This is a genomic window from Streptococcus merionis DSM 19192, assembly GCF_000380085.1.
Lineage (GTDB): Bacteria > Bacillota > Bacilli > Lactobacillales > Streptococcaceae > Streptococcus > Streptococcus merionis.
This window is the reverse complement of sequence record NZ_KB904539.1, coordinates 56820-114490: the sequence shown is the minus strand read 5'-3', so window position 1 is coordinate 114490 and position 57671 is coordinate 56820. Positions and strand designations below refer to the sequence as shown.

At 41.4% G+C, this 57671-nt stretch carries 47 protein-coding genes (2 of these 47 cut by a window edge); 8 read left to right on the top strand and 39 right to left on the bottom strand.

The window, feature by feature from the left end; all coding sequences use genetic code 11:
* From A3I5_RS0102380 to ccpA, 3 genes are all read right to left on the bottom strand, one after another.
* Window positions 1-1218: the 5' portion of a glycosyltransferase family 4 protein gene (locus A3I5_RS0102380; protein WP_018373023.1), read on the bottom strand. 114 nt of this gene lie to the left of the window's left edge; the window shows 1218 of its 1332 coding nt (coding positions 1-1218); it begins with the start codon at window positions 1216-1218; the stop codon falls past the left edge of the window.
* A gap of 3 nt (window positions 1219-1221) precedes the next feature.
* Entirely contained in the window at window positions 1222-2217 is a 996-nt protein-coding gene (locus tag A3I5_RS0102375; protein ID WP_018373022.1) for an LTA glycolipid anchor biosynthesis glycosyltransferase, IagA/BgsA family, read from the bottom strand.
* Window positions 2218-2319: 102 nt separating this feature from the next.
* A complete protein-coding gene (gene ccpA, locus A3I5_RS0102370; RefSeq protein ID WP_018373021.1) occupies window positions 2320-3324 on the bottom strand; it encodes a catabolite control protein A in 1005 nt (334 codons plus the stop codon).
* A gap of 172 nt (window positions 3325-3496) precedes the next feature.
* Here ccpA and A3I5_RS0102365 point away from each other — a divergent pair, with 172 nt between their 5' ends.
* From A3I5_RS0102365 to A3I5_RS0102345, 5 genes are all read left to right on the top strand, one after another.
* On the top strand, window positions 3497-4576 hold the full coding sequence (locus A3I5_RS0102365) for a M24 family metallopeptidase (protein WP_026216884.1): 1080 nt from the start codon (window positions 3497-3499) through the stop codon (window positions 4574-4576).
* A gap of 614 nt (window positions 4577-5190) precedes the next feature.
* Window positions 5191-5649, top strand: a complete 459-nt coding sequence (locus A3I5_RS11495; protein WP_145955166.1) for a S26 family signal peptidase — start codon at window positions 5191-5193, stop codon at window positions 5647-5649.
* Window positions 5646-7349 (top strand): ABC transporter ATP-binding protein, encoded by a 1704-nt coding sequence (locus A3I5_RS0102355; RefSeq protein ID WP_018373018.1) that lies wholly within the window; start codon window positions 5646-5648, stop codon window positions 7347-7349. The genes A3I5_RS11495 and A3I5_RS0102355 overlap by 4 nt, the downstream gene beginning before the upstream one ends.
* A gap of 11 nt (window positions 7350-7360) precedes the next feature.
* Entirely contained in the window at window positions 7361-8470 is a 1110-nt protein-coding gene (locus tag A3I5_RS0102350; protein ID WP_018373017.1) for a nucleotidyltransferase domain-containing protein, read from the top strand.
* A gap of 23 nt (window positions 8471-8493) precedes the next feature.
* Window positions 8494-9420: a glycosyltransferase family 52 gene (locus tag A3I5_RS0102345; protein WP_018373016.1), complete on the top strand. Its 927-nt coding sequence runs from the start codon at window positions 8494-8496 to the stop codon at window positions 9418-9420.
* Window positions 9421-9588: 168 nt separating this feature from the next.
* Here A3I5_RS0102345 and A3I5_RS0102340 read toward each other — a convergent pair whose 3' ends face one another.
* From A3I5_RS0102340 to A3I5_RS0102265, 15 genes are all read right to left on the bottom strand, one after another.
* The gene (locus A3I5_RS0102340) at window positions 9589-9858 is read right to left on the bottom strand and encodes a PqqD family protein (protein ID WP_018373015.1); all 270 of its coding nucleotides are present in this window, start codon (window positions 9856-9858) and stop codon (window positions 9589-9591) included.
* A gap of 1 nt (window position 9859) precedes the next feature.
* On the bottom strand, window positions 9860-10612 hold the full coding sequence (locus A3I5_RS11490) for a hypothetical protein (protein ID WP_018373014.1): 753 nt from the start codon (window positions 10610-10612) through the stop codon (window positions 9860-9862).
* A gap of 204 nt (window positions 10613-10816) precedes the next feature.
* On the bottom strand, window positions 10817-11488 hold the full coding sequence (locus tag A3I5_RS11485) for an acylneuraminate cytidylyltransferase family protein (RefSeq protein WP_051071081.1): 672 nt from the start codon (window positions 11486-11488) through the stop codon (window positions 10817-10819).
* Window positions 11489-11741: 253 nt separating this feature from the next.
* Entirely contained in the window at window positions 11742-12947 is a 1206-nt protein-coding gene (locus A3I5_RS0102325) for a PqqD family protein (RefSeq protein ID WP_018373012.1), read from the bottom strand.
* Window positions 12948-13516: 569 nt separating this feature from the next.
* Window positions 13517-15031, bottom strand: coding sequence for a glycerol kinase GlpK (glpK, locus tag A3I5_RS0102315; protein WP_018373010.1), 1515 nt, complete (start codon window positions 15029-15031; stop codon window positions 13517-13519).
* A gap of 269 nt (window positions 15032-15300) precedes the next feature.
* On the bottom strand, window positions 15301-16707 hold the full coding sequence (lacG, locus tag A3I5_RS0102310; RefSeq protein ID WP_018373009.1) for a 6-phospho-beta-galactosidase: 1407 nt from the start codon (window positions 16705-16707) through the stop codon (window positions 15301-15303).
* 58 nt (window positions 16708-16765) lie between these two features.
* Entirely contained in the window at window positions 16766-18460 is a 1695-nt protein-coding gene (locus A3I5_RS0102305) for a lactose-specific PTS transporter subunit EIIC (protein ID WP_018373008.1), read from the bottom strand.
* Window positions 18460-18777, bottom strand: a complete 318-nt coding sequence (locus tag A3I5_RS0102300) for a PTS lactose/cellobiose transporter subunit IIA (RefSeq protein WP_018373007.1) — start codon at window positions 18775-18777, stop codon at window positions 18460-18462. The genes A3I5_RS0102305 and A3I5_RS0102300 overlap by 1 nt, the downstream gene beginning before the upstream one ends.
* 26 nt (window positions 18778-18803) lie before the next feature.
* Complete coding sequence (locus A3I5_RS0102295; protein ID WP_018373006.1) at window positions 18804-19637, bottom strand: PRD domain-containing protein; 834 nt, start codon at window positions 19635-19637, stop codon at window positions 18804-18806.
* Between the two features lie 483 nt (window positions 19638-20120).
* Window positions 20121-21101, bottom strand: a complete 981-nt coding sequence (lacD, locus tag A3I5_RS0102290) for a tagatose-bisphosphate aldolase (RefSeq protein WP_018373005.1) — start codon at window positions 21099-21101, stop codon at window positions 20121-20123.
* A gap of 2 nt (window positions 21102-21103) precedes the next feature.
* Window positions 21104-22036, bottom strand: a complete 933-nt coding sequence (locus A3I5_RS0102285) for a tagatose-6-phosphate kinase (protein WP_018373004.1) — start codon at window positions 22034-22036, stop codon at window positions 21104-21106.
* A 12-nt stretch (window positions 22037-22048) separates the two neighbouring features.
* Window positions 22049-22564 carry a galactose-6-phosphate isomerase subunit LacB gene (gene lacB, locus A3I5_RS0102280; RefSeq protein ID WP_018373003.1) on the bottom strand — a complete coding sequence of 172 codons (516 nt, stop codon included), beginning with the start codon at window positions 22562-22564 and terminating at the stop codon, window positions 22049-22051.
* 31 nt (window positions 22565-22595) lie between these two features.
* On the bottom strand, window positions 22596-23021 hold the full coding sequence (gene lacA, locus A3I5_RS0102275; protein ID WP_018373002.1) for a galactose-6-phosphate isomerase subunit LacA: 426 nt from the start codon (window positions 23019-23021) through the stop codon (window positions 22596-22598).
* A 286-nt stretch (window positions 23022-23307) separates the two neighbouring features.
* A complete protein-coding gene (locus tag A3I5_RS0102270; RefSeq protein WP_018373001.1) occupies window positions 23308-24063 on the bottom strand; it encodes a DeoR/GlpR family DNA-binding transcription regulator in 756 nt (251 codons plus the stop codon).
* Between the two features lie 523 nt (window positions 24064-24586).
* Complete coding sequence (locus A3I5_RS0102265; RefSeq protein WP_018373000.1) at window positions 24587-25474, bottom strand: C39 family peptidase; 888 nt, start codon at window positions 25472-25474, stop codon at window positions 24587-24589.
* 213 nt (window positions 25475-25687) lie between these two features.
* Here A3I5_RS0102265 and A3I5_RS0102260 point away from each other — a divergent pair, with 213 nt between their 5' ends.
* A complete protein-coding gene (locus A3I5_RS0102260) occupies window positions 25688-26425 on the top strand; it encodes a thioredoxin family protein (RefSeq protein WP_145955165.1) in 738 nt (245 codons plus the stop codon).
* A 299-nt stretch (window positions 26426-26724) separates the two neighbouring features.
* On the opposite strand, the gene A3I5_RS0102255 is transcribed toward A3I5_RS0102260, so the two are convergent.
* Window positions 26725-29355: an FtsX-like permease family protein gene (locus A3I5_RS0102255; RefSeq protein ID WP_026216882.1), complete on the bottom strand. Its 2631-nt coding sequence runs from the start codon at window positions 29353-29355 to the stop codon at window positions 26725-26727.
* A gap of 12 nt (window positions 29356-29367) precedes the next feature.
* Complete coding sequence (locus tag A3I5_RS0102250) at window positions 29368-30069, bottom strand: ABC transporter ATP-binding protein (protein WP_018372997.1); 702 nt, start codon at window positions 30067-30069, stop codon at window positions 29368-29370.
* A gap of 109 nt (window positions 30070-30178) precedes the next feature.
* Between A3I5_RS0102250 and A3I5_RS0102245 the strand changes: the two genes are divergently transcribed.
* Complete coding sequence (locus A3I5_RS0102245) at window positions 30179-30751, top strand: TetR/AcrR family transcriptional regulator (RefSeq protein WP_018372996.1); 573 nt, start codon at window positions 30179-30181, stop codon at window positions 30749-30751.
* Between the two features lie 150 nt (window positions 30752-30901).
* Here A3I5_RS0102245 and A3I5_RS11480 read toward each other — a convergent pair whose 3' ends face one another.
* From A3I5_RS11480 to A3I5_RS0102185, 12 genes are all read right to left on the bottom strand, one after another.
* Window positions 30902-32338 (bottom strand): glycoside hydrolase family 32 protein, encoded by a 1437-nt coding sequence (locus tag A3I5_RS11480; RefSeq protein WP_018372995.1) that lies wholly within the window; start codon window positions 32336-32338, stop codon window positions 30902-30904.
* Window positions 32339-32346: 8 nt separating this feature from the next.
* Window positions 32347-33960: an ABC transporter substrate-binding protein gene (locus tag A3I5_RS0102235; protein WP_018372994.1), complete on the bottom strand. Its 1614-nt coding sequence runs from the start codon at window positions 33958-33960 to the stop codon at window positions 32347-32349.
* A gap of 269 nt (window positions 33961-34229) precedes the next feature.
* Entirely contained in the window at window positions 34230-35117 is an 888-nt protein-coding gene (locus A3I5_RS0102230; protein ID WP_018372993.1) for a carbohydrate ABC transporter permease, read from the bottom strand.
* A gap of 9 nt (window positions 35118-35126) precedes the next feature.
* Window positions 35127-36044 (bottom strand): ABC transporter permease, encoded by a 918-nt coding sequence (locus tag A3I5_RS0102225; RefSeq protein ID WP_018372992.1) that lies wholly within the window; start codon window positions 36042-36044, stop codon window positions 35127-35129.
* A gap of 314 nt (window positions 36045-36358) precedes the next feature.
* Window positions 36359-37333: a LacI family DNA-binding transcriptional regulator gene (locus A3I5_RS0102220; protein ID WP_018372991.1), complete on the bottom strand. Its 975-nt coding sequence runs from the start codon at window positions 37331-37333 to the stop codon at window positions 36359-36361.
* A gap of 497 nt (window positions 37334-37830) precedes the next feature.
* Window positions 37831-39594, bottom strand: coding sequence for an ABC transporter ATP-binding protein (locus A3I5_RS0102215; protein WP_018372990.1), 1764 nt, complete (start codon window positions 39592-39594; stop codon window positions 37831-37833).
* On the bottom strand, window positions 39584-41350 hold the full coding sequence (locus tag A3I5_RS0102210; protein ID WP_018372989.1) for an ABC transporter ATP-binding protein: 1767 nt from the start codon (window positions 41348-41350) through the stop codon (window positions 39584-39586). The genes A3I5_RS0102215 and A3I5_RS0102210 overlap by 11 nt, the downstream gene beginning before the upstream one ends.
* Entirely contained in the window at window positions 41343-41837 is a 495-nt protein-coding gene (locus tag A3I5_RS0102205) for a MarR family winged helix-turn-helix transcriptional regulator (RefSeq protein WP_018372988.1), read from the bottom strand. The genes A3I5_RS0102210 and A3I5_RS0102205 overlap by 8 nt, the downstream gene beginning before the upstream one ends.
* Window positions 41838-42501: 664 nt before the next feature.
* Window positions 42502-45165 (bottom strand): mannosylglycerate hydrolase, encoded by a 2664-nt coding sequence (gene mngB, locus A3I5_RS0102200; RefSeq protein WP_018372987.1) that lies wholly within the window; start codon window positions 45163-45165, stop codon window positions 42502-42504.
* Between the two features lie 57 nt (window positions 45166-45222).
* Window positions 45223-46317, bottom strand: a complete 1095-nt coding sequence (locus A3I5_RS0102195; protein ID WP_018372986.1) for a PTS fructose transporter subunit IIC — start codon at window positions 46315-46317, stop codon at window positions 45223-45225.
* A gap of 22 nt (window positions 46318-46339) precedes the next feature.
* Window positions 46340-46657, bottom strand: coding sequence for a PTS fructose transporter subunit IIB (locus tag A3I5_RS0102190; protein ID WP_018372985.1), 318 nt, complete (start codon window positions 46655-46657; stop codon window positions 46340-46342).
* A 1-nt stretch (window position 46658) separates the two neighbouring features.
* Window positions 46659-47114: a PTS sugar transporter subunit IIA gene (locus A3I5_RS0102185; protein WP_018372984.1), complete on the bottom strand. Its 456-nt coding sequence runs from the start codon at window positions 47112-47114 to the stop codon at window positions 46659-46661.
* 201 nt (window positions 47115-47315) lie between these two features.
* Here A3I5_RS0102185 and A3I5_RS0102180 point away from each other — a divergent pair, with 201 nt between their 5' ends.
* A complete protein-coding gene (locus A3I5_RS0102180) occupies window positions 47316-49241 on the top strand; it encodes a BglG family transcription antiterminator (RefSeq protein WP_018372983.1) in 1926 nt (641 codons plus the stop codon).
* Between the two features lie 389 nt (window positions 49242-49630).
* On the opposite strand, the gene gshAB is transcribed toward A3I5_RS0102180, so the two are convergent.
* From gshAB to coaE, 7 genes are all read right to left on the bottom strand, one after another.
* Entirely contained in the window at window positions 49631-51889 is a 2259-nt protein-coding gene (gene gshAB, locus A3I5_RS0102175) for a bifunctional glutamate--cysteine ligase GshA/glutathione synthetase GshB (RefSeq protein ID WP_018372982.1), read from the bottom strand.
* A gap of 324 nt (window positions 51890-52213) precedes the next feature.
* Window positions 52214-52681: an SsrA-binding protein SmpB gene (gene smpB, locus A3I5_RS0102170; protein WP_018372981.1), complete on the bottom strand. Its 468-nt coding sequence runs from the start codon at window positions 52679-52681 to the stop codon at window positions 52214-52216.
* Window positions 52644-54992, bottom strand: coding sequence for a ribonuclease R (gene rnr, locus A3I5_RS0102165; RefSeq protein ID WP_018372980.1), 2349 nt, complete (start codon window positions 54990-54992; stop codon window positions 52644-52646). The genes smpB and rnr overlap by 38 nt, the downstream gene beginning before the upstream one ends.
* Window positions 54993-55320: 328 nt before the next feature.
* Window positions 55321-55554: a preprotein translocase subunit SecG gene (secG, locus tag A3I5_RS0102160; RefSeq protein WP_018372979.1), complete on the bottom strand. Its 234-nt coding sequence runs from the start codon at window positions 55552-55554 to the stop codon at window positions 55321-55323.
* A 45-nt stretch (window positions 55555-55599) separates the two neighbouring features.
* Window positions 55600-55749, bottom strand: coding sequence for a 50S ribosomal protein L33 (gene rpmG / locus A3I5_RS12195; protein ID WP_083903279.1), 150 nt, complete (start codon window positions 55747-55749; stop codon window positions 55600-55602).
* Window positions 55750-55790: 41 nt separating this feature from the next.
* Window positions 55791-57275: a helicase HerA-like domain-containing protein gene (locus tag A3I5_RS0102155; RefSeq protein WP_018372978.1), complete on the bottom strand. Its 1485-nt coding sequence runs from the start codon at window positions 57273-57275 to the stop codon at window positions 55791-55793.
* A gap of 56 nt (window positions 57276-57331) precedes the next feature.
* Window positions 57332-57671 carry the 3' portion of a dephospho-CoA kinase gene (gene coaE, locus A3I5_RS0102150; RefSeq protein ID WP_040834483.1) on the bottom strand. 257 nt of this gene lie beyond the right edge of the window, so only the last 340 of its 597 coding nucleotides appear in the window; its start codon lies off the right edge, out of view; it ends in the stop codon at window positions 57332-57334.

Sequence of the window (57671 nt, the reverse complement as noted above, 5' to 3'; positions counted from 1 at the left end):
TGTCTTGGTTGCTTTTCTGGCAATGACAACAGGAATAGGAGCAAACTCGCCATTAGCCCTACGGGCTTCGTGGTTCATAATGGTATCCAGATAAAATTCCGCAACAGTACGCCCAAAATTTTCTGCTGAAATTTCGTAGAGCTTTTCCTCCAAAGCTTCTTGAGTCATATCTGGAGTTGTGATGATAGCATCCACGATAGCATCGGCCAAATCTTGATTGTAAGGGTAAAGCGTGCCGAACATCCGATTCGTAATGAGCTGATTGAGGTAAGGGTTGGCATGAGCAATCACTGGCGTCCCTGTAGCAAGCGCTTCAAGATAGGTTAATCCCTGAGTTTCAGACGTAGAAGCTGATACGAAAAAGTCTGCTGCCTTGTAGTAGAGTGCAGTCTCTCCTGGCGCAATCATGCCTGTGAACTGAACGACCTCCTCAAGCCCTAATTCACTTACCAAGTGCTTTAAGTCAGTCAGGTAGGGTCCATCGCCTGCAATGACCAATTTAGCTTGCAAACCTTGACTCAATACAGACGGCATGGCCTTGATAATAGCCTGAATATTCTTCTCATAAGAGACACGCGATAGACTGAGTAAAAAGGTCTCATCATCAAGAATGCCCAGTTGATCGCGAATAGCTCGAATGTCCCCGTCCGTCAATTCTGGCCTGCGAAACTTCTCTAGGTCAATACCTGTTGGGATGACACGCTTTGGTGCATTAATCTTGTAATCTGTCAGCATGTCTTCGACAATCTCACTCGGACAGATTACCCCATCTAGCTGAGTACAGTAAGAACGCACGATGTACTTGACCATGCTCGGTCGAATAATTTTTCCCTTAGCCAAATAGTGGACATAATCCTCATAGTTGGTATGGTAGGTATGAACCACTGGAATTTTCAATTCCCGGGCAATCATTTTCCCTAAAATCCCCAGACTGAACTCCGTCTGAGTATGAATAATGTCTAGATGATAACGCTTTGCAATCTTGACCGCATCCGTAAATCCAGCATAGGCGATTTGACGGTCTTTAAAGGCAAAAAACCGCACACTAGGAATACGAATCACCTGCCAATCCTCGTAACGATTGACATGCTTATCTGTAGTTGTGAAAATAAAGACCGTATGACCTAACTTTTCCAGCTCTGTTTTCAGGGTCTTGATTGATGTCGCAACACCTGAAACCTGAGGAAAATAAGTATCTGTAAAAAGTCCAATACGCATATCTTACTCCATAACGCGATGGTAAACCTGAGCTAATTGTTTGGAAACTGCTTCAATGGAGCGACTCTCAGCCACACCGTATCCCGCCTCTCGGCGGTCCAACTGGCCAGCTAGAATAGCATCAAGTGCGGCAACAAAATCGTCATTGCAGCTTCCCATCACAACAGCCGACTCATCCAGCCAGCCCCGATAAACAGGAATGTCTCGAACCAGCACATGCTGGTAACTAGCCAAAGCTTCTAGCACCACAATCCCTTCAGTCTCCTCATAAGACGGGAAAAAGAAAGCATTCGCACCACTCATAGCACCCTCAAAAACAGGGCCTTTGATATAGCCAGGAAAACTAACATTTTCAGGATGATTTTTCTCCACAATATCGACAACATCCCGCGGAATCAAGTGTTTATTAATCTGACCAAACCAAATAAAGCGCACATGAGGCATTCGCTCGGCCACCTTGACAAAATCCACTATCCCCTTGCGCTTAAAATAAAGCCCTGCACTAACGACAACCTTATCCTCAGCACTCAAATTAAAATACTGGCGAAAGGCTTGCTCTTTGGCCTCGTTTGGCTGATATTTACTGAGTTCAATGCCATTTGAAATAGCCGAAATCGGGCGAGTAATCCCATAGCTGCGCAAAAGACTCTCTGAATAAGGGGTCGGCGTGATAATATGATCCGCCTGCTGATAAAAGAAAGTCAGATAATTTTTAACAAAAGGAGCCAACCAGTTCGAGCCTTTAAAGGAGTTTTCAAAATCTTCTTTAGTCGAATGGGCGTGTACAATCACACGCTTCCCCTGCTTTTTAGCACGGCGCAAAAGGTGTAAACTCTTAAATCCATAGGTATTGATGTGGACAATGTCATAGTCTTCCTTAGGGTTAGTCGTATAAGCAATCCCAGCCAAAGCCAGAGCCCGCTCCTGATGTTTGATAGCGCGGCCAATCCCTGACTTAGAGATTAACTTTTCTCCCTCTAAATACAACAAAATCTTCATGGTTTTATTATAGCTTTTTCAAGACAAAAAGACAATGGACAGGTGATTACAATGGCTATGGACCTTAAAAATCCAACTCACAACTGAGCTGGATTTTATTGTTTATTTAGTTGACTTGCGCTCTGCAATCGTGTGGTTAAGGATCACTTCGCGGTCTTCTAGGTCTTCTTTGAGCATGATCTTAGTCAACATCCGCATAGCAATGGCACCAATATCGTAGATTGGTTGGCTAATAGAGGTCAAGTTTGGACGCGCAAACTTAGTGAGCGTTGAATCGTTGCTGGTGATGATTTCAAAGTCTTCAGGAACCTTAATCCCCGCATCCTCAACACCATTCAAAAGACCGACAGCAATTTCATCCTCTGCCACCACTGCTGCTGTGGCACCTGACTTAAGCACACGCTCCGCCAGTGCATAACCTTCTTGATACTTATACTTAGCTTCAAAGACAAGCCCCTCGTTAAAGGAAATCTTGCTAGATTTTAGCCCTTCTTTATAACCCTTTAAGCGCACCTTACCATTAATCTCATCCAGAAGAGGGCCAGATACAAAGGCAATTTTCTTATTGTTTTTCGCCAAGAGCTTAACAGCGTCAGCTGTGGCTTGCTTGTAGTCAATATTAACACTTGGCAATTGATGTTCCAAATCAACCGTTCCTGCAAGAACGATCGGCTTGCGGGAGCGCGAAAATTCAGCACGTACCTTATCTGTCAAATGGTAGCCCATGAAGATAATCCCATCAACCTGTTTTGCAAAAAGAGAATTGACTACGTTCACTTCCTTATCATCGTTTTCATCACTGTTCGCAATGATGATGTTGTACTTATACATTTCGGCGATATCGTCGATCCCTTGCGCTAAAGTTGAGAAATAGGCATTAGCGATATTTGGAATCACGACCCCAACTGTCGTTGTTTTCTTACTTGCCAGTCCACGCGCAACGGCATTGGGACGGTAGTCCAAGCGCTCGATAACTTCGAGGACTTTCTTACGGGTATTTTCCTTAACGTTTTTGTTGCCGTTAACGACACGGCTAACCGTTGCCATAGAAACTCCTGCTTCACGAGCAACGTCATAAATGGTGACTGTTTCGTCAGTATTTAACATAAATGAATGTCCTTTCTATCGTTTTTGAAAATTTCGCTTACATTCTATCCTTTAGTTTAACATTTTATAGAATGTCTTTCAAGTGAAAACGCTCTTTTTCCTTGCTTTTTCAGAGATTTTTTGGAAAAATGGGAATAACTTAATTTCTAAGATTAGAAAGTTGGTCTATTTTATGGAAAAAATACATCAAATCGTCGCCCACTTGGACAGTGAAAATGCTGGTCTAGCTATTTTTTCAGATCCTGTCTCCATCAATTACCTGACTGGATTTTACAGCGATCCGCACGAACGTCATCTCTTCCTCTTCGTCTTTAGAGACCGCGAACCGCTACTTTTCCTACCAGCTCTGGAAACCGCTGGCGCAAAAAACAAGGTCCCTTTTGAGGTCATCGGCTATCAAGACTCAGAAAATCCGTGGACTAAGATTGCAGACGCTATTGGTCAGCTCTCCTCAAATAAAGTCTTGGCAGAGTTTGACAGTCTCAATCTGACTAGATACCACGGTCTCCGTCAGGCTATCTCGGCCGACTTTGCAGACCTAACCCCGTTAATCAACCGTATGAAATTGATCAAATCAGCTGATGAGGTGGCCAAACTTATGTATGCAGGAAGCTTTGCTGACAAGGCTATGCAAATCGGATTTCAGGCGATTTCATTGGAAAAAACGGAGACAGACATCATCACCGAGATTGAATTTGGCATGAAAAAAGCTGGTGTGTCCAAGATGAGCTTTGAGACCATGGTTCTATCAGCCGACAATGCTGCAAATCCGCACGGTCATCCCGGCAATAACCTGATCCAAAATGATGCCCTTTTGCTCTTTGATCTTGGAACGGAAAACAATGGCTACATGTCTGATATGACACGAACCGTAGCTGTTGGTCAGCCAGACCAGTTCAAAAAAGACATCTACCATCTCTGCTTGGAAGCGCAGCTGACAGCTATTGATACCATCAAACCTGGTGTGACTGCAGCAGAAGTTGACGCCGCTGCCCGAAACGTCATTGCTAAAGCTGGCTACGGTGAGTATTTCAATCATCGTCTGGGACATGGAATTGGGAGCAGCGTCCACGAATTCCCATCCATTATGGAGGGTAATGATTTGGTTCTTGAGCCAGGGATGGCCTTCTCCGTTGAACCAGGGATCTATATCCCAGGCAAGGTCGGTGTCCGTATTGAAGACTGCGGTGTTGTAACCGAGACAGGTTTTGACCTCTTCACCCAGACACCTAAAGAATTATTATATTTTTAAGAGCACCTCACCAAATCTAATTTGGGAATATTTGACTGGGGAGTGAGACAAAAGCCGTGATTTCACTAACGTCAGTGAAATGCTTTCTCCACCGATTCAAGAGACTTATCGTCTCCAAACAAGTCTAAGAACCTGTAGACATCAGTAAGATTCTTTAATTCAGGAAATCATTTTTCGATCATCAAGGCAAGTTTTTCAAAATACAAACTATATTTTGAAAAAACGAACGACGAGTGTGGAAATTTATCCTTGAATCAAAGTGTTGAACTGTGACTACAGGTTCTAATATTTTACTATTGTCTCTTGACAAAGGTATAGAGAAGCGGTATCGTTATAAGTGCATCAAAATACAACGTACCAGATGATGGAATCAGGAATGAGTATTCTTTTTAAGTTGCAAGTAAGTTAGCGATTGATAGAGTTGCTTGCCTTATCTTTCTATAATAGCCCCTCTATATCATTCTTTCAAGTCAAATATCACCACAAGGGGCTCAGTTAGTCGGGTATCAAGATATTCTTGAACAGTTTGTAAAAATTTAACCTAGAAGCAGGCATTGCAGGCCCCCCAAAAAACTATTTTTAATATCAACAATCACATCAGCGAGGACAGAATTGTGCATAACTCACTTATTCGAAAAGAATTAGAAGCGGGACGATCGATCATTTATTTTACCCAAGGAGTTAGTATGCGTCCGCTCTTGTACGACAAGAACCATCCGAAAGCCACCCAAATTTATTTAGAACCGCTGACGCATCATCAGCTAGCCATCGGTGATATTCCTATTTTCCAAAAACAATCCAATGGTCAGCTAGTTCTGCATCGTCTCATTGCTTCAGATGATGATTATTACTACACGCGCGGGGACAACTGTGTGTCTGGTGAAAAAGTACCACGAGAATACGTGTTTGGCTATGTAACAAAAATTTATCGAAATGGGAAATGGTTGTCAACAGATAGCAAGATTTACCAAGCTTATGTTCTGGTCTGGTTACACAGCTTCTGGGTTCGTAAACCATTAATGCTTCTTCGCCAGCAACTCTCTAAACTTAAAAGAAAGATGATAGGGAAATGAAAGATTTACAACGCTTGTCTCTTAAAAAAATCTTGACATGGTTATTTTTCACTTTACCTACGTCTTACAAATTACAGGTTGCTTTACTCTGTACTTTAGAATTGGTTCTATCCGTTTTATCAGTCGTATTTGTGGTTTACTTTCGCAATATCATTGATGCGGCTGTTTCAAAAAATAGTCAGTTTTTTTGGTTTTCAGCCATGATGCTCCTGATGATTGTACTTACTCAACTCATCCTTCAATCGCTACAACGTTATCAGGAAGAAGCAACTAAAGCTAATATTGAAAACTATCTTAAGGCTTACTTATTGACGACTCTGCTTCAAAGGGAGTTCCAAGCCATTTCTCAAATCCACACTGGCGAATGGCTTAGCCGCCTTACATCAGATACTGGTATCATTTCACGAGGCGTGGCTACAATCGTCCCAGGTTTAGTTGGTATCTTTAGCAAACTCTTTGCGGTTCTACTGATGGTGGGCTATATTGATAGCAAATTTTTATGGCTCATTTTTCTGATGGGACTGCTTTATATTATGATTGGTCTGGGATTAAAATTAAAGCTGCGTTATCTATACCATAATATCCAAAAAAAAGTTAGTCAACTGCAAGTCTTCTATCAGGATTATTTGAGCAGTCTCTTAGTGATTAATGCCTTCTCTCTTCAGAGAAAAGTGACTAAACAGGCTCAACAGTATTTGGATGAACACAAAAAAGCCAGATTAGAACAGGCTACATTCTCCAACATCAACATTACAGGTCTCAATGCTGTTCTAGAGTTAGCCTACCTATTCGTAGCGGTTTACTGTGCCTACGGCATTTATATCGGAACGATGTCTTATGGGACTTTTATAGCGATTACTCGCTTGGTTACCCAAGTTAGTTACCCATTTGCAAATGCAACTGTCTATATTCCGAGTTTTTATTCCATGTTAGTTAGTTGCGAACGCTTAATGGAAGTAGAAGAGCTTAAAGTTCTGAAAACAGAGTTGAAGACACATTCCGAAATTACAAAATTTTATAGAAAGCTTGATGCTATTGTTTTTGAACAAGCAAGTTTTTCTTATACAGATCGAAAACTCTTGGAAAATATTCAATTTGAGATTCAAAAAGGAGATTATATTGCTTTCTTAGGTCCATCCGGCTGTGGGAAAAGTACTCTGACTAAATTGCTTCTCTCCATCTATGAGCTTCAAAAGGGAGAACTTTTCTTACGCCTGACAAATGGGGAAAAAGTAGCCTTAGATTCGAGCTTTCATCGTTTATTTGCCTATGTCCCCCAAGTGAAGCTCCTCATGGTTGGAACAATTCGTCAAGTGATTACCTTTTCTGACAGTTTGACTGCAGAAGAAGAAAGCCGTCTTTGGCAGGCACTTAATTTGGTTTGTGCACGTGAACTGGTTGAGCAACTTCCTCAAGGATTGGATTTTGTCTTAGGGGAGGATGGTTCAGGTTTATCAGAAGGTCAATTGCAGCGTTTGTCAATAGCACGTGCTATCTATTCTCAATCGCCAATTTTGGTACTAGATGAATCAACCAGTGCTTTAGACGAAGAGACTGAAAAAGCTATTTTAGAAAATATGAAAGCTCTGACAGATAAAACGATCATTATTGTAACCCATAGACCAGCTGCCCTAGAAATATGTAACAAACAACTGCATTTTTCAGACTCTGAAATAGCACTGCATACCAAACACAGTTAGGAAGAAAGAATATGTTTTCAAAAACACACGAAGATATCATCTATTTATTAAGGTATTACCTTCAAAGAAAGCCGATTAATCATGACATCATAGCAAAGATGAACTTAGAAAATCTTGCTCAGTTTGCTCAATTTCATAGTCTATCTGCTATGGTAGCAATGATTCTAGAAGACTATATTGAACTACCAAAGGAGCTTCAAGAAGCTAAAAATCAAGGTATTCGAAGAGAATTACTGTTTGATCATGAACGTCAAAAAATAACCCAATGGCTAAGCCGTTCAGGAATTTGGTATATGGAATTAAAGGGCATTCTTTTAAAAACCTATTATCCCAAACTAGGGATGCGTGAGATGTCCGATAATGATATTCTCTTTGATGAATCCTTTCAAAAAGAAGTTAAGCATTTTTTCACAGAAGAGGGATATAGCTTTACCTATGAAATTAATGTTGATGCTTATATGAAAAAGCCTATTTTTCATTTCGAAATGCATCGAAAGTTAATAGATCCGCTGAGTAGAATAGATAGTGATTATTATGATGATGTCAAATCTCGTCTCCTGCCAGATCAAGATAGGCCCTTTGCTTACCATTTCAGCTTGGAAGATTTTTATCTCTATCAAATGCTTCATGATTACAAACATTATTCGCAATCAGGGACTGGTATCCGTAGCTTGGTTGATCTTTTCTTATTTTTAGAAACTGAGTACGACAACTTAGATTGGAGTTATATCAAGAAAGAGTTGTTTAAACTCAACCTGACTGACTTTGAACAGCAACAACGAAAATTGGCTTTTAAATTATTTGGGGCACACGCCGTCTCTTTGACTGACTTGACAGATGATGACAGAAACGTCCTTTCCTACATGTTGTCATCCGGTACCTATGGTTTGATGGAAAACCAGATTATCAATGAGGTAAACTATTCTAATGGCAATCAATGGCTCTACTGGAAAGAGCGCTTCTTTCCTCCGGTAAAGACGATGCAGTTGCGTTTTCCTACCTTGCAAAAGCATCGTTATCTTTTGCCTCTCTTTTATCTTTATCGCTTGATTCCAACATCCAAAAGATGGCGAAATTTTTCATTAGCAGTATGTTTACTAAGCCGGAAAAAAGAAAAATAGCGCTTAAATAAAGAGGAGCCACGATGAAAAAATATATTTGTTTTACCAATATGCAAGTTATGATTTCCTTGATGAAAAAACAAAAAGGAGAATCCATAGCGCTCTTTCTCCATTTTAATGTTCGTGGACATCAAGAATTAGCGGAGCGTATAAAAGCATTTTTCCCTGATATTTGGGTTGAAATTCTAACAGGCAAAATCATTCAGACCAAGCAGTATTTTGATTGGCTTGAAGAAGAGGATCATGTTTATCTTTTTAATGATGCTGATCAGGTTGGTCAGGAATTTCGGGATAGAAAATACCCTTACCATCTAATAGAAGACGGTTTAAATTTTCACTATCATTATGCCCAACTCGCTGGCTTATCAGATGTTGATTCTTCTCTAGAACATTACGGATTCAACCCGGCTTGTTTGGATATTGAAGTTAATGACATTAGTAAGATTAAAGATAACAGCTTCTACGCCCGTTTTTTGGACAAATTTATTGAAGTCCCTCGTAGAGAATTGTTTGAGCGTCAGGAAGAAACCCATCTGAAAAAGTTATTTGCGCTTTATCAAGTAGAAGATATTAATCTTATTTCACCGTCTTATCTGATTTTAACTCAGCCTTTAGCTGACGATTTTTGGTCTACTTTCAAAAAAGAAGATAAAAGTCCGGATTATGCAAAGCAGTACTACTTCTACTTTAAGATGGCCCAAGAAGCAAAAGAGGCAGGTTATCATGTCTACCTCAAGCCGCATCCAAGAGACGATCTTGACTATCATGGAATTCCGGAGGTAACGATTTTACCGAGATATACACCGATGGAAATGATTGATTTACGGCTTTCAACTTCGTTTGATGTGGCTGCAACCTTAATGTCTTCTTCTATTGAAGGAATCACAAAGGTTAAAGAAAAACGTGTGATTTATACAGAGCAGCTTACCAACAGCCAAAACCGCCCGTAAACAATTAAAAGCTCACTAAAAAGTCAGGAAGTTGAAAAACAATTAGTTACCCTTCCCACTTTTGAGAAAATATTGCCTAACCAATAAAACGGCTTAAAGTCACGTAATCTAAAAACACTGAAAACAAGGGCCGCTTCCCTATTTTCAGTGTTTTACTCTATATTTAGTTTATTTCTCTAATAAACCCAGCGTCGTCAATTCTTGAAGTAATGGCGTCAAGTCAGCACTGGCTTCTGTAGGAGTGACATCATATTCTTGACAAAGGCTAGTAATTAATTCTTCTTTTGTAGTATCAGCCTGAAGTTTTTCTAAAATGAAATGGGTTGTCGTATTGTAGCGAATCATGCCATTGAACGTTTCTGCCAAATCTCCTGTTGTAACGCCAATATACTCATCGTTACGATCGTGATGGCGCAAGATCCCTTCTTTTAACTTCATTTTATTTCTCCTCGTTGTTGTTTATTTTGTTGGAATGATTTTTATGTGTCATTTTCTCGTAAATAACATCTACCGCTTCTGTAGAGATCGTACAGGTTAATTGGTAAGTCGGTAGATGGCTTACTTTTTGCAGCAAAGCTAATGTTTTTTTCAGTTGGTCAATTGATTGCAGGGGTCTGTAAGTTTGCGTTACCAAAGCATCAAAAGCAACTGTTTCAGATAACCGGATAGCCGCGTTTTCTAAGCCTTGGTTTAAAAAACAGATGGCTTCTAATGGCGCAGAACCATTGTAAGACCTACTATGTTTCCCATCCCAAGGCGTTCCATAGATCAAAATTTGCTCACCTGTGATATGTAACAAGGGCTTATCATCGTTTAAGATACGGGCTCTATCACCAAAGACTTTCAGCCATAGCTGGCTGTGAGTTGATTTCCCTGTTCCACTTGGTGCTGTAAATAAATAGGCTTGATCATCTAATACGATTGCCGACCCATGAATGAGTAGTCGATCATAAGCTGGCAATACTTCGCAGATCAATCGATATAAGGCAATTTGTTCTAAATAGTTTCCTGAAAAATGCCGAGCTTTTTCACCGCCTCTTGCTCGCTCAAAGTCAATGTCTTTCTGCTCAACATTGATTTCAAAATCAGGTTCAGCATCCGTTAGGTAATCTTTGCAAAATATCCGTGTTGAATCAAAACGGCAAGTTATCTGGATCACCAGACCTGCCAAACCAATACGAAATCGCTCCACTGTTTCCTCCTGATCCTTTTAGGGTATCTATGTCTAAAAATTTTGGCTTCTTAACGTATGAAATCAAATCTAATGCGGCTGAAACAGACCACCATGACGGCTTCCCCTCATCACAAAAGCGTATAATCGTTAAAGATTACGTATAAAATACTCCGTCTCGTTTCTTTTCTAGTTTGACCTATTCGACGCAATAGTTGTCTGGGTTTACTGGTTGTTTAAAACATTTGCTAGCAGCAGATCTATCTCATCGTCAATATCGAGAGAGTCACGCTTATTCATCAGATAGACACCGCAATGTTCATCCAAATAGGAGCCTTTTTTCAGATAGTTTCCCTTTGATGAGATATAGATAGCACCGTTTGTGGTGTACTCTTTTTCTTGACCTTGGCGCGTGTAAGCCTTGTCATTACCATAAATATCAACAGGCTTATCATCAACTAAGCGTGTGATTAGGCGTGTTGGCTTATCAACCTGAGTAAAACTGACCACACTGTCAAATTGTCCCGTCTGATATAGTTTATATGCTTCAATCATATGTTCTGCCCGTCTGAATGGAGAAGTCGGTTGTAAAAGCATATAATCCTGATGATCTGGATAACGCCGTAAGACATAGCGTAGTGTATCCAAATGTGGCGTGGTATCCTCAGCAAGATACTGGGGACGTAAGTCAATTGTAACACCGTAAGGACGTAGGATTTCTGCATACTCCTCGGAATCCGTTGAAAAGACAATCTCAGAAAAAATACCAGAAGCAAGAGCTTCTTCCGCAGTGATTTCAATCAGCGTCCGATTTCCTACTTTTTGAATATTTTTATTAGGTAGCGCCTTTGAACCACTTCTTGCAGTGATAATCGCAATAAACGACTGTGCTGTCAAATACAACATCCTTTCATTAGTGAGGAAAACGCTAAATAATGATTTTGAGCCCTTTAACGTCTCCCGTTAAAACTTATTAACTTTAGGCATTTTTGAAAAGGACACCTCTAAAAACCTATTTGTGAAAATCCGAAATGCTGATACCAACGTTTTTTTGACCAGCAAAAATAGAAATGTTAGGTTCTGTAGAAGTGGGCAAAACAGTCATTCAATCACTGCCTACGCCATTCTAAAACAAGGGAAATTTTCTAACTTAATCAGTGCTAACTCCACACTCAAACTGAATAATCTTCATCGTATCCAAATATGCGATAAAATCAAATAAATCTTGCTTGGCTTGGTCTTTCTCAATCTCAAAGGTTTGACTATAAGCTTCAATAATTTCTTGTATAGAACCCTTTTCTTGAATCAATGTCCAAAGCAAATAGCTACTGTCGTTGAGTTCAATGTAGCCAGAAACTTTTTGCTTTGCCTCATCCAAAGGAATCGCAATATAGGTGTCTTTCACCTGATTAGTAATAAAAGTTCCTAGGATTTTAACCTTATCGTAGTCTTGTGGTCTGATAGTCACAGCTTGTACCGCCTTTACGTAATAAATGGAACCAAGTTTAGAAGAGACGTTATCATGATTAAAAAAGAAAGGAGGAATATGTGTCCATTTGGCCTTGTAAAAAGCATCTGCATTTTCACTAGTGACTCCTGCATTATGGAGTATCTTATAGCGCTCCCAATGCTCAGCGGAATAAGTTGGCCATGAAAAATCCAATTCAGATGATATATGAACAGTAATGCCGTATTTAGGTGCCAACCATGCCATGCACCACATGTCTGTCAACCATTTTCCATACTCTTCTAATCGCTCCTCTTTTTGTAAATGTGGAATCCGTTCCATGGTGACTAGAAAGTCATAGACGCGTTCGCAATGCACATACATTTCATTAAAAAAAGCTGCTGTTGGCTGAGCAATAAGCCACTGTGCACCGGCTGGGCTATCTTCTGTCCACTTCAATTCCTCATCTGTCACAGATAAAATAGTTTGCAGCCCCTGTAAATAAAGGGGATGCTTAGCTCGCAAATAACTTGCTTTCACGCAATAACTATCAGCTCCATACCAATTTTGAGCATCAACAGGGATCTTGTCAAAAGCAATCATTTCTCGAAAAATGATATCTGTGTCTATGTAAAAGAAAACTTCCTTTTCCATCTGGGGATGTTGGCTTAAAAATTGATACCAGAGATAGGGGCGAATAGAGGTTGGATACTGTTTTTGAGAGCGATTATCTTCAAAATGGTAATAACTGATTCCGTACTTTTCTTGTAAGTAAGGGCCCATGGAACGATCCTCTCCATACAGCAGGAAGATAATGTCATATGACCCGTGCTTTTGAAGATTCGTTAGAAGCACCTCGCTTTCCCAACGATAGCGCAGGCTAGCTTTTGTACAGGTGATTATGTACATTTTTCTCCTCACTTTCAATGAACCTGTTCTCCTATTATACACAAAAACAGAGGTAAATTCAAGGAGCATCAAGATGCTCTCATAGGTTGAACCTGCTAAAAAATGCAGACCCCTTCTGTATTTAATCTGTTTTTTTGCAGTAGTTCTTGACAACCCATTTATTATATGATAGACTCTAGGTAAATTAAATTAGTAAAAGGAGTTTTTTATGACAAAAGACTATCAAAAACCCGAGTTTAAGACTGTCACTTTTGAAAAAGAAGATGTGATTACAACTTCTGGAGGTGTTGAAACACCTCCAAAACCTGGTATTAACCAGCAATAATACTAAAACCAGCTAAATTGGCTGGTTTTTAAATTATAGGCACAGCAAGAAGAGGCTGTCTGTTCTGAATTCACTGCAATCTAATAAAAATAATGTTTAAAAAACTAGAAATTAACTGCAAAAAGACGATTGATAGACAATCTTTATGTCTCAAAGAATTGTTATCAGTCGTTTTTGCTTTTTCACAGGTAGTATTTTCCCTGTGCTTTCCTGATTATAGCCTGCGTTTAGAAAGCAGCAGCTTCTAATCTTCTTCATCAATGTCTGCAAAGACTTGAGTTGCTTTGACTGCTTTCTTCCAGCCCTTGTAAAGCTGTTCCTTACGGGATTCATCCATGCTTGGCTCGAAAAGCTGACCAGTTTCATTGAGTTCTTTTATCGCATCTAAATCTTTCCAATAACCAACTGAAAGACCTGCTAAGAAGGCTGCACCAAGTGCTGTTGTTTCCAGATTTTTAGCACGAGCAATGTCAATCCCCAAGATATCCGCCTGAAATTGCATGAGGAAATCGTTCATGGCTGCACCGCCGTCCACACGAAGCTGTGGGATAGCAATACCTGAGTCAATCTTCATGGTGTCAATAACATCACGGACTTGATAGGCAATCGATTGAAGCGTTGCTTTTACAAAGTCTTCCTTGCTGGTTCCTCTGGTCAAGCCAAAGACCGAACCGCGAGCATTGGAATTCCAATAAGGCGCACCGAGCCCTGTAAAGGCTGGTACCACGTAAACTTCATCATCATTGCCAGAAGCAGCTGCCAAACCTTCTGACTCTGGTGACGTTTCAATCATACGAAGACCATCACGCAACCACTGAATAGCGCTCCCTGCGATAAAGATTGACCCTTCAAGAGCATAGAAAACCTTACCATTCACTCCGTAGCCAATTGTTGTCAGGAGATTGTTTTCAGACAGCTGCATATCTTCTCCCGTATTCATGATGATAAAGGAACCTGTTCCGTAAGTATTTTTGACCATGCCTGGCTCTAAGGCCAGCTGCCCAAAGAGAGCCGCCTGCTGATCGCCTGCCATACCAGAGATTGGTACCTGACCACCGTAGAAGTGATAAGGCCTCGTATACCCATACACTTCTGAGTTCGATTTCACTTCTGGTAACATGGCTTTTGGAATATTGAGCAAGTCTAGGATGTCATCGTCCCACTTCAGTTCCTTGATGTTGTAGAGCATGGTTCGTGCTGCATTGGTATAATCTGTCACATGCGCACGACCGTCTGTCAATTTCCAAACCAACCACGTATCAATCGTGCCAAAGAGTAATTCCCCTTTTTCAGCACGCTCCTGCGCGCCAGATACATGGTCCAAAATCCAGCGGACCTTGGTCGCTGAGAAATAAGCATCAATGACCAAACCCGTCTTTTTGTGGAAAAAATCCACATATCCCTCTTTTTTCAACTTCTCAGCCAAAGGAGCTGTCTGCCGCGATTGCCAAACGATAGCATTGTAGATTGGAATACCCGTTTTCTTGTCCCAGACAACAGTCGTCTCACGCTGATTGGTAATCCCAATCGCTTCAATCTGGCTGGGTTTGATACCACTTTCGATAAAAGCCCCTGCAATGACGGATTGAACCGAGTTCCAAATCTGATTAGCATCATGCTCCACCCAACCAGCTTGCGGAAAGAGTTGAGGAAATTCCTTTTGACTAGAAGCGACGTTTTCACCGTTCTTATTGAAAATAATCGCTCGCGAACTAGTTGTCCCCTGGTCAATGGCCATAATATACTTTTCTTTAGACATCGGTCTTCCTCCTGTTTTACCGCTTAATCAGTAAACGCTTTCTTCACTAGTTCTATTATATACAAAAACAGTCAGGCTGTCCTATCAAAAATTTCACAGAAACACCAGTACTCTTTGAAAATCAAAAGCATACTTCGTCAGCTACTATTGATGTCTCGGTATGTTCAGCCAATCAAAAATAGCAAGGCTCATCTTCTCCAGTAATGGAACAATCAGCACTTGCTATTCTTTTATTATTTTATTGGGACTCTAAACTCTGAGCTTCAAGCTCATTCAATTACCTGTGTTTCAGCGACTTTCTTATACCAATGAGCAGATTTCTTAGGATAACGCTCTTGTGTCTCAAAATCGACATAGAAAAGACCGTAGCGTTTTTCATAGCCGTTTGACCAAGAGAAGACATCCATAAGTGACCAGATAAAGTAACCTTTGACATTAGCGCCATCTGTAATCGCATCTGAAATCACGTCAAGGTGCTTCTTGACATAGTCAATCCGCGCATTGTCATGAACAGTATTGTCAACAAACTCGTCCTTGTAACCAAGTCCATTTTCAGTGATGTAAATCTTCTTGTAGTTTGGATAGTCATTTTTGACGCGCATGATTTGGTCATAAAGACCTTGAGGATAAATAATCCAATCCCAGTCTGTTTTTGGAATATTGGTTGGAGCTTGTCTGCGTCCGACACCTTTAATCTGATATTTAGAACTTCCTTTTTCCCCTTTACCGTTATGAATGATTTCAGTTTCACCATCAAAGGATTGCATCCAGTCGCTCATATAATAATTTATCCCCAAAAAGTCATTTAAATCTTTGGCCGCTTTCAAAACTTCAAAATCTTCATCTCGGAGATCCAGTTCTCCACCGTTAGCTTCTAAGATAAGCTTGACACCTTCCATTGTCCTATCTGAGTAATGTCCAAGATAAGTCGCATCTAAAATGAATTTGTTATGGATAATATCTTCTAGCTCAGCTGCACGAACATCATCAGAATTTTCAGGATCATACGGGTATTTAGTTGGAAGCGCGTGAACCACACCAATTTCGCCAGTATATCCTTTGTCTTTATAAAGTCTAACGGCTCGTGCATGGGCCACCATCATGTTATGATGTGACTGGAAGACTTTGGCCAAGTCATACTGTATCCCTGGAGGAAATTTACCAACCAAGTATTGGCCATCTCCAATAGGACCAATTTCATTAAACGTTGTCCAATACTTAACTTCTGGGAACTCTTCAAAACAGTAAGCCGCGTAGTCCACAAAATGATCGATGTTCTCACGGTTTAGAAAATCTCCGTTAGAATGCAGGGCTTCTGGTGTATCAAAGTGATGGAGGGTAACAAAAGGCTCAACACCACGCCTGTGACATTCGGTAAAGAGTTTGTGATAGTATGCTACTCCTTTGGGATTGACTTGGCCTTTGCCAACTGGAAAGATACGAGACCAAGCAATAGAGATCCGAATACCGTTAACACCATACTCTTCGGCTAATTTCAAGTCTACGGGATAGCGATTATAAAAATCACTAGCTGGCTCTGCTGTATACCAATAGTTATCTTCAAGATATTTGTCCCAAGCAACTGGGCCTTTTCCATCTGTTTTGGTAGCACCTTCTGCTTGATAAGCGGCCGTTGCGCCACCAAAAATAAAATCTTTTGGCAATGTTTTTGTCATGTTGACACCTCTTCTAAGTTAGGATGATTGATCGCTTCAACCGTCCTCAACAAAATGTTTAGTTTGCTAGTTGTTGTTTAACAAAGTCTAAAGCACCTTGTCCATCACGCGTTAAGCCAATGTACTGAGCCCCCTCTGTTTTGGCTAATTGAATACCAAGTTTATCTGTTTCCAGTTTCATATCTTCATAGTTAGAGGCTACTTGAGGGGCCAGAATGACCAACTGGTATTGAGGAAGAATTTCACGGTGAGCGCCATAGCTTCCAGCTGCAGCTGTCACTGGCGCACCATATTCTTTCGCCGCTTTATTAAGAGCATTAGCCAATAAGCCGCTAGTCCCACCGCCAGCACAGAGCACCAAAACGTTCGTTTGTTCCGTGATTTCTTTCGCTTCGACTACACCTGCTTTTTCAAGGATAGCATCAGCTTTTTTCGTATTAAAGTTAGCAGCAACTTTTTCTTTGAGCGCATCATTCGAAGCAAGACCTGTCTGTTCTTCTGCAAGAATTTGCTGGTCATAAACCTTTAAGAATGGATAGTAAATCAAGGTATCTACTACAATCAAAGTAACAGCAAGGACAAATGCTAATACTTGGAAGTTTGTCCCCATGACCAAACCAAGTGGTGCTGGCGTTGTCCATGGCAAGTTAGCTGTAAATGAGTTCATTCCCAAAGTGTCAACGAAGAATTTAAATAACCATACGTTAACAATTGGTGCCATGATAAATGGGATAAAGAAGATTGGGTTTAAAACAAGTGGCGCACCAAACAAGATTGGTTCGTTGACGCCAAAGAAAGTTGGAACCACTGAGGCACGTCCAATAGCTCTATTTCGTTTTGATTGACACAGCCACATGAACATGAATGGAACAACTAAGGTAGCGCCAGTACCACCCATGGTTACAATAAACATTTGAGTACCTGAAGTCAAAATCTTATCAGCATGCTGACCTGCCTGTAAGAGGCCCAAGTTCAGTTCAGCATTAGCATAAGTCACCGCTACAATAGCTGGCTCTACGATTGACGGGCCGTGGATTCCTATGAACCAGAAAAAGGCGAAAGCACCAAAGATAATGGTAATCCCAACATAGCTGTCTGCTGCACTAAACAATGGTTCAAAGAATTTACCAATTGCTTCTGCAACACCTGTTCCAACAGTATTGCGGGCTAATAAATCTAGAGCATAAAGTGAAAGGATTGTTCCTGCAAATGGAAAGACATCTTTAAAAGCTTGGGCAATATTTGGTGGCACTTCTTCAGGCATGCGAATGGTTACATTATTTTTCACACAGAATTTATAAACCGCAACCGTGATAAATGCTGCAAGAAAGGCTGACAAAAGACCTTTTGTCCCAAGGAAACCATTTGCAAAGCCACCTTCAAGACTATCAGCAGCCAAGATTAGTAGACCGCAGACTGATGCTAGCATCGTTGACATAAAGTTGATTTGGTTCGTTTGCTCCAAATCACGGTTGACTGAGTCCGTTAACGATTTCGCAGTTGTTCCTGCTACTAGCAAAGCTAGAATCCCCATTGTATAGCCATAAGGTTTCATTAAAAATGCAACAACGTCATCTGACCAGTAGAACCCCCATGAATTGGGAACAAAGGCAATAAGTAAGAATATACTTGAGAACAGGATTACTGGCATACCAGCGATAAATCCATCACGGATAGCGCGTAAGTAGATATTACGGGAAAGTTTTTCAAAGAATGGCTTTCCTTTTTCAATTTGAGCAATTAACTTATCCATTAGTTAGTACCTCTCTTGTAAAGTTCAATCATGTGTTTCATCATGTCTTTCAACAGCAAAGTTGTCATCAAGTGGTCTTGACCGTGCATCAATGTCACGCTAAAGGCTAAATCCTCACCAGCAGCTTCTTTTTGAAGTAGGCTCGTTTGTGCATGATGTGCCTCAACAATACTTGAATTTGCTGATTCTACTAGCTCTTCAGCTTTTTCAAATTCTCCATTTTGAGCAGCCTTTAAAGCATCCAACAACTTCGAGCGTGCTTCACCAGCGTATGATACAATCTCAAAGCCCAAGAGGGTAATTTCTTCTCTATTCATTTTGTTTTCTCCTTTATTTTTAGTGATTAGAGTAGGCGTTGTATATGAAGGACAATATAAAATTTTTCACTTTCGTAAATTTCAACTCCTGCTTCCGAAGCGATCATCTCATAGATTTTACTACCAATGTCATAGGCTTCTGGGTAAGCGATTTGAATGTGTTTCCCCATATCCATCAAGGGAGCATTCTCATTTGGACTACGATCTAAGTATTGCAGAAAATAAGTCAAGTGAATCATGAGACGATCATAGAAATTACTATTTTCCCTAGTCCGTCTGATACCTAAGCGTTCTAACTCCTCCTGTACTTTTTTTAATACCGATCGTGTCAACTTAACTTTTGGTGTTTTCTCAACTGCTGTCACACCTTTTGCATTAATAAAATGAAGGGCAATTCGCCCAATTTCATCATCAGGAAAATCATCTAAAATCTTTTGCCGAAACATTGCTAAAGCTTCTTTTGCCATAACATATTCAATACTGTATTCCTGAGAAATATTAGGCAACTTGCTTTCCTGATAATTGTCATCCAAAACAGCCCTATAGGCACAGTGAATGTGGTCTGTCAAGGTCACATAGAGGTATTCCTGAAAAGGATAATCATACTTGTCAGAAAGCGTCTCAATAACATCATAAGTAACAGTAATGAAATCAAGTGGCACATCTTTCAAGAGCGTCATGAAGTTCTCTCTTGATTCTGTACTTTTGAGCGAAAAGACTTTTTCAATTTTTTCCTCAATGATGAGATCTCCTTTTCGTTTTTGAAACGTAATGCCCAACCCCATGACAACAAATTGTTGGTTATGCTCATCCTTTACAAGGGCAACATTATTATTGAGCGCCTGTAAAACACGATACATGCAGATCCTCCTTTTATTAAGATATGAGGCCGTGAAAAAATCCGATGAAAAATGAGAAAACAGACGACAAGTCTCTGGACTTGAGGAAGTTTTTGAATTTTATCGAGGATTTTAGGCCGAATTCAGTTTATTAAGATACAAAGCCCGTTAAGAAATGCGACGAAAAATGGCGTCGACGCACCCCGACCAAGACGACGAGGATTTTCACAGATGAAATCGAAGAAAATCCAGACGGCTACGGTTCTACCAAATTTAGCATTTTAGCCCATGGTGTTTCATCCTATTGGGTACAAAAAGAGACCACAAATAAACCCAGAGTATTAGCCCTTTTGTTCATTTGTAGTCTCGCCTATTTATCTAGTTACGATCTACCCATATTTGATTGATGAGTTCATTATAGCACAAAGGATTATAAATGTAAACCCTTTCTGTTTAAAAAATAATAATTTTTTCAAAAATTGTTTACTTTATGTTGTTTATTGTCTAAACACGAGCTGTCCAAGGGGTTGCAGTTTCTTTTAGAACCTTATTTAACTCGTCAATATTTTGGAATCCAGTTGTACGCAACCATTCACGAGCAGCTGCCTCGCCTTTTTCAATATAGGCTTTGACACTGCCAGCCCATGTTGCGCGACCACACAATACCCCGTTAAAGTTTGCACCAGATGCTTTCGCAAAAACAAGTGTATCCTGAAAGAGTTTGGCAGAAACACCAGCACTCAAGTAGATATAAGGAAGAGGTGTGGCGTCGTTTTGCTGTTTGAAGTAAGAGGCAGCTTCTTCTTTCGTGTAAACTGTTTCGCCATTTGCAAAGCCCTCTACAAAGTTCATATTGACCGGCACTTCAACCTTGAGAACATCAATACCAAAACGTTCATCAGAGAAAACTTTCATCGCTTCGATGACTTTGCGCGGCTTCACCTTAGCATAGTCTGCACTTGAAGCATCCGCAATCTTTTCATCATAAGCCAAAATTTCAAGATAAAAAGGAATATCTTCTGCTGTACATTCTGACCCGATGCGCTCAATATAGGCCTGTTTTTGACGATTCGTTGCTTCATCACTATCAACGTCATAGTAAAGCAAAAACTTAATCGCATCTGCCCCCTCTTCTTTCAGGCGCTTGACAGACCAATCTACCAAACAATCCGGTAGGCGCTTTGTGCTGGTCGTATCATATCCTGTTTTCTCGTAAGCCAAGAGCAGACCTGCTCCTTTATGAAGGGCTTTAGTCGCGGGAAGCCCATACTCTGGATCTAAGAGCATTGAGGAGGCAAACGGTGTCAGCTCTTCTGCCACCAAAACCTTCAATTCCTCCATTTGTGCTACTGACGGCTCATCATCCTGGTGTTGTGCCATCAAGCGCTTCAAAGCACCACGCTGGTCAAAAGCAAGGGCTGAAATGATGCCATTTTCATCGCTTAGTTTTTCCATATACCGACGTTTTTGTTCTGTTAAAACCATGATTATACCTCTTCTACTTTGATTTTTTCAAATAATGCTGCGTAATTCTCCATGTTGACGTAGCCTGTTTGTTTTTCTTGAGCATTGAGCATACCAAGAACGTTTGATTTTTTCAACAAATCTTCGTCTGATGCTGCATGAGCCAGAGCAGACGTAATGCCAGCGACTGTGGAATCTCCTGAACCAACAGGATTAACCACTTCAATTTTAGGAATAGAAACCTTATAAAACCTATCAATGTGCCTAGCAAAGGCACCGTTGGCCCCTAACGATACGATCACCCACTCAATCCCATTAAAAAGTTCCTCTTGAAGAGCCTTTTTCAGACTAGCAATGTCGCCTGTGATGTTTCGTCCTAACAGCTGTGAAAGCTCTTCTCTATTTGGCTTGATGACTGTTGGCTTCTGTTCACTTGTCAGGACAGATTTCAAACTGTCACCAGAACTATCTAGGACAATTGGCTTGTCATACTTTTGACAAATGGTTATTATTTTTTCATAAAAGTTTACTGGCAAGCCATTTGGTAGACTACCTGAGATAGAAATAATAGATACTGTTTGAACCCGTTCTTCAAATTTCTCTAAGAAGCCTTGAGCTTCGCTTTTGAGAATTGTTGGCCCTTTTTCTAAAATTTCAGTTTGCTGCTCACCATGAAGCATTGCAATACAACTCCTAGTATCTCCTGAAATTGGGTAAAAATCATGAGCAATAGTAACTTTATCTAATTCTTCTTGGATAAACTCGCCAATTTTACCGCCCAAGAGGCCACTTGCTATAACGGACTCGCCTAGTTGCGAAAGGACACGGGTCACATTCAACCCTTTGCCACCGGCTGTCTTGTAGGTCTCAAGCGGTCTATTCACAGTGTCTAGGCAGAAACCGTCCAACTGATAAGCAATATCCATAGACGGATTCATTGTAATGGTCAGAATCATGTCTATATCCCCTTAGTCGTGATAGTCTCCGCGATCCCATTTTTCTAAAAACTCATCAAAGAAGTGTGGATCAGCCTGTTCTTGGTTCAGGCTTTCAACTTTGGCAATTTTGTCAATCAAAGCCTTGTTTTCTTCAGTTGGTTTGTATTCTGTATGGATGAAGGCTTCGATAATATCAGTCATCAAGAGACCACCTGTGATTTTACCTCCGAAGCCGATGACATTAGCATTCAACTCTTCTCTAGCATAGACGGCTGACGTCATGTCTCGAACCAAAGCAGAACGAATGCCAGGTACTTTGTTAACAGCATTGTTGATGCCAACACCAGTCCCGCAGATACATACGCCTAAATCTGCTTGGCCACTTGCAACAGCTTCACCAACTTTTTTACCAAAGATTGGGTAGTGGGTACGAACATTGTCGTAAGTTCCACAATCAATGACGTCATACCCCTGTGTTTTAAGATAATCAACAACTGCAATTTTTTCATTTGTTACGATATGGTCACAACCAACAGCAATTTTCATGAGTTTGTCCTCAATTCCTTTTTTTAATTGTTTAGCACATTTTATTGAGCATATCCACACGGATTTGGTGGCGACCGCCATCGTACTCACCCTCTACAAAACCCTTAGCAATATTTCTTGCCACACCAGGTCCTACAATCTCCGCTCCCATTGTGATCATGCGCGAATTGTTGTGACTACGTGTCATATAGGCTGAGCGTTCATCTGACACTTCTGCTGCAACCATCCCTTTGATCTTAGTCGCAGTCATAAAGGGACCTACACCATAAGCATCAATGACAATACCAAGATTGACATCGTTGGCAGTCACTTCCTTAACAACAGCCAAAGTCGTATCAACGAAATCAGCTCCTTCTTTAGAAACATCCTGCACATCATGACCTGACTCAAGTAAATAAGCCTTTACCGTTTCTTTCAGTGCTAGCCCCGCCTTATCGGCGCCAATAATAACAGTCATTTGAAACCCTCCTGTTCAAAAATGTTTTTTTGTTTATTTTATAACCAGATTATAAACATAAACAAACACTTTGTCAACCGTTTTTGTGCTTTTTGTTTAATAAAAAGGAACAACCGACGATTGCCCCCTTATACACTCTATGAAAATCAACATCTGTAGCCGTTACGAACTTGCTCGTTTGACAGATCTAGATACCCTCTGGGTATACTTGCTTACCTTACGGCTTTTGTATCTTATGCTTTCAGCGAAGTCAGCTAACAAGATTAGAACATCATTTTGACAAAGATTAATTGATGACCTCAGTCCATTTGGAGAGCTGAGTGATTTTTTCGTCATCCTGCTTGTCTGTAATGACAGCAGTTAATTGTGATAGCTGGCAAAACACTGAAAAATCCTCTTTGCCCACCTTTGAACTATCTAGTAGTAAATATTGTTCAACCGATCGTGATAGAGCAAGTCGCTGAGTATACCCCTCTTCAACGGTGGAAGTCATCACATCATTTTCCTTGGTCCCGTTCGCGCTGAAAAATAGTTTGCCAAAATGCATTTTTTCAAGGCTGGTATTCGTGATTTCCCCAACGAAAGACTCCGTTACCTTCCGCATTTCCCCACCCAATAGAAAGACCTTAAAGGTCTCAGACTTTTTCTTAAGGAGGATATTAAAAACTGGCAGACAGTTAGTGACCACGCTCAGGCGTTGGTGATTAATCTCCTCTGCCAAGCTTTCAACGGTGGTTCCCGGTCCTAAAAAAACTGTATCGCCTTCTTCGATAAGATTAGCCGCCAATTTGGCAATATGCCTTTTTTCTTCTATATTGAGGGTGTGCTTCTCCTTGTGGGAAATTTCACGGTATTGAAAGGCCGAATGGCTTCGTGCGCCACCATGAATCTTTTTGAGCACTCCTTGTTCTTCAAGTTCTAGTAAATCACGACGCACCGTCATATCCGTCACTCCAAAGGCTTCCATAATCTCAGAAATTCGGACAGTGCCTTTACGATTGACCAGTTTTGTGATTTCTTCAAGACGTTGAAATTTATTCATACTGTTCTCCTTTATATAATGTTTCAGCTTATAAAATCGTGTCCTTATTTGCGCCGAGTACGTTGACAGTTTTGAAATGATAGGTAATCGTGTATTATTACGCAACACCATAACGCTATCCAAACTGACTAAGTGATAAAAGCGCAAGCTCAACTGAAGTTTATCAAGCTGAGTTAACGATATTTAAATTCGAATTTTGACAAGTACTATTTTCCCTTTTATATTATTCTAACATATTTTAAAAAAATAAACATTTTTAAACATTACTTTTCTGAGAAATTGAACAAAAACTCCTCTCCAAAATAGGAAAAGAGTTTCTAACTCACCTCAATAAAAATCAAAAAGCAAACTAGCCGAAGGCGGTACTGACGTACGGCAAGGCGACGCTAACGATGTTTGAATTTGATTTTTGAAAAGTATAGTCAATTGAATCAAGAACAGTACAGCTGTGGTTCAGGAACGTATACTAGGTGATGCTCTGATTTTGAGATAACTTTTCCTAACCTTGTTTCAATCAACTATATTACCAGCCATAATTAGGCTCGACACAAGTCAGCATAGCGTGGAAAAGTTCTTGTGGGGTTATTTTTTTCAAACCGCCATAGGTCGGATCCTGCTGAGTGTAGGAGGGGTCAATGTAATAAAGATAAGCAATGTCACTGCCGTCTTCAGTCAATTGGTAGCCTGTCCCAATAACATTATGCTCTCCTGAGCTTCCTGGGTAAATTCTGGCATTGTCAAACGTATAATACATGGGATAGCCATCAGCAATATTTTGCTTGAGGCGCTCTTTAAAGACCCGCATTTCTTCCGAATTCAAATCAGCTGTCGTCACAGTGGCAAGGCGGTAACCAGATTGATTACCAGTTGGTTGTTCGTAACCAAAAAGGTAGCGATTGAGTACCCGAATAGCATCGGTATTATGCGTTCCAAAGGAATCATCCGTTCCCATAGCCTGAGCTAGTTCTTCTTGACTGGCTGTTACACCACGGGCAGATAACATCATGCTGACAGTTGTCGGGGCACAGGTATTCCAATCACGTTGCACCTGTTGAGTAACCTGAAGTTGATGTTTAGTTCCACCTTGACCAGAATTTTGCCCTTGGCCATTGATCTTGTCAATGGTATCTTGAGACAGAGGTGGAGTATTGTCCGTAGAAACAGCTGCTCCTGATCGTTCTGTAGTAGCTATCGTCTTTTCTTTAGACCTTTTTGCTTCATCTGTGAGACTATCGGTCTCAGAGCTAGATGACTCTTGACTGGCTTCTTTTCCAGATGTTTTCTGTTGACTGCTGGTTTTTGTTGTGTTTGCAGCTTTTCCTACATCCCTAGACTTTGATTGGCAACCTACTAATAGGGTGACGCACAGGAGCGCAGCTGTTAAAAACTTAATAGCCTTGAAATCTACCATATCCTCCGACCTCCCATTGTTTTTTGTATCCGCTTACCTCTCTTTTAGTATAACACTTCAAACTGTCTATTGCAACTTATTATAAAAAGCCACAGTATTCAGTAGGAGGACACCTAAAAATAGCCCTATGACGACACTTCTTTCAGGTACAAAAATATGTCTTTCGTGTTATAACTAGGAAGTTTGAAATTCATTTCCTACGGCATCTATTTGATGGACAAAATTATCTTTTTTAGGTATGATGTAAACGAATACAGAAACAAAGGGGGAAATATGAATTTTTCGTTTAACAAGGACTTTTACAAAAATCCTCTCTTCTATCTGTTCTTTTTCAATTTGATTCTCTTTTTGAAACAAGGTCTGTTTCAGCGCTCGAAATGGTTGACGTTGTTAGCGATCTTTTTGTTGTTATTTCAATTATTGATTGCTTTGACGGAGCAGACTGCTGAACGAAAAAGAGCCAAGTGGCTGATTCTCATACTTTTATTACTGTCGTTATGTCTTTTATTTCAGGGGCGTGCTTCTAAAAAAGAGCGTTCTTCTGATTCTCCACCGCCTATAGAAAGCAGCTTAACTAATACTGAAGAAGATAGTATTAAGCAGTACCAGAGTATTGTCTCAAATTATACTCCTTTGACAATTGATGAGCTGGTAAATGATGCTTTTTCTAAAAATAGTTTATTGTTTTTAGGAAAAGCATCCTGTCCATACTGTAGAGATTTTGTGCCTCTTTTTCATGAAAATATGCAAAAATTAGCTATAGTATCAAAGGTCTACTACTGCAATGTAGAAGAGATTACTGAAGATGAGAAAAAGCAGCTTTTGGCCAAGTACCCAATCGTAGGCGTTCCAACTCTCATTTATCTCAAAGATGACGGTACATATGACATTTTAGATGAATCAGAGATATCACTCCCTGAGTGGCTTACAGCCTTGCCAAAGAAAAAGTAATTGACCGACTAAATGAAGTGAGGCTGGGACAATCCTTTCTCAAAAGTGGTCTCTCATTTAATCCACCTTAATGAAATGATACGTTTCTTGATTCAAGCAACCGCCTATGACAAAACGAGCAAATCCGTAATCTGGAAATGCTCGTTTTTTATGTCATGCTTTAAAATCTGTATCTGCCAGAGCTAAATCCATTTAAATAAGACTCAACCAAGATTCAATATGCAACATGTGTGTCTTCTGTATTTAGTATTTTCTGTTTTTTTCAAACAATACTGTTCCTAAAAATGGTGATTTATTTTCTATTCATTGGCCTTAAGGGCTTCAAGCATATCCAGACTTTTCAGCCGGTGATTGACCAGCCAACCAAGAACGGCCAGAATGATGCTTACAGCAACCAACGGAATGAGCCAAACTTCAGCTGTCACCTTTGGATTAAACATCATATTGCTTGGCGCAATCATGTTAATAAGGAATTGGTGAAGGTAATGGCCTGTCACCAAGCCTAGCCCGATCCCTATCAGGGTCAACATAATGGTCTCTCGATAGATGTAAAGTGTGACCTCTTTGTTATGGAAACCTAAAACCTTGATGGTCGAGAGTTCTCTGATGCGCTCTGCCACATTGATGTTGGTCAGGTTGTAGAGGATCACCACAGCCAGCAAAATTGATACCAGTATCAAAAGCAACATGGTCGAAGTCAGCGAGTTGACAATTTGATTGACCTGTTCAACGACTGCCCTATTCTGTGATAAAGCGCTGACGGCTGGTAATTTTAGAAAATCTGTAGCTTTAGCCTTGATGGCCCTATCGCTATTATCTTTGAGACTGACCAGATAGCTATTGCTGGTGAGAGCTTTATCAAAGGCATTTTCATAAGCTGTCTGACTCATAAAGATAAAATGACCCGTAAAGAGCTGGGCAATGCCCGCGACCTTGACGGAATACTCCTTATCATCTACAGTCACAGAAATGCTATCGCCTACACCAACCTTGTACAGTTGCGCTAATTTTTCAGAAAGGATGGCTCCCTGACTTGGTAGTGGGAGTTCTTTTTTGGACTTAGCCTCCAAGATATGGAGATTGTTACCAAAACTTTCTCCTTCTGCAACCATGAGAGTCACTGATTGACGATCTTCTAAGCCTGCAAAATCCTTTTCAAAAGTGTTGGTATAGATGGGTTTAGTCAGGGCGATGTCGCTGTCTTTCAACTGTGCTTGTAAATCAGCTTTTTCTGCGTCCGTCGCGTCAACATTTTCCACCACCAGCATATCATAGGTCAATATCTGCCCAAACTGAGTCTCAGCAATCCCACTCAAGGAAGATCTTATACCTAGCCCAGCATAGAGCAGAGCGACAGATCCTGCCACCCCAAAGATGGTCATAAGCATGCGCTGCTTGTAACGAAAGATATTGCGCGCAGTCACCTTGTGCGTAAAGCTGAGACGATTCCAGATAAAATTGACCCGCTCTAAAAGGATGGTTGAGCCTTTTACAGGTGGTTTTGGCTGCAGGAGATAAGCGGTCTTTTCGCGCAAGCCTTTATTAGCAATCAGATAGGCAGGCAGCACGGCTGAGATGAGCGAGAGGGCTAAGGCCCAGAGCATGACATCTGGGTAAGTGAAGAGCTGGGCAGCTCCAATGGTACTACTGCTGGTAATGATATTAGCAATGACAGGAGCTAGGATAAAGTGGCCACCTAGAATGCCCAGCATAGTTCCAATCAGTCCAGCAACCAAGCCATAAATGACAAATTTTCGCCTGATAGCCGCTCTGCTATATCCCAAAGCCTTAAAAATCCCAGCATTGGTTCGCTCTTCGTCCACAAAGCGGGTCATGGTTGTAAAAGTCACTAGAGCTGCCACAAAGTAGAGCACCACTGGAAAGATGTTAGCAACCTGAGAAATCGATTCCGCCGACGAGCCATACGTCTGAAAACCTCCACCACCAGGGAGAGTCCGACGAGTATAGGTTTGATACTCTGGCTCCTCTAGATCATTCAGCTCTTTCTGGGCTTTATCAAGTTTTCCTTGTTCTTCACTGATAGCTTCTTGGAGTTTGACTAAATCTGGCACGTCTGACATATTTCTGCCGAAGGCTTTTAGTTGCTCCGTTTGCTGGTTCAATTGCGTTTTTGCCTCATTGACTGCTGCTTGTCCCTTATCAATCTCAGCCTGTGGGTCTTTTTTTAGCTCTGCCAGACGCTGCGCTCCATTATCTTTCAGCAGATTTTCCAGATCAGCTTGATGTTTGTCTAGAGCTTTCGTGTAGGCACTGTCAAAGGGATTAAGCTCCGCCAAATCGTCATATCGCAGGCGAGCGATGGCGTATTGTTCAGCCTTGAATGCCTCTTCAACCACCACGGCATAACCGCTCAGCTCACCCGTACCCTTAGTTGTCGCCCCAAAACTTGTCTTGGACCAGATGTCACTAGCATTGACAAAACCGACCAGAGTGTAGCTAGACTGTGCTAAGCTATCGTCCCCGTCATCTGTAAAACGGACTGTATCTCCCAGCTGATAATCGCCTTGATAATTTGCTGATAGTGCAATCTCACGGTCTGTTGTCGGCAATTCCCCCTCTAACAGCTGGAACTGGGAAATCGTGTTTGGTTTTGAAAAGACGCGCACCGCATCCGTTGCATCATCTAGCACCTTATCAGTCAAGTAACCGAATTCCACTTGAGCATCGTCAAGATTTTTCAGCTCTTTCTGATCGTTTTTCCCTAACCCGTAGTCAGCCATAACAGCCAGATCCATGACCTGATACTTGTCCAAATAGGCAGCACCTGTCTGCTCCAGATTGGGGCCAGCAGCTTTAAGGCCAACAAGGGCAAAAGACCCCAGAGCCATTAAACTCACGATGGACAAGAAACGTCCCTTGGTCGTCCTGATGGACCGCCAAATATCGCGCCAATAAATGGAAATTTTCATCATACTGCCCTCCTAATATTCCAGAGTGGCAATGTCTTGCGGCTGATCATTGAGGTAATGATCCTTGACCTTAGCATCTCGCAGGTGAATAACCCTATCTGCGATAGGCACCAAAGCTGCATTGTGGGTCACGATGATGACCGTTGCATCCTTTTCACGCGCCATATCTTGCAGAATTTTCAGCACTTGCTTGCCGGTCTCATAGTCAAGGGCGCCTGTCGGCTCATCGCAAAGCAGAATTTTAGGATTTTTGGCCACGGCACGCGCGATGGAGACCCGTTGTTGTTCGCCACCAGATAGCTGCGCTGGAAAATTATTGAGACGGTGACCCAGACCAACATCTTTCAAAGTCTCCGCAGGGTCCAAAGCGTCCTTGACAATCTCCGTTGCCAGCTCCACATTTTCCTTGGCTGTCAAGTTAGCAACCAAATTGTAAAACTGAAAAACAAAACCGACATCGTCTCTTCGATAATTCGTTCGTTGATGGGAATCAAACTGAGCAATGTCCTTTCCATCAATGATAACTTGACCAGAATCACAGGTATCCATGCCACCCAAAATATTGAGCAGAGTTGATTTACCAGCACCTGAAGCACCCAAAATCATGACCAATTCTCCCTGTTCAATCTCAAAGCTGATATCCTTATTGGCCATAATGGTGGTATCTCCAACCTTGAAGCCCTTGTTCACATGCTTTAACTCGATATATGCCATCTCACACGTCCCTTTCTAAATCATTGCATTTGTGTTATCAGTATTATATAATCTTAGGCAGTAAAACTCAACAGACAAAATCAAACGAAGTGTTGTTTTAAGGAGAACCATGAAACGCCAGACTCAAACCAAAGCTAAAATCAAAGCAGCCTTTACGCAACTTTTGGAAAGCAAAGGGTTTGACCACCTGACGGTCAGTGATATCATTAGACTTGCTCAAATTAACCGCAGCACTTTTTACAAGCATTACCTAGACAAATTTGACCTCAGGGATCAATTGATTGCTAGTATGGTTGAGCAGTTGATGGCTATTTTGACCGAGGCCGCCTGTCAGCCTCAAAATCCAGACCAACCATCCGCCTCTTTGTCCCAAGCCATCTCCCAAATCCTAACCTACCTCAAGGAAGATCAACCCTTTATCCAGGCCTTGGTCTTGTCGAATCAGGCTAGTTTTCTAACAGAATTGCTGCGAACCATCATCAATCAATTCTATCATCAAATTCAAGACTGGGACGATACTGATCATATTGCTCCGCAAATAACCAATGATTATGGCAAAGAAATCCTACTTGCAGGAATCGTCTCCATCTTTCTTCTATGGGTTAAAAAAGGAATGGTCGATCCCATCGACACTATCACCCAACTCATCGTTCGACAAGTCAATCAGGATTATGAAAAATAGCGCCAAACATCAAAAAACGACTAACTGTTTTGAAGCAGTTGGTCGTTTTACAGCATTTTAGTTTGTAAATAGTAGTTTCACTTAATCCAAGCACGTTAACCGTTTTGAGACATCAGCTGGGCGTCGCTTACTATTTTTTAGCTAAATGCATTACCTTATTTCATTCAAGTTTTGTAAAGCAACTTCAACCTGCCCTTCTGCCACTGAGAAGGATAGAAGATGTTCAGCAATATAGGCTGTTGATGACAGACTGGCTTGTCCACCATTGACAAAGACCTCAATAGAAGAGCGATCAATCAGCACAGTCACATCTATCAAGCCTTCTGTTAAGCGGATAGAACGCGTCAGAAGCGGTTCTTTTTCCTCGCCACCTAGTTGGTGTTCTAGACCCGTACGATCAAGAGTCAACTGACCATCTTGCCAAACCAGAACTAGCTGGTCAGCAACGGAACCGGCTTCCAACCGCCAATGTTGACTGAGACCGGTCTTTAGGTCAAGTCGGATTGGCCACGGTTTGCTAGACTCCAAATGTTCTCCTGCTTGTAGACTTGTCCAGTCTGATGAGCCCTCTGTCAAGAAAGGAACTTGAACCAGTTTTCCATCAACTAGCTGAAGCTGACGAGGAACCGTCATAAGTCCTGCCCAGCCATGGCGTAAGTCATGGGTCGGGAATTTGCGCCCCCAATTTTGCATCCAAGCAATCATGATCCGACGACCTTGATTGTCTTTGAGAGATTGCGCAGCGTAAAAATCATGTCCGTGATCAATCTCTTCGATGCGTTCCACCGCAAACGTCTTACTCTCCCAATCCACCAGACCGTAGCAGATGATATTCGAGTTGAGGTTTTGGTAATCATCGCCCACTACTGGAAACTGCATAGGCGAGATGACCAAGCAATCCTGCCCAGCCAGTTTAAAGTAGTCAGGGCACTCCCACATAACACCCTGATCTTTCTCTCCCTTGAGGAAGATAGACTCAAAAGACCAGTTTTCCAAGTCATCCGAGCCGAGAAGGACAATACAGCCCACTTCGTCAACATGCTTGGCAGCCAAGACTGAGTAGTAACGGCCATCCTTTTCGAAGAGTTTGGGATCACGGAAGTCAGCTGGATTAATATCAGGCACATCCTCGCCAATCATGACCGGATTGCTAGCAAGCTTGGTAAAAGTCACCCCGTCATCTGAGACAGCCATATTTTGCACTTGGCGACCTGTACCGTCTTCAAGAGTGATATTGCCCGTGTACATGAGCCAGAGGCGGTCATCTTTGACAATGGCACTGCCTGAAAAACAACCGTTATGATCATAAGATTGGTCTGGAGCTAAGGCTACTGGCAGATGTTCCCAGTTGATTAAGTCTTTAGACTTGGCATGTCCCCAGTGCATCGGCCCCCAGCAAGAATCGTAAGGGTAAAACTGGTAAAAGAGATGGTACTCCCCTCGGAAAAAGAAAAAACCATTAGGGTCATTGAGCCAACCGATTGGGGCACTAAAGTGCGCCCCAGGTTTAAAGGATTGATCTACTCCTGCTGTCTGCTCAGCGATAAACGCCTCAGCACGACTTAGAGTAAAGGTTGTTTCAGTCATAAGTCCTCCTATTTAGACTTAGCGTAATCATCATAGTATTTCTGTTTGATGGCTACAAACTCGTCCAGCTTAAAGCGTTTCAATTCAGCGATGTAGGCATCCCACTCTTTTTCAACGCCACCGTTTACGATCCACTCAGAGCGCTTGCGATTAACAAAGTCCATGAGGTCGGCTGAGATAAGATCGATTTTCTCCAAATCTTCTGTTTCCATAAAGACACGTGGGTAAATCTCATTGTTACTCATATAAGGGACATAGTGCTCTTTTAAAAGATCCAGACGCCATTTCGCATCATCTGGCATCGTTGTCACAGTACCATAGTATTCGTCAAGAATGGCAAGACCACCACCAACCTCTGTCTTCTGACGAAGTTCGCTAGGTGCTGTCCCTTCAAGTGGCAAGTGTTTGAGCATCTTTTTAGCTTCGTCAAATTCAAAGATATTTTGCTGCGTATCATCACCGTAAGTTCCCCAGTTGTTTTGAACAGACTGGAGTGGTTCATACATGAGATCAAGCCAGCGTGCGGTCAACTCCAAGTTCTTATTGGCACTTGTGATGACAATACGGTCACGAGAAAAACCAATGTTGTTCGTACGGGTAACATTTTTCTGACCATTTGGTCCTTCAAGAACTGGAAGGACATCATAATTTTTATCACCAGCAATGTTATTGGTATCCCAAGTGAAGTAGACACCGTAGCGCTGCTCATTCCCCTTAGCAACATAGGTATTCCAATCTTGCTCAAAGGCTTCTGGATCAAGGAGACCTTCTTCGTAAAGCTTGCGCATGAAGGCTACTCCTTTTTTGTAGTCTTCATTATCAGCTGTAAAATCTACAACACCGTCATTGCCAACGACAATGTGATCATCGTTATCTCCGATACCAAAGGCAGCAAAGAGCAGTTTAAAGTCTTCGTTACCACCATCGTTGATAAAGGACATCGGGATTTCATCAGCTTGTCCGTTTCCGTTAGGATCTTTTTCTTTAAAGGCTTTGAGAACATTCACCAGTTCATCAGTCGTCTTTGGCATTTCAAGGCCCAGTTTATTCAACCACTCGGTGTTGATCCAAGCCATGTCATTGACACTGTGAATGGACTCCTTACCAGAACCTAGTTCCTCAATCCAAGGAAGCGAGTAAATGTGTCCGTCTGGCGCTGTAATCATAGCCTTGTATTCTGGATTGTCATCCAAAACCTTTTTAAGATTTGGCATATACTGGTCAATGAGATCTTCGATCGGCACGATCACCCCATCTTCTGCCCAGTTAATCAATTCCACATCAGAGGCGCCAGAGTTCCAAAATACATCTGGAAGATCACCTGAGGAGATGTCAAGATTTCGTTTTTCAGCATAGTCACTAGTATAGTTAGTCCAGTCAATATGCAGGTTTGTTTTTTCCTCCAAGCGTTTGTAAATGAGCTTGTCATTAGGATCCTGTGGTGCTAAGGTTGAGCTTCCTGTTGTGATTTTCAAGCTCACTTTCTCCTTAAGCGGGAAAGTGACATTGCTGAGTTCATAGTCAGGAGAAGACGCACCACCACCAGAACTGCCACAAGCAGCAAGTGTTACAACAGATAGAGAAGCAAGGCCAAAGCCAGCAAGTTTTTTCCAAGTTTTCATTTGAAAACCTCCTTTTTTAAGATACAAAGGGCGTGAAGAAATGCGATGGAAAATAAGGGAGTGACCGATGAGTCCAAAGACTCAAGGGAACTCACGCATTTTACCGAGCATTTTAGCCCATGTTCAGTTATTAAGATATGAGGCCGTGAAAAAATCCGATGGAAAATGAGAAAACTGACGACAAGTCTCTGGACTTGAGGAAATTTTCGAATTTTATCGAGGATTTTAAGCCGAATTCAGTTATTTACATTTCTTGTCATCAAACAAGTTTAGCCCTTAAGCGAGCCAACCATAACGCCCTTATCAAAGTACTTCTGGAAGAATGGGTACATGATGAGAAGCGGTGCGCTAGAAATAACGATTGTAGCGTACTTGATCATCTCAGCAATCCGTTTCATCTCAGCCATAGCAGCTTGACCACCGACCATGTTTTGCTCAGGTGTATTTTGAATGAGAATCTTACGTAATACCAATTGCAAAGGTTCAAGATTCGGGTCTTTGAGGTAGATCATGGCATCAAAGTAAGAATTCCATTGACCAACAAAAGCGTAGAGGAACAAAACGAACATGATTGGCTTAGCTAGTGGCAACATGATTTTGATAAAAATCTGAAAATCATTGGCGCCATCTAACTTAGCAGACTCAACCAACTCCTCAGGTAAGCCTTGGAAATAGGTTCTAGCTAAAATAATGTTCCAGACATTAATGGCTCCAGGTAAGACGATAGCCCAAATGGAGTTGAGCATGCCCAAATTTTTAACCAAGAGATAGGTAGGCACCAAGCCTCCGCCGAAGAACATTGTAAAAACAAGAAAGGCATTGATCAACCGACGGCCTGGCAAATCCTTTTTAGAAAGCGGATAAGCAGTCAGCATGGACAAGGCCACTGTGATTAAGGCATAAACAGTTGAATAAAGGAAAGAATTTAAGAACCCTCGCAAGATGGAAGAATCTGAGAAGACACGCTTATAGCCCTCCATCGTCCAATCATTTGGATCTAGACTGATGCCTTTAGCCAGCAGCGCTGATGGTTCAATAAACGACGCCAGCAAAATGTAAACGAGAGGGACAAAAGTGATGAGAACAACTAAACCAAGTAAGATACGGTTAATCCAGAGGATTCGTTTATCAAAATCTGTTTGTAACTGAGCGTTCATACTTCCTCCTTATAGGCCTTCGCCATCATTGATGCGCTGCACAATCTTGTTCACGACAATCAAAAGTATCACGTTGATAATGGTATTAAAGAGACCGACAGCTGTTGAGTAGGAATAGTTCCCTGAAACCAAACCTTGTTTGTAGACATAGGTGGAGATAATTTCAGAAGCTGGCAAGTTAAGTGATGTCTGCATTAGGAAAGCCTTTTCGTAGCCGACACTCATGATATTCCCTGCTGCTAGGATAAACTGAATCACCATAACTGGCTTTAAGGCTGGCAAGTCAATATGCCAAATCCGCTGGAGAATATTTGCACCATCTAGTTTGGAGGCTTCAATCAAGGCTGGATCGACATTGACCAGCGTTGCCGTATAGAGCGTTGAAGCCCAGCCCATTCCCTGCCAAATACCACTAGCGATATAAAGGGTTCTGAAATAATCTGGATTGGTCAAAAAGCTAGCTTTAACACCAAACATCCCTAAGATATTGTTAATCGGCCCTTCAATAGAGAAGAAAAGAAAGACCATACCGACAATAACCACAAGGGAAATAAAGTTCGGTGCGTACAGAATAAGTTGCAGGCGTTTCTTAATCCGATCACTCATCAGCTGATTTAGCATAATCGAGAGAATAATCGGTGGAAAGAAGCCCCACAAGAGTCCGTAGATAGAAAGTTTGAGAGTATTCCCTAGCAAGAGCCCTAAGTTAGGAGCCGATAGAAACTTTTGAAATTCCTGAAAACCAACCCAGCTACTGCCTAAAATGCCACGTAAAGGATTGTAATTCTTAAAGGCAATCAATACGCCATACATGGGAATATATTTAAAAATGAAGGTCATCAAGAGGCCTGGAATTAACATCAAGTAAAGCATCTTATATTTCTTCATCTGAGTCCAAACAGATGTTTTAGCAACAGTTGTCGACATAAACTTCTCCTTATTTTAAGATATGAGGCCGTTAAGAAAAGCGTTGAAAAATGGCGGTAAGTCAGTCATCTTCGATGACGTTGACGCACCCCGGCCAAGACGACTAGGATTTCCACAGATGAAATCGAAGGAAATCCAGACGGCTACGGCCCTAACCATACCAAACTCCATTTAGCTTTTTAGGCCGAATTCAGTTAATTAAGATACGAGGCCGTTAAGAAAATTGACGAATAATGTAAATACTCTAGGAAGGAACAATTAGAAACGTTTCCAGTTTTTGTTAAGAGCTAATCTCAAAGCCTGAGACTTAGAGATTAACTGCTATTTTTTGTGCTACTTCCTTCTATGTAGGAAATTGGAAGGACATTATAGGTTGGGACATCTTCTTTATTCATAAGCCCAATGAGAGAGGTCACCGAAGTTATGGCCATTTGTTCTAGCGGTTGCCGGATGGTGGAGACAACAATCGGTCGCTCAGCTGCCATTCGGATACCGTCACAGCCAATAATTTGAACATCCTCTGGCACGGATTTTCCCATGTGATTAAGCACACGGATAATGTCCAAGGCCATAAAATCATTTATCGCAAAGATGCCATCAAGTGTTGGATTTTCTTTGAAAAATCGTTCAATCTGACCTTCCATGTCATGGATAGGCTCCGACATCAGTAGGAAAGTATTGGCAACTCCTAGCTTTTCACTTTTTTCAGTAAAACCGAGTTGACGCTTGCCGACTTCTGTCGGATATTTGGCTTTCCCGCCGATGTAGGCAATGTTCTGGCAACCTTTTGTTACGAGTGTCTCAGCGGCTAGACTTCCAGCCCCCATGTTATCCGCTGAAACCGAGACAGCTTCATTAGAGAAATGACGGTCAACACTGACGAAAGGCAAGGCCGATGTAATATAGGGATCAATGTCGCTGTAGGTCAAGGCAATAATGCCATCGACCTTATTTTGCTGCATCATCTTGATGTACTCCAACTCCCGATCCGATCGGCCATCAGAGTTACAAATCATGCACTTATACCCAAGTTTAGCCAGTTCATTTTCCACATGATAGGCAAACTCTCCGTAAAAAGGATGCCAAACAGTCGGTAGGATGAGAGCGACTACAAAGGTCTTTTGGAGCTTAAGACCACGCGCATAATTATCTGGCTCATAATTAAGCTGGGCGATGGCTTCTTCCACCTTTTGCCGAGTGCTCGCCTTGACTTGGCCATTGTTAATGACTCGTGACACTGTCCCAACACCGACCCCCGCCAGATGAGCCACATCTTTCATGGTTGCCATGGCCTTCTCCTTTCTCTGATTTTTTACCTCTTTCGGAAACGTTTCCAGTATAGCACGATTTTTTAAACTTGTAAAGCGTTTTTATAAAAATTTTTTCTTAGATCATCAAGCTAAGCAAAAAAATTGATTCTCTCAGAAAATGCGCTAGATTGGAAACACAGCCTATCACGATAAACGCATAAAAAAGGAGCAAGACAGAAGTCGTAATTTCAATGAAATCAACTTCGTCGTCTTACTCCCAACCACTGCGCTGAGATGTTTACGCAAACGATGAGAGGTGAGGTTGACCTTTTTACCCAGTCTCAATGAACCACTGCTGAACTAGAATTATAGAATAAGAGTGGTACAAACCACCATGGTGGCATCCCTCACCTCCAAAGCGTGTAACAATTGAAGATGATGTATAACAAACTCATTTTGTCACAATTACTATTCGCGGTAGGTTGAAGAATGGGTTCAAGTCCCAAAATACCATACTTGCTCCGATTCCTATATTATTAAGCGACCTCTTCATTCCCTTTTTCAAACTGAGAATTGTAGAGATTAGCATAGAAGCCTGACTGGGTCATGAGTTCATCGTGGTTACCCTGCTCAATGATATTGCCATCTTTCATGACCAATATCAGATCAGCATTACGGATGGTTGACAATCTATGAGCGATGACAAAGCTGGTCCGACCTTCCATGAGCTTGTCCATAGCTTGCTGAATCAGCTCTTCTGTCCGCGTATCAACTGAAGAAGTCGCTTCATCCAGAATGAGAAGAGGAGCGTCTTTCAACAGAGCACGAGCAATGGTCAAGAGCTGACGCTGACCAACTGAAAGTGTAACCGTGTCGTCAAGAACCGTATCGTACCCTTCTGGCAAAGTCATGATGAAATGATGAACACCGACAGCTTTGGTTGCAGACAACACTTGCTCCTCGCTGATATTTTTTTGATTATAGACAAGATTATCCCTAATCGTCCCCTCAAAAAGCCAAGTATCCTGCAAGACCATAGAAAACTGGTCGTGGACTTCACTTCTCGTCATGTCCTTGATATCCACACCATCAATAGCAATCCGTCCACTGTCAATCTCGTAAAACTTCATGAGCAAGTTGACAATAGTGGTCTTTCCTGCCCCAGTCGGACCAACAATAGCTACTTTTTGACCAGGTTTGGCCTGAGCTGAAAAATCATGAATGATGGTCTTGTCAGAATTGTAACCAAAGAAGACTTTCTCGAAAGTCACACGCCCCTTGACTTCTTTCAATTGGCGAATCTTGCTGGATTCGTCTTCCAATTCTTCTTCATTCAGAAATTCCAAAACACGCTCCATAGCTGCGCTAGCAGCCTGGAGTTGGGTCAAGGCTTGAGAGAGCTGTTGTAGAGGCTGTGAGAAGATCCGGACATACATCATAAAAGCCACAATAACTCCCATGCTTATATGACCGTTAATCAGCAAAACCGAACCAATCACACAGACCATAACATAACTAAAATTACCAATAAACATCATCATAGGCATCATGATACCTGAGATAAACTGAGATTTCCACATGGATTGGTAGAGATTGCTATTTAAGGTTGCAAAACGGGCCAAATTTTCCTCAATTGCGTTATAGCTGGTAATGACATTGTGGCCCGTGTAAGATTCCTCAACATAACCATTGATAGCTGCTAGGTTAGCCTGCTGTGCCTTGAAAAAGCCACGTGCCCGCCCCATAATCAAAGTCACTCCAACAAAACCGACAGCTGTCGAGACAATAGCGGTCAAGGCCAGCAAATGATTGGTCACAAACATCATGGCCACTGCACCTACCAATAGGGTTACCGATGTGATGAGTGTCCCCACACTCTGGGTCAGAGACTGAGACGCCGTGTCTACATCATTGGTCACTCGCGATAAGGTGTCGCCTTGAGAGTGACTATCAAAATAACTTAGAGGAACACGGTTGATTTTATGGGCAATAGCAGAGCGTAGACGTCGAGAAAAGCGCTGCACGATCGTGTTTAGGATAAAGGCCTGCAGGTAGTTGATGACCGCACTGGTAATATACAAAATAGCCATAAAGAGACTTAGGCGCCCAATCATTTCGATATCCATAACCCCCATGATACCTTCTGTAATCAGGTTGGTTATCTTGCTGATTTGCTGTGGCCCATAAACTGTGATGATATTGGCTATAACAGCTCCCAAAACGGCAATCACAAAAGGAAATTTGAAGCCCTTGATATGAGGTGTCAACTGGGTCAACAGATTTGATTTTTTAGTTGCCATGTTCGAGTTCCTCCTTGGATAATTGTGAATAGGCGATTTCTTGGTAAATAGGGTTTGTTGCTAAAAGTTCACGATGAGTTCCCTGGCCAACCACCTTGCCTTGGTCAAGAACCAAGATTTGATCTGCGTCCATGATAGTTGAAATCCGCTGTGCAACAATCAGCTTCGTCAAGCCAGCAGTCCGCTCATTAAGCGCTTGGCGCAGTGCCTTGTCCGTCTGATAGTCCAGCGCTGAGAAGGAATCGTCAAATATCAAGATCTCAGGTTTTCGGGCTAAGGCTCTTGCAATAGCCAAACGTTGCCGCTGTCCACCTGAGAAGTTTGTCCCGTTTTGAGCTACTTCAGCGTCCAACCCTTTATCTAGAGCCTGAACAAAGCCCTTTCCTTGGGCTAATTCTAGAGCTTCCCAGATGTCACTGTCAGTCAATTGCCCAGCCTTTGATTCTCCCATAGCCATATTGGAACGAACCGTTCCTGAAAAGAGAACAGCTTTTTGGGGAATATAACCGACCAGATTGTGCAAGTTTTTTTGGTCGTAGTCCTTGACGTTGACACCATTGACCAAAACGTGTCCCTGCGTTGCATCATAAAAACGTGGAATCAAGTTTACCAGAGTTGATTTCCCAGAACCTGTCGAGCCAATAAATGCGATTGTATCACCAGCATTAGCCCTAAAAGAAACATGCTCAATAACAGCCTCTGAGGTCTTGCTGTATCGGAAGGACACATCTTCAAAAACGACTTGGCCTTTTGCATCAGACGTGCTTTTTGTCTGCTCAGGATAAAGAATGCTGCTATCAAGCGTCAAAACGTCATTGATACGACCAGCAGACACCATAGCCCGAGGCAAAATCATGAAGACCATCATCATCATCATGAACCCGATGATAATCTGCATCCCATAGGAGGTAAAGACTACCATATCAGCAAAAAGCCCAACTTTAGCCTCCATAGCAGCTTCTGAAATCAAATGAGCCCCAATCCAGTAAATGACCAAGGTCAAGAAGGACGAGACAAAACTCATGACAGGTCCCATAAGTGAGAAGAGTCGTCCGACAAACAGTTGCAGTCTGGTCAATTCATCGTTAGCGTGATTGAACTTATCTGTCTGGTAGTCTTCAGCATTGTAGGCACGAACCACACGAATCCCTGTCAAACTTTCACGAGTAAGGGCGTTGAGGTTATCAACCAAACCTTGAATACGCCGTTGTTTTGGAAAAGCCAGAAAGAGAAAAACCAAAAGCATCAGAAGGACAACAGCAACTGCCGCTCCTACCGCCATCAACCATTGCCCAGACTTCCCAGCAATCTTGGTCACCGCCCAAAGCGCCATCATCGGTCCTTTGGTCACGACCTGCAATCCCATGGTAATCGTCGTTTGGAGCTGTGTCAAGTCGTTGGTCGTCCGCGTCAAAAGACTTGGAATGGAAAACCGTTTGATTTCTGCTTGCGAATAATCCATGACTTGGTGGTAAACATCGCTTCGCAAACGTGTTGTGAAAGAAGCCGCCACCCTAGCAGCGACAAATCCGACCACAACCGTTACTGCGAAACTAGCCAAAGATAGGCCAACCATCTTAAAAGCAGGGTCTTGTAGATCCGTAACAGTCGATCCTGGCGTTTGTAGAATCGTCGTAATCTCAGACATATAAGCCGGTAGTTCCAAGTCCAGCCAAACACTGCAAGCGACCAAGACTACCGTCACCAGCAACATGGCTACTTCTACTCCTGTAAAACGTCGTAATAATTTAAGCATCGGTCACCTCTTCTTGCGTTTTCTGTACGTTATCGTCGCTACTTCCTACTGCGGAACAGTCCTCAGAAATATTGCGTCTCAACTGCTCAAAAACCTTAAAAGCCTGTCGCATGTGTTCCATTTCAATGTCTTTAAACATCTGCACATGGACGGCATCGATAAACTCCTCATACTTACCAGCCTGAGCTCGTCCGTGTTCTGTCAGATAAAGCAACTTGCTGCGTTTATCCTGTTGAGAAGCCATAACTTTGATAAAGCCATTCTTTTCCATCCGTTTAATCAAATTAGAAGTCACAGACTTGGAAATCTTGAGTTCATCTTCAATCACCTTGATGGTAATATCTTCACCCGTGTGCTTAGTCAGATAAAGAATGACATGCCCTTGTGGGCCACCCAACCCTTCGACATCATAGGCCTTGGCATAATCATCAAAAAAGCGTTCCAGCCGATTGGCAAATTGTCGCAACTCAGTAATCGGATTATTCATGTGCCTCCTTCTTTCTAATTAGTTTCTATGAGAACTAGTTTATACTTTTTTCATTTTCAAGTCAATAAAAAAGTTCTCAGGAGAACTTTTTTCAACAGAATTGACAGAATGCGATGACGTTTAAGTTCAGTCATTTTTGATTCGTGAAAAGAGTAATAGTAATATGTAGGAGAAACTAGTCAAAGCTATCCCTGAACTAAAAAACACAGACAGATTCAGGTTGATTTTGAACATCTCCTGTTTGGCTGCCTATGTTTTTCGTTTATTTCTATTATTGGGGCTAGTTCTTAGCCAATTCTGTGAAGGCAAAGCTCTTCCTGTCTCTGTTACAACCTTTTGATTACGCCTAACATGGACTCTACGCATGCTAAACCACCCTTCATCCTAGAAAATCAAGGATCGACACCTACCTTTCGTTTGGCATAAACACATGCTCCTCATTCGCTTACTAGTTCTTCTTTGACAAGCTCTTTGAAATAGTTCCAAGTGGGATTATAATGAATTTGTTTGAGATTTCCCTTTTCCACTCACGATGGTTTGTCCAGTTCCTCGCTTTCCTAGATAGGGGATAACTTCGTAAATTTTGAAACCTCACTCAAATCCATACTTGTCTGTTCTCTGAGGATAGTTTCTATACTACTTCTCGATCAAATCTCCATGAGTGTTAGAATTCAACGTATAAGGTGATAAATTTATTATGCCCCAACTCTGATAATACCATTTTTTGTGGATTAACAACTTGTTTAGTATCCTCTTTCAAGTCGACAAGTTCAATAACTGTTGGCTTATTATAAAAACTAATACTGATGTTATTGGTATTCTTATAATCCCCATTGAATAAACGAATAATGTACCCGTCTTTTTTCTCAGCTTTCTTCACTACGCTTAAAACACCATCTCCATCAATACTAAATATTGAGTATTCCATCGGTAAATACTTTTTAACATCAAACTGTGTAAAGCGCAAGCGTGTATTTAAGTAATCTGAATATTGATAGACCTGAACATCTTTCAAATAGTTACTAACAACTGTTGCAAGCTTGTAGCTATTCATATCACCTTGATAATAAATCGCTGAAAACTCAAAATTCATTACTTTATGGCACTGAGCGTCTGGAGTCGTAATAACTGTCTCTCCCGATGCGCGACCTGGGCGGTACAAAAGATTTTCTCGTCCCATATATCCATATGTTCTAAAGAGTGTCAAACGTATCTTATCAAAGTCATCACCAATAATTTCATATTCTCTTACGCCTTTAGGAATTACTGCAACCCCTCTATCTTCATTATCAAGTGTAACATATGACTGACATGTTTCAATCGCAATAGGTACCTCATTCCATTTCTCTGGCTCTTTTTCCCATAGCTTCATTTCTTCCCTTACCACCGGACGTTTTATAGAACCAAATTGGTGATCAGCTTTTGAGAATTTAGATGCAATTTCACTATTAAATAGCACACACATACGATGACTATCGACAAAGCGATTATCAACAGTAAATCCAAACTCGATGACTGGTGAACCAGATTTTAATGTTACTGTTAAACGAACTGGTAATTTACTGTTTCTCAACCCTTTTGCACGGTTTTCAAGATTTTCTGGAACCATAAATTCATAAGTAAGGGTCATGTTTTGAATGATATCTGAACCGGTTACTTGAACCTCCGGTGTAAACTCTGATGATTCCGTTATTAAGTCTTTTCTTGGTGGAGAATAGTTGAACGAATCACCATCATCACCATTTTCTTGTAAAACTGCTTGATTTTTGTATAGTTTACCAGACTCTTTATCAAGGATATCTAAAGTATTATTAGAGTTAACTAAAATACTGTAAAACTCATTTTCAATTACTTGATAGGAACCAACTTCTTGTTTATGATGACTATCATGAGATAAATCAAGATAAAAATTCTTATATCCAAAAGTCGGTAAATTATCAAATGCAATAGCAATCGCTACTTTATAAACTTTCTCTGGTTTATAAGTATCTCTAGCAGAATCTAAAACATTTCCTTGTCCCAAAATGTAATCTGTTTGGTCTTCGTATGAGGTAATCGTGTACACATACTCATTTCCAGCCTCATCTTTAATCGCAAAATCAAGCTGTGGGACGTAAAATTCTGTCTCAACAATACCTTTCTTGTGACGACCTGAGAGATTAAATGCAGTCGCTGTAATCGTCTCGTTACAATTCAAATGCATTACAATTTCACGCATTTTTAACTCTGCCAAGTTCTCTGCTAAATCACGTGCTTTTTTATATCGGAGATACACATCCTCATTTGTAGTATCCGAAACACATGAACCTATAGAATCATGAGCAGCATTCTCAAACATTAACTTCCATATTTCTTTTATAATTTCAACTGGATAATCAAAACCTAGATTCCAAGATAATGAAAGTAGTGGCTCAAGAACATTTACTAGGTAATTTTGAACTTGAGTATTTAATTTTTTTAAATCAGATCGAGAAGAGAAAATCGATTTATGGATACGCATTAACTTACCATTTAAAAGTTCTCCAGCAACTTCTTCTAGTTCAGGGTGTTGCTCCTTAATTGCTTTAATATAATCGATATAGGTAGAAATTTGAAAATCGTACTCATCCTGATAATTTTTTCTCATCCTTTCCAGCAATTCAACTAGATTTTCACGAGCCGGTGCTTGGTCAAATCCGTTAGGAAAAACTACTTGATTTGTTGTGCTTTTTGGCCAAATACGACTGTAAGGTTCCTTACGAAGATACTCTTTCAACTCATCTTCATCCTCAGGAATATCCCCACCTATATAGTAACCGGATTGAATTTGGTAGGCATTAACGACTGAACCATCCTCTCCTCGCCATTTAAACTCAGAATGTTGGACATCATCGTCACTTACTCCTCTCCAAAAAAGAGTGTCATCTATTCCAAACTCTTTATAAATTTGTGGCATAGCTGCGGACTGACCAAATGAATCTGGGACGTACCCAACATTCATATAACCTCCGAATTCCTCAGAGATATTCATCCCATAGAGCATATTTCGGACAATACTCTCTCCAGAAATAACCATTTGATCTGTTTGCGTATACCAAGGACCAATGATAAGTTTGCCTTCTTGAACAAGTTCTTTAATAACTTCCTTGTCCTCTGGGCACCATGCTAAATAGTCATCTAGTAATGAAGCTTGACCGTCTAAGGTATAGCGATCATAGCCATTATTATCTTTTAAAAGTTTTATAATCTTCTTAAGGTTGTTCATCAAATATATTTTTGAACGACTTGTTGTGAAGTACCATTCTCTATCCCAGTGAGAATGCGGTACGACGTGCACTGTTTTCTTCATGTTAAATCCTTTCTAAGAAAAAGCACATATCATGAGATATGTGCTAACAATACTGTATTACTCGAAACTAATTTCGATATCATCAACACCGATTTCTTCTGTTGAATTAGTCTCTTTAAAGTTAACCAATTTAGGAGCTACAAAACCAATGAATGCCGCACCTGCAAACAATCCAACTAGGTAAGCCCATCCGTTACCAACTGTAAAGAAGCCATATACTCCACCTACTGGCGGCATTTTATCGTACATTCCTAAAGCAATACCAATCGCTGATGCTAAGGCTCCACCAATCATATTTACTGGCACAAGTTTCAATGGATTAACCATTGTAAACGGAATAGCTCCTTCAGTAATTCCAATAAAGCCCATTACATAGTTATTCCGACTTGCATCAAGCAATTCATCACTCATCTTATCCTTGTGGAATAATGAAGCCAAAGCATATCCCATTGGTACAGCACAGATTGCTACATTAACGATAATTGCTGGTAAATAAATTCCTTCTGCTAACAATACATTACCTGCCATCCAAGAGGCTTTATTAATTGGGCCTCCCAGGTCGGAACCAATCATTGCTCCCATAATAAGCGCAAGAACAATCTTATTGACATCATTCTCAATCATTTCTTTAATCCAAGCAACGAGACTAGTATTTATTGCACCAAGAGGTCCAGCAAGCAGGACCCCCATCACTAGAGCAACTGACATTGTTGCAAAGAGTGGGAAGACAATCAAAGGTAAGATACCATTGTATTTTTCAGGAACTTTTACATTATTTTTGCACCAAACTACCACATAACCTGCAACAAAACCTGCAATCATTGCACCGAGGAAGCCTGCATTTGTTTTTGAAGCGATAGCTCCACCAATCAAACCTGCTCCAAGAGCAGCTTTATCAGCAATCGAATAGGCAATGAAACCTGCAAGTACAGTATTAATTAGTCCAATACCTGTCCAACCAACCTGTTCAATTTGATATAAATAGTGTTCAAATCCACCTGTCTCAGCGAATGGATCTAAACTTGTAATCCCCATAGCTAGAGCAATCATCTTAGGAATTGCTACTACTAATGATGCACCAATAATCATAGGGAGGGCATAACTAATCCCAGTCATCAAGTGACCTTTAGCATTATTTAGAAATTTTTTCATCTCTATATTCTCCTTATATTAATTAGTTTGATTTTGCTACTGCATCTGCACATTTAGTAAGGACTGCTTCAGGTGCTTTAATGCAAGTTGCAATATTGACACGAATTTGTTTTTTACCTTCGAAACGTTCTTGACCAACAATTTTCTGATCCGTTGCTAATAAGACAAAATCAGCTTCAGAAATTTCTTGTGGAGTAAGTTTGTTGACTTGTCCCATCGAACCTTGTTGTTCAATTCGAACTTCATGACCTAATTTGGGTCCAGCTTTTTCTAGTGCCTTAGCTGCCATTGGTGTATGGGCTAATCCTGCAGGGCAAGAAGTAATTCCTACAATTTTCATATTAATAAGCTCCTTCCATTGCTTTATTGATTTGTTTTTCCAATTCATCTATATCAGATGAGTTTTTAACTGAATTGGTAAATTCATCTTCTAGTAGAGACGTAGCAATTCTGCTTATCATTTCTAGGTGAAGAGTACCTTCAAACTTACTTGGTACTAGTAAAGCGAATACATTTGATACCGGCTTATCATCAAATGTCTCCCACTCAATAGGATTTTGTAATTTCAAAAAGAGCATCATTGGCAATTTTATAAAATCTGATTTTGCATGTGGAATAGCAAATGAATCTTGAAGACCTGTAGAAACTTCAGACTCCCTTTCTAAAAATGCATTGACCAACTTTTCTTTATCATCTACAATTTCATTTTTTAGAGCATAATTAGCAATTATGCCAAACAATTCAAGTTTATCTTTAGCATCTACATCTAATAAAATATTTTTTCTATCAAACTTCACATCTCTTCCTCCTTGCATTTACAAACTAATGATAACACCCAAAATAGGGGTTGTCACTAACACTTTTTTCCACTTTCCTCCTGGAAAAAATTAAAAAATATTTTACAATTTTTTCAACTTTTATTCGGAAAAAGGGTAAAAAGTCCTATAGAGGTTTTATGTTAAAATAAAGATACTGTATAAATTGAGGAGGTGTTTACCATGTCCATTTTTGACTATCAGAGACTTGATAATATTTTGAATCTTCTAGTACAAAGAGAAGAAGCTATTCATATTGAAGAAATCAGCTCATACTGTAATGTTTCCGACAGGACAATTCGCTCTGATATAAATACAATTAATGACTATATAGTTAAACATGGTGCACACATCGTCCTGATTCGTAAGCAAGGATATATTATTGAGTATAGTGATAAAAATGAGTTTGACACTTTCTGGAATAATCAAGATACAGGTACATTCTTATTTACGACTTCTACCTCCCGCTTAACTTATCTTATTAGGCTATTTTTGACAAACAATTCTTATATAACACAAGAATACCTACAATCCATCTTATTTGTTAGCCAAAATACTTTGTATAGTGACTTTCGAATCCTAAAGCAGTATTTATCTCCCTACAGTCTTAAAATTGCAAACAAAAGTAACTTGGGATATAGATTAGAAGGTGAAGAACAAAATATTAGGTCTGCCATCATTAACCTAATCTTCAAAGAAAACCTGACTGACTATTTGACTGGCTCAATTACAGTTGACAGAAATATATGTAATAACATCAGCTATAGACAATTTAATGATATCTTTTTAAACTATTTTTCAAATATGATTCACTTAGATTCGGATTATTTTTATCGCAATATTTTCTCTAGCTTACTTCTAGCAGCAAGTCGAGTAAAATCTGGGCACACACTAAAAAACTTTAATCAGAGCATAAAATTAGATAGGCACTCAGCCAAAATTGTTGAGAATTTTATTCAAGAAGTAGAGAGTGAGTTTAATTTAATTTTTTCTGATATGGAAAAAGACTACCTGCAGTTTTGTATAGCAGAAAACTATCCTAATTTTATTGACGATAGTTTAACCAAATCTAACCAACAATTAGCTGAAGAGATTGTAAAAACAATTCAAAATTTCTTGAAGTCCCTAAGTAGTTCAGCTTGGGTACTTGATAGCTCTTTAGAAAAAAATCTACTTGAGCATATTAAGCTATTTCTTAAGGTACAGGTCATTAAGGGGAATAGAAATAATCCCCTTCTTGAAACTATAAAGAACAGTTTCCCCTATGCGTTTGACTTAGCAATTAATTGTAGTCAAGAGATTGTTCGTAACTATAATATTCATTTTTCTGAGGATGAGATTTCTTACATTGCGCTCCATTTTGCTAATGCAATTGAACGTGATAGCACTTCTACACTTAAACAACTTTCTTTAGCAATAATATGTGGTAATGGAAGAACATTTAGCTCAATCATAGAGGCTAAAATAAAGCGACATTTCCCAAATCGCTTCGCAAAAATTGTAAAATTTTCTTATTCTACCTTCCAAAATACGGAGGACCTTGAAAAATTTGACATCATCATCTCTACAGTTCCGATAAAAACTTCAGACTTCCCAGTTATCCAAATAAATATTGATGATTTAGATACTTCAATGAATCAAATCGAAAATAAACTTTCTGAATTGAATTTCTTAGAAAGTAACGATGATCTTTTCTCAATAAATAGGTTTTTAGTCCTTGAAGAAAGAACAAAAAAAGAAGATGTCTTACATTTATTAAATAATAAATTACTAGAACAAGGACTAGTAAATTCTAATTTCTTGAAGGATATTCAAAAGCGTGAAGAAATTTCTTCCACAACCATTTCTGATTCTATCGCAGTTCCTCACCCATTAGGTGACAGTGTTATAAAAAGCTCTATCTTTCCAGTTATTGCACCAAAGGGAATTATCTGGGATGACAAAATAGTAAAATTTGTCTTTCTGTTCGCAATCAACTCAGAAAATTCTAATCAAATGCAACAATTTTATGATCAGTTATTAGATTTTATCAGTTCTGATAAACTTCAGACAAAACTTTTAAAAGAGGCAAACTACCAAACATTTATGGATATATTCTCATTAAACTGATTTTATTACAGTATCTGTAAACAGTACAAAAGGACTCATGCACTCTGAGTCCTTTTGTCTCTTATACTGATTCTAATTTAATGGCTAATATATACCGTTATTGATTTGATAGTAGCTACTGTCAAAGAATTGATTCCATCATAGAGATGATCCATCACCGCTTCAAGAGATGAAAAGATCTGATTGATATCCTGATTGTCTCCAAAACTTGCACAATGGGATTCGCCTCTGGTGTGTAGTGCTAAATAAACAAGAGTTTAATATTATATTTTACACTGTAGAAAAGTATGTGTACTATTTCTACAGAAATTTCTGAAGGTGTATTAGTTAAACACCTAGCAGAACAGTTGATAGACTATTTGCAAGTGGAATGTCTATACTGCAACTATCTAGTTTTTATCCCACGGATATTCTGGGTAAAGCATTTTGAGCACATCAGTTGTCAGGCGATGGGACTGGCCGACTGCTGGGAAGATATGCATCATCATCATGGGATTAAAATTGGCTTCAATAATCCCGTAGCTCTGCGAGTTACTGTCCACTGGTAGACTGATGTCAGGAATGATCAGATCCACTCCGCAAACTTTTGCTCCTATGGCAGACGCAATAGCCACTGCGATGTCCTTGTAAGACGGATGCACAGCATCAGTCATGTCAATAGAATCACCACCTGTGCTGATGTTAGAATTCGCTCGCAAATAAACCATTTTGCCACTTGGAATCACACTGTCAACAGTATAGCTCTGAGCCTTGAGCTGTAGGCGTTCTAAAGCTCCAAGCTCGATTTGCTTAAGTGGTGTAGATTTACCATCGCCTCGTAGGAGGTTATCATTCTTAGCAGCGACCAGTTGACTTACCGTTGACACACCGTCTCCCGTGACATTCGCTGGCACGCGCAGGAGGACAGCCTTTGTCTCCCCATCTAGGACAAAGAAACGGTATTCCGTTCCAGCAAGAAAGTCCTCAATCATGACCTCGCTGTCTTCTTTCAAAGCCAGTTCAATGGCTTCCAAATAATCAGCCTTGTCGTTCACTCCTTGCTCAAAGATACTGATTCCTAGTCCATAATTGGTCGATTTGGGTTTTATCACGATAGGCCTATTTGCTACCAAGCCAAAGGAGCGTTCAGCTTCAAAACGACTCGTTACCTGAATACTGGCTGGAACAGCAAAGCCTGCCTGAGTCAGTATCTTCTTGGTCACGACTTTATTTTCCATGATAAGAGGGGAAATATAGCTATCTTGACTGGTCATATTGCCATTCTTGACATACTCGATATGTTTGCCAAAAGTCAGCTTGACAAATTGATCGCGCTCATCTAGAATTTCTAATTGAAAACCGTACTGAATAGCATCTGCCAGAAAAGCCTGAGTCGAGAGCTCCATCTGAGCATAAGCTTGGAGACCAAAAGGGCGTTTCATAACTTTTGACTTGTAAGTCTTGGCTAAATTGAGGCCAACAGCTAACAAACTTTCCTGATCTTGACAGGTCTGCCAGAGTTGGCCTCCAACTGTTTTTTCAGGCTGTCTCAGCTGGGAACATTTGGTGGCCAAAAGTTCACGATCGCTATCTGGTAGGTCGAGGAGCTCTGCCATTTCCGACAAAATTTTAAAAATCTGCTCAGCCTCTGCTAAGTCAAGCGCTGAATCAAGTGGATGCGCCAAGGCTGTTTCTTCCTTGAGAGAAAATCCTACACGATAATCTGGAGTTTCCTCCATCCAAAGTAGCCCCATGAGAAAGAGATGAATAAAGCGAGCATCCTCAGCAGTGATGCCATAAGGCGCAAAAGGGTTGAGGTCAAAGAGGCGGAACTCCAGATATTGAATCCCCTTTGTCGGAAAATCACGGACTGTCTTGGCTCCACGAAAGCGAACACTTTCGTAAAATTCCTTTTCTGCAATAAGCTGCCCTGTGTCAACCAGCTGGCGAAGATCTGAGATGTAAGCGTCCAAACTGTCAAAGGAAACCGAAATCTCAGGAGCATTGGCATAACCAAAACGACTAGCACGCAGAGAACGAACAGGTTTGCTCAAAACCTCCCCATTCCTAAAATAAGCATCAGGCGCAAAAGGTGATGCCCCAAGCAGGTAAACCAGAAGCCACTGGTAACGCAAAAATTGACGCGCAAGCTTCATATAGACCCGGTTACGAAGATCGACTAAGGACTCGCCCTCCTCTGCCAGCTTTTTCAAAAATTCTGTCGTCAGGCCAAAATTATAATGAATGCCAGACACCATTTGCTTATATTTGCCGTATTTTTCAGTCAAATATTCCCGATAATGACGGTCTTCATCTGCCATCTGGGCTTCTAAAATCGTATCTTCTGAAGGCAAGAGTGCTGGTACTGAAAAAGGCCAAAGCAGCTCGCTTTCAGGTAACTGCTGTAAGGTCACTTCATGGACTGCGCCTAAAAAGCGAAGTGCCTCTGCTGATGACTCACAGACCGGTGTAATCAGCTCCAACTGCGACTCCGCAAAATCTGTCTGAATATAAGGATGAAAAGTCCGAGATCCAAAAGCTTTGGGATGCCGTGTTTGGCTAATGTTTCCTTGTAGATCGATCCGTTGACCTTCCTTTTCAATCCCAATCGTAGCTTGAGAAAATAAGGCTTCCAGCCCCTTTTCCAAAATGGCCTTTTTCAGTGACATACTATTTCCACCTAGTTTATATCGTTATCATTAACTTATCAAAAAGAAGCTGGAAAAGCAAAAATTTTTGAACAAAATAGAAAATGATTAAACGGGCCAACTGAAAAGTCAAAATCTAACAAATAAAAAGGCTAGCAAAAAGGCCAACCTCACCACTCATCGTTTGCGTCAACATCTCAACGCAGTGGTTGGGAGTAAGACCTGTTGACCCGCCAACTTAGTCTTACCCCTGCAAAGATCATTAGGCGCTTTAACGACAATGAACCACTGCTGATTAGGCTCTAATACATTGATAATCCCGTTTCAATCGACTATAACTTCTGATTACCGTCCATTGAAGTTCTTCATCTGGCGTTTGATATCACGGTCTTGCTCGCGTTTTTTGATGGAATCGCGCTTGTCGTAGTCGTGTTTCCCCTTAGCGAGCCCCAAAAGAACTTTGGCGTAGCCGTCCTTGAGGTAGACCTTGAGCGGCACTAGTGTCATGCCTGAACCTTTGAGCTCCTGCTCTAAGGCATTGATTTGCTTGCGGCGTAATAACAACTTTCGAGTCCGCTCAGGATCCTGATTCCAAATATTCCCCTCATCATAAGGGGCGATATGGACATTGCTGAGCCAAGCTTCCCCCCGCTTAATTTGTGCAAAGCCGTCCTTAAGCTGAATGCGAGCCGCACGTACGCTCTTAATCTCCGTCCCTGTCAGAACCATGCCCGCTTCAACAGTATCTACAATGGTGTAATCATGGCGCGCTTTTTTATTTTGCGCGACGACCTGTCCTTCGCCTTTTGCCATGTGTTCCTCCTTTTTTGGCTATTTCTTTGTAAAAGGGTTTCTTGCCTTTTTTCTTGCTGGCTGCCTTCTTGTTTTTCTGCCCGCCCTTACTCTTGGTGGCATCGGACCGAGACGAGACTGGTCTTCTGCGGCGGGTTTCTTGCCGGTCCTTGCCTAATTTGGTGCGTTTTTCCACCACATCCACATCTGACGGTACCCACTCAAAGTCAATCTCACCAGTTGATTTTTCAGCCTTGATCAATTTGATACGGACTGGCTGACCAACTCGGAAAACGACACCTGATTTTTCCCCTTGGAGGGTCATCGTGCGTTCGTTGTAATGAAAATATTCTGGCAAATTGGTCACATGGATAAGCCCTTCAACTGTATTTGGTAACTCGACAAAAAGTCCAAACTTCACAACACTTGAGACAACCGCATCAAATTCGTCACCGACAAAGTCCTGCATAAACTCAGCTTTCTTCATCGCCTCAACCTCACGCTCGGCATCAATCGCCCGGCGTTCGAGTCGGCTAGACTGGCTAGCAACCTCAGGAACAACAGCTGCGAAGTGATCGACCGTTTCTTGCGCAGCTTTTTGCCCATAATCCCGTAGCATTCGATGGACCATGAGATCAGGATAGCGGCGAATCGGGCTGGTGAAGTGGGTATAATAGTCTGCAGCTAAGCCGTAGTGTCCGTGATTATGCTCGGCATAACGCGCCTGCTGCATAGAACGTAAGAGCATCATAGAGAGAACTTCGCTGTTTGGCTGACCAGCCACCTTGGCCATAAAGTCCTGAAGAGCTTCTTGACCAATCTGACTAGCAGTTCCTCGGATAGGAATCCCAAACGTCGCGGCATAATCCATAAAGGTCTGGAGTTTCTCGGCCTTTGGCTCTTCATGAATTCGGTAGATAAACGGTAGCTCTAATCTATCAAAATGCTCAGCTACCGTTTCATTAGCTACCAGCATAAAGGACTCAACCATGCGCTCCGCAATACCGCGCTGGCGCAGAGCGATATCCACAGGCTTACCAAGCTTGTTGACCAGAATTTTAGCCTCTTTGGTATCAAAGTTAAGAGCTCCTCGACGGGTTCGCATGTTTTCCAAAATCTTATGAAGCTTGACCATAAGCTCAACAGAGACCACAATCTTAGCAAACTCTGACAAGGTTTCCTGATCACCTGCAATCATATCATTCACTGCACTATAGGTCATACGGTAGGTTGTCTTGATGATTGTCTGAGCCAGCCGGTAGTTAACCACGCGCCCCTTGTCATTGATTTCCATAATGGCTGACTGGGTCAAACGATCCACATTAGGATTGAGCGAGCAAATGCTATTAGACAACCGCTCTGGCAGCATCGGTACCACGCGGTCCGTCACATAAACAGAGGTCCCTCGATTAAGAGCTTCCTGATCCAGAGCAGAACCTTCCTTAACATAGTAAGACACATCAGCAATGTGAACTCCAAGCTCAAAGTGGCCATTGGGCAGCTCTTTAATATGAATAGCATCATCCAAGTCCTTGGCATCTGCACCATCGATGGTAAAAATGATCTCATCTCTCAGATCCAAACGCCCCTTGAAATCTTCCTCCGTCGGCTTATCTGGAATGGCAGCAGCCTCTGCTAACACAACCTCTGGAAATTCTGAAGCGATATCCATACTCTCCAAGATTTCCAAAACATCAATCCCTGGGTCGTCCACATGTCCCACCACTTCCCGTAATTCTGCCACAAAGAAGTCATGGTGACGGGTCGGATACTTGACAATGTCAACCTTAATCACCTCTGTCCCCTTAAAGACAAGAGCAGGCTTTTTGACATAGATCAGCTGGGAAATCTTTTGGTTTTTACTGCGAATATAACCAACGTATTTAGGCTTTTCATCGTCAAGAACAAGAGTGCCAACCGCAGTGGTCAGACTGTGCTCCAAAACATCAACAATCCGAGCCTCTGCCACTGTTCCTTTGAGACGGTCAGCAGGCTTCGTTACAACAAGCTCAACGGTGTCACCATCAATGGCATATCCCACATCATTGCGCCCAACGAAGACCTCCTCATCACTATCTTCTAGTTTGACAAAGCCAAAGCCACTCTTGTGGGCAGAAAAATGCCCTTTCAAGGTTATCGGCTTAGCCTTTTTCTCTCTGAGATCGATAGTCCCATCCTTTTTGAAAGTCAATTGCCGCTGAGATTCCATCCTAGAAACCGTCTTGACCAGCTCTGTGAAACCTTTGGCAGACGATTGTCCCAAGGCTTCCGCCAAGGCGTCCATGGTCATGGCACCTTGATCCTTTAGTAAGTTTAAAATATCTGTTTTCATGTATCCTTTCTCTGGGCGCAAAGCCCGACGACTAAACCAAACCTATCCAGAATCTGTCATCCAGCAAGGGCCCGCTGTTTCAAAATCCATCAATTGCAAGAGTGCCGCACCAAACAAGTTCAGTGCCAAGGACCTCTAGAGATGCTAATCCCCTTCGAAAATCAAACGAACAGCTCGGCACCTCGTCTTGATGAACACGTTCTGCATTGCTCATAACTGTCTTCCATTCGCTTGTTTTTAAGAATGAGCTCGACTGTTATGAGCCATGGCTCCTCAATCCTTTTCTTCTGGCAAAATAGAAAAGGACCTGTTCGGCCCTTTGTCTGCTTTATTGACTTGAAATAATGGCCAAAGCTAGAGCAACTGCTAACCAGAGAAAAATCAAAATCCCTGTCAAACGTTGCATCACTGCTTCAAAACCACGCGCTTTGGTACGCTCGAAAAGCGCACCAGAACTAGCATCAAAAACGTTTGAAGACTGGTTTTTGGTTGGCTGCATAAAAATCACAATCACAGTAATAACCGATAAAATTAAGAAAACTGTTAATAATAAGTTGTACATAGTCGTCACTTTCTAAAATCAATTCTCCCTATTTTACCACAAAAGCTATTTACTTTCAATATGCAAGGTTACTTTTCTTTCCTTTGGGCAAAATTTGGGAACTTGAATTTTTTCAGGATGGGTCTTGTTGTTCTTACTGGTCAAGTAGTTTAGTCGGCCACATGTACTGCATTTCAAATTGATCTTAACTCGCACCTGTCGCTCACCTTCTGTATATCATCTGTCAGATAGGAAGTCTAGCGCTTACCGCGTAGACTTCCCAAAATACCTCTAGCCAGCTCGCGACCAATCGTTCGCACAGCTGAGTTGATAAAGCTATCTGTCGCTTTCTCAACAGCAGTACGCGGGCGGCGAGTGCTACTGACGCGCTTTTGCTCTTTTTCAAGAGCCTTGCGTTCTTTTTCAAGACGTGCTTGCTCTGCTGCCATAGCCTTATCCTGCTCATCCTTCAAAATTTTGGCTGCTAATAATTCGAAAGCTGATTCTCGATCCAAGGTCTCGCGGTATTTCGCGTCCAGCGGCGACTGGTTAATCAGCCCTTGGATAGTCATAGCATCTACTGTACCAAAACTGCTGAGCGGCGGAAAGACAAAAGCGCGTTCCACCACACTAGGTTGCGCGGATTCATTAAGGAAGGAAATCAGTGCTTCACCAACTTCCAGCTCAGTAATGGTCGTTGTCACATCAAGCTCTGGATTTTGACGGAAAGTCTCAGCAGCAGTCTTAACCGCCTTGAGTTCCTTTGGCGTGTAAGCTCTAAGCGCATGCTGGACGCGGTTACCAAGTTGAGCCAAGACTGCCTCAGGTAAATCGATCGGATTTTGCGTCACGAAGAAGACACCGACCCCCTTAGAGCGAACCAAACGAACGATTTGTTCGACCTTGTCCACGAAGACCTTAGGAGCATCCTTAAAAAGAAGATGGGCCTCGTCAAAGAAGAAGACCAATTTAGGTTTGTCCACATCACCTACTTCTGGTAACATTTCGTAGAGCTCTGCCAACATCCAAAGAAGAAAAGTCGAGTAAAGCAAGGGTGACTGGAAAAGTTTATTGGCACTGAGAACATTAATTATCCCTCGACCATCAGCGTCTAACTGCATAAAATCAGCCAAATTCAGCCCTGGTTCTCCAAAGAAGATATGACCTCCCTCTTGCTCCAAAGCCAACAGGCTACGCTGAATCGCACCGACCGTTGCCTTAGCAATATTGCCATAAACACCTGTATACTCCTTGCTGTTATCAGCCAGCTCCCGCAAAATCGCCTGTAAATCTTTAAGATCAATCAAAAGCCAGCCCTTCTCATCTGCAATCTTAAAGACAATGTTAAGGACACCTGTTTGCGTATCATTGAGGTTCAAAAGGCGAGATAAGAGCATGGGCCCCATCTCAGAAACCGTCGTCCGCACAGGATGCCCCTGCTCTCCGAACACATCCCAAAGGCGTACAGGAAAAGCTCGTGGTTCAAAATCTGTGATGCCTAATTTTTCTAAGCGAGCGGCCAATTTTTCAGTTACTTCACCCGGCTTGGCAAGACTAGTCAAATCTCCCTTAATATCTGCTAAAAAAACAGGCACACCAGCCAAACTCAACTGCTCGGCAATGACCTTGAGTGTTACAGTCTTACCAGTACCTGTCGCCCCTGCAATCAAGCCGTGACGATTAAGCATGCCGAGCTCCATTTCAATGGGAATTCTCCCTTTAGCCACTTGAATCCTTGTCATAAGATCTCCTTCATTTAAAACCTGTTCTTTTCCCACTATTATACCAGAAATTCCGCCTAAAAAAGCGATAGGGCATCCAAAGCTTTATCCAGTTGCTTATAGGTTTCGTACCGTCTGCCGTTATTGTCAATGACCAGGTCAGCACGATCTCGTTTCTCAGATAGAAGACCTTGTGAAGCTAGGCGTTGTTGAGCCTCAATCGCTGTCAACCCGTTTCGTACCATCAAGCGTTCTAACTGGACTTTTCGATCAACATAGATAACCCAAACAGCATCAAACCATCCTTCGTAGCCAAGCTCATAAAGCAAAGGAATGTCCATGAAAAAGACGTCTTCTTCCTGAGCTAAACGCTCCTTGCGAGCGGCCAACTCCTCACGAATAATCGCATCTTGAATT

Coding starts and splice junctions, on each gene's coding strand:
- A3I5_RS0102255 (WP_026216882.1), bottom strand. CDS start 29,355: ATGAAAATTTCCATTTATTGGCGCGATATTTGGCGGTCCATCAGGACG.
- A3I5_RS0102350 (WP_018373017.1), top strand. CDS start 7,361: ATGTTTTCAAAAACACACGAAGATATCATCTATTTATTAAGGTATTAC.
- lacA (WP_018373002.1), bottom strand. CDS start 23,021: ATGACTGTTATTATTGGCGCCGATAAGGCGGGGCTAGCACTGAAAGAA.
- gshAB (WP_018372982.1), bottom strand. CDS start 51,889: ATGTCACTGAAAAAGGCCATTTTGGAAAAGGGGCTGGAAGCCTTATTT.
- A3I5_RS0102220 (WP_018372991.1), bottom strand. CDS start 37,333: ATGGCAACCATGAAAGATGTGGCTCATCTGGCGGGGGTCGGTGTTGGG.
- A3I5_RS0102265 (WP_018373000.1), bottom strand. CDS start 25,474: ATGGTAGATTTCAAGGCTATTAAGTTTTTAACAGCTGCGCTCCTGTGC.
- A3I5_RS0102300 (WP_018373007.1), bottom strand. CDS start 18,777: ATGAATAGAGAAGAAATTACCCTCTTGGGCTTTGAGATTGTATCATAC.
- A3I5_RS0102260 (WP_145955165.1), top strand. CDS start 25,688: ATGGACAAAATTATCTTTTTTAGGTATGATGTAAACGAATACAGAAAC.
- lacD (WP_018373005.1), bottom strand. CDS start 21,101: ATGGTTTTAACAGAACAAAAACGTCGGTATATGGAAAAACTAAGCGAT.
- A3I5_RS0102210 (WP_018372989.1), bottom strand. CDS start 41,350: ATGCTTAAATTATTACGACGTTTTACAGGAGTAGAAGTAGCCATGTTG.
- A3I5_RS0102365 (WP_026216884.1), top strand. CDS start 3,497: ATGGAAAAAATACATCAAATCGTCGCCCACTTGGACAGTGAAAATGCT.
- A3I5_RS0102305 (WP_018373008.1), bottom strand. CDS start 18,460: ATGGATAAGTTAATTGCTCAAATTGAAAAAGGAAAGCCATTCTTTGAA.
- A3I5_RS0102375 (WP_018373022.1), bottom strand. CDS start 2,217: ATGAAGATTTTGTTGTATTTAGAGGGAGAAAAGTTAATCTCTAAGTCA.
- rnr (WP_018372980.1), bottom strand. CDS start 54,992: ATGAAAACAGATATTTTAAACTTACTAAAGGATCAAGGTGCCATGACC.
- A3I5_RS0102325 (WP_018373012.1), bottom strand. CDS start 12,947: ATGTACATAATCACCTGTACAAAAGCTAGCCTGCGCTATCGTTGGGAA.
- A3I5_RS0102155 (WP_018372978.1), bottom strand. CDS start 57,275: ATGACAAGGATTCAAGTGGCTAAAGGGAGAATTCCCATTGAAATGGAG.
- A3I5_RS0102270 (WP_018373001.1), bottom strand. CDS start 24,063: ATGAATAAATTTCAACGTCTTGAAGAAATCACAAAACTGGTCAATCGT.
- A3I5_RS0102225 (WP_018372992.1), bottom strand. CDS start 36,044: ATGTCGACAACTGTTGCTAAAACATCTGTTTGGACTCAGATGAAGAAA.
- A3I5_RS0102190 (WP_018372985.1), bottom strand. CDS start 46,657: ATGAAAATTGTAGGAATTACTTCTTGCCCTGCAGGATTAGCCCATACA.
- A3I5_RS0102205 (WP_018372988.1), bottom strand. CDS start 41,837: ATGAATAATCCGATTACTGAGTTGCGACAATTTGCCAATCGGCTGGAA.
- A3I5_RS0102295 (WP_018373006.1), bottom strand. CDS start 19,637: ATGTATCGTGTTTTACAGGCGCTCAATAATAATGTTGCCCTTGTAAAG.
- A3I5_RS0102355 (WP_018373018.1), top strand. CDS start 5,646: ATGAAAGATTTACAACGCTTGTCTCTTAAAAAAATCTTGACATGGTTA.
- smpB (WP_018372981.1), bottom strand. CDS start 52,681: ATGGCAAAAGGCGAAGGACAGGTCGTCGCGCAAAATAAAAAAGCGCGC.
- glpK (WP_018373010.1), bottom strand. CDS start 15,031: ATGTCTAAAGAAAAGTATATTATGGCCATTGACCAGGGGACAACTAGT.
- lacG (WP_018373009.1), bottom strand. CDS start 16,707: ATGACAAAAACATTGCCAAAAGATTTTATTTTTGGTGGCGCAACGGCC.
- A3I5_RS0102250 (WP_018372997.1), bottom strand. CDS start 30,069: ATGGCATATATCGAGTTAAAGCATGTGAACAAGGGCTTCAAGGTTGGA.
- secG (WP_018372979.1), bottom strand. CDS start 55,554: ATGTACAACTTATTATTAACAGTTTTCTTAATTTTATCGGTTATTACT.
- A3I5_RS0102345 (WP_018373016.1), top strand. CDS start 8,494: ATGAAAAAATATATTTGTTTTACCAATATGCAAGTTATGATTTCCTTG.
- A3I5_RS0102215 (WP_018372990.1), bottom strand. CDS start 39,594: ATGGCAACTAAAAAATCAAATCTGTTGACCCAGTTGACACCTCATATC.
- A3I5_RS0102245 (WP_018372996.1), top strand. CDS start 30,179: ATGAAACGCCAGACTCAAACCAAAGCTAAAATCAAAGCAGCCTTTACG.
- A3I5_RS0102235 (WP_018372994.1), bottom strand. CDS start 33,960: ATGAAAACTTGGAAAAAACTTGCTGGCTTTGGCCTTGCTTCTCTATCT.
- A3I5_RS0102195 (WP_018372986.1), bottom strand. CDS start 46,317: ATGAAAAAATTTCTAAATAATGCTAAAGGTCACTTGATGACTGGGATT.
- mngB (WP_018372987.1), bottom strand. CDS start 45,165: ATGAAGAAAACAGTGCACGTCGTACCGCATTCTCACTGGGATAGAGAA.
- A3I5_RS0102230 (WP_018372993.1), bottom strand. CDS start 35,117: ATGAACGCTCAGTTACAAACAGATTTTGATAAACGAATCCTCTGGATT.
- ccpA (WP_018373021.1), bottom strand. CDS start 3,324: ATGTTAAATACTGACGAAACAGTCACCATTTATGACGTTGCTCGTGAA.
- A3I5_RS0102180 (WP_018372983.1), top strand. CDS start 47,316: ATGTCCATTTTTGACTATCAGAGACTTGATAATATTTTGAATCTTCTA.
- A3I5_RS0102285 (WP_018373004.1), bottom strand. CDS start 22,036: ATGATTCTGACCATTACAATGAATCCGTCTATGGATATTGCTTATCAG.
- A3I5_RS11480 (WP_018372995.1), bottom strand. CDS start 32,338: ATGACTGAAACAACCTTTACTCTAAGTCGTGCTGAGGCGTTTATCGCT.
- lacB (WP_018373003.1), bottom strand. CDS start 22,564: ATGAAAATTGCTGTTGGTTGTGACCATATCGTAACAAATGAAAAAATT.
- A3I5_RS0102340 (WP_018373015.1), bottom strand. CDS start 9,858: ATGAAGTTAAAAGAAGGGATCTTGCGCCATCACGATCGTAACGATGAG.